Source organism: Roseateles albus, from assembly GCF_028595345.1.
GTDB lineage: Bacteria > Pseudomonadota > Gammaproteobacteria > Burkholderiales > Burkholderiaceae_C > Paucibacter_A > Paucibacter_A albus.
On sequence record NZ_JAQQXT010000005.1, the window covers coordinates 169097 to 226187 of the forward strand.

At 62.7% G+C, this 57091-nt stretch carries 48 protein-coding genes (2 of these 48 cut by a window edge); 25 read left to right on the forward strand and 23 right to left on the reverse strand.

The features are described from left to right. From PRZ03_RS10160 to PRZ03_RS10225, 14 genes are all read left to right on the forward strand, one after another. A protein-coding gene (locus tag PRZ03_RS10160) for a UDP-N-acetylmuramoyl-L-alanyl-D-glutamate--2,6-diaminopimelate ligase (protein WP_273600206.1) crosses the window boundary here: on the forward strand, positions 1–1490 show its 3' portion. The gene continues 1 nt to the left of window position 1, outside the view; 1490 of the gene's 1491 nt are visible here — the last part of the coding sequence; the start codon is cut by the window's left edge — 2 of its three bases fall inside, at positions 1–2; its stop codon occupies positions 1488–1490. Positions 1491–1495: 5 nt separating this feature from the next. After that, positions 1496–2929: a UDP-N-acetylmuramoyl-tripeptide--D-alanyl-D-alanine ligase gene (locus tag PRZ03_RS10165; RefSeq protein ID WP_273600207.1), complete on the forward strand. Its 1434-nt coding sequence runs from the start codon at positions 1496–1498 to the stop codon at positions 2927–2929. Continuing rightward, positions 2919–4097, forward strand: coding sequence for a phospho-N-acetylmuramoyl-pentapeptide-transferase (mraY, locus tag PRZ03_RS10170; RefSeq protein ID WP_263534608.1), 1179 nt, complete (start codon positions 2919–2921; stop codon positions 4095–4097). Before PRZ03_RS10165 ends, mraY begins: the two co-directional genes overlap by 11 nt. 4 nt (positions 4098–4101) lie before the next feature. Then, positions 4102–5892, forward strand: coding sequence for a UDP-N-acetylmuramoyl-L-alanine--D-glutamate ligase (gene murD / locus PRZ03_RS10175; protein WP_273600208.1), 1791 nt, complete (start codon positions 4102–4104; stop codon positions 5890–5892). Next, on the forward strand, positions 5889–7157 hold the full coding sequence (gene ftsW / locus PRZ03_RS10180) for a putative lipid II flippase FtsW (RefSeq protein ID WP_273600209.1): 1269 nt from the start codon (positions 5889–5891) through the stop codon (positions 7155–7157). The genes murD and ftsW overlap by 4 nt, the downstream gene beginning before the upstream one ends. Positions 7158–7275: 118 nt before the next feature. Next, entirely contained in the window at positions 7276–8355 is a 1080-nt protein-coding gene (gene murG / locus PRZ03_RS10185; protein ID WP_273600210.1) for an undecaprenyldiphospho-muramoylpentapeptide beta-N-acetylglucosaminyltransferase, read from the forward strand. Beyond that, complete coding sequence (murC, locus tag PRZ03_RS10190) at positions 8352–9764, forward strand: UDP-N-acetylmuramate--L-alanine ligase (protein WP_273600211.1); 1413 nt, start codon at positions 8352–8354, stop codon at positions 9762–9764. Before murG ends, murC begins: the two co-directional genes overlap by 4 nt. Beyond that, a complete protein-coding gene (locus PRZ03_RS10195; protein ID WP_273600212.1) occupies positions 9761–10738 on the forward strand; it encodes a D-alanine--D-alanine ligase in 978 nt (325 codons plus the stop codon). Before murC ends, PRZ03_RS10195 begins: the two co-directional genes overlap by 4 nt. A 20-nt stretch (positions 10739–10758) precedes the next feature. Further along, positions 10759–11601, forward strand: coding sequence for a cell division protein FtsQ/DivIB (locus PRZ03_RS10200; RefSeq protein WP_273600213.1), 843 nt, complete (start codon positions 10759–10761; stop codon positions 11599–11601). 12 nt (positions 11602–11613) lie between these two features. Beyond that, positions 11614–12843: a cell division protein FtsA gene (gene ftsA / locus PRZ03_RS10205; protein ID WP_263534601.1), complete on the forward strand. Its 1230-nt coding sequence runs from the start codon at positions 11614–11616 to the stop codon at positions 12841–12843. A gap of 191 nt (positions 12844–13034) precedes the next feature. After that, the gene (ftsZ, locus tag PRZ03_RS10210) at positions 13035–14267 is read left to right on the forward strand and encodes a cell division protein FtsZ (protein ID WP_273600214.1); all 1233 of its coding nucleotides are present in this window, start codon (positions 13035–13037) and stop codon (positions 14265–14267) included. A gap of 156 nt (positions 14268–14423) precedes the next feature. Further along, entirely contained in the window at positions 14424–16451 is a 2028-nt protein-coding gene (locus PRZ03_RS10215) for a sensor histidine kinase (protein ID WP_273600215.1), read from the forward strand. A gap of 17 nt (positions 16452–16468) precedes the next feature. Beyond that, complete coding sequence (lpxC, locus tag PRZ03_RS10220) at positions 16469–17404, forward strand: UDP-3-O-acyl-N-acetylglucosamine deacetylase (protein ID WP_273600216.1); 936 nt, start codon at positions 16469–16471, stop codon at positions 17402–17404. A gap of 6 nt (positions 17405–17410) precedes the next feature. Further along, positions 17411–17596 carry a hypothetical protein gene (locus tag PRZ03_RS10225; RefSeq protein WP_273600217.1) on the forward strand — a complete coding sequence of 62 codons (186 nt, stop codon included), beginning with the start codon at positions 17411–17413 and terminating at the stop codon, positions 17594–17596. Positions 17597–17611: 15 nt separating this feature from the next. Here the strand turns inward: PRZ03_RS10225 and PRZ03_RS10230 are convergent, their stop codons facing one another. Together PRZ03_RS10230 and PRZ03_RS10235 are read right to left on the reverse strand one after the other, a co-directional pair. Continuing rightward, positions 17612–19381 (reverse strand): ABC transporter ATP-binding protein, encoded by a 1770-nt coding sequence (locus PRZ03_RS10230; protein ID WP_273600218.1) that lies wholly within the window; start codon positions 19379–19381, stop codon positions 17612–17614. After that, a complete protein-coding gene (locus PRZ03_RS10235; protein WP_273600219.1) occupies positions 19368–21125 on the reverse strand; it encodes an ATP-binding cassette domain-containing protein in 1758 nt (585 codons plus the stop codon). Before PRZ03_RS10235 ends, PRZ03_RS10230 begins: the two co-directional genes overlap by 14 nt. 375 nt (positions 21126–21500) lie before the next feature. On the opposite strand from PRZ03_RS10235, the gene PRZ03_RS10240 reads away from it, so the two are divergent. Together PRZ03_RS10240 and PRZ03_RS10245 are read left to right on the forward strand one after the other, a co-directional pair. Further along, the gene (locus tag PRZ03_RS10240; protein ID WP_273600220.1) at positions 21501–24530 is read left to right on the forward strand and encodes an ExeM/NucH family extracellular endonuclease; all 3030 of its coding nucleotides are present in this window, start codon (positions 21501–21503) and stop codon (positions 24528–24530) included. A gap of 38 nt (positions 24531–24568) precedes the next feature. Next, positions 24569–25075 (forward strand): PEP-CTERM sorting domain-containing protein, encoded by a 507-nt coding sequence (locus tag PRZ03_RS10245; protein ID WP_273600221.1) that lies wholly within the window; start codon positions 24569–24571, stop codon positions 25073–25075. A gap of 3 nt (positions 25076–25078) precedes the next feature. Here the strand turns inward: PRZ03_RS10245 and PRZ03_RS10250 are convergent, their stop codons facing one another. From PRZ03_RS10250 to ruvC, 3 genes are read right to left on the reverse strand one after another with little or no spacing between them, the layout of a single operon-like run. Further along, positions 25079–26608 carry a PH domain-containing protein gene (locus PRZ03_RS10250; RefSeq protein WP_273600222.1) on the reverse strand — a complete coding sequence of 510 codons (1530 nt, stop codon included), beginning with the start codon at positions 26606–26608 and terminating at the stop codon, positions 25079–25081. Then, on the reverse strand, positions 26601–27116 hold the full coding sequence (locus PRZ03_RS10255; protein ID WP_263534591.1) for a PH domain-containing protein: 516 nt from the start codon (positions 27114–27116) through the stop codon (positions 26601–26603). Before PRZ03_RS10255 ends, PRZ03_RS10250 begins: the two co-directional genes overlap by 8 nt. A gap of 12 nt (positions 27117–27128) precedes the next feature. Beyond that, positions 27129–27677 (reverse strand): crossover junction endodeoxyribonuclease RuvC, encoded by a 549-nt coding sequence (gene ruvC, locus PRZ03_RS10260; RefSeq protein WP_273600223.1) that lies wholly within the window; start codon positions 27675–27677, stop codon positions 27129–27131. Positions 27678–28508: 831 nt separating this feature from the next. On the opposite strand from ruvC, the gene PRZ03_RS10265 reads away from it, so the two are divergent. Genes PRZ03_RS10265 through PRZ03_RS10275 form a run of 3 tightly spaced genes read left to right on the forward strand, consistent with a single transcriptional unit; the run spans position 28509 to position 32072 of the window. After that, on the forward strand, positions 28509–31472 hold the full coding sequence (locus tag PRZ03_RS10265; protein ID WP_273600224.1) for a beta strand repeat-containing protein: 2964 nt from the start codon (positions 28509–28511) through the stop codon (positions 31470–31472). A 7-nt stretch (positions 31473–31479) separates the two neighbouring features. Next, positions 31480–31779: a hypothetical protein gene (locus PRZ03_RS10270; RefSeq protein ID WP_263534588.1), complete on the forward strand. Its 300-nt coding sequence runs from the start codon at positions 31480–31482 to the stop codon at positions 31777–31779. After that, positions 31776–32072 (forward strand): hypothetical protein, encoded by a 297-nt coding sequence (locus tag PRZ03_RS10275; protein ID WP_263534587.1) that lies wholly within the window; start codon positions 31776–31778, stop codon positions 32070–32072. Before PRZ03_RS10270 ends, PRZ03_RS10275 begins: the two co-directional genes overlap by 4 nt. 215 nt (positions 32073–32287) lie before the next feature. Here the strand turns inward: PRZ03_RS10275 and PRZ03_RS10280 are convergent, their stop codons facing one another. From PRZ03_RS10280 to PRZ03_RS10310, 7 genes are all read right to left on the reverse strand, one after another. Continuing rightward, a complete protein-coding gene (locus tag PRZ03_RS10280; protein WP_263534586.1) occupies positions 32288–33301 on the reverse strand; it encodes a phosphatidate cytidylyltransferase in 1014 nt (337 codons plus the stop codon). After that, entirely contained in the window at positions 33298–33927 is a 630-nt protein-coding gene (locus tag PRZ03_RS10285) for a lysophospholipid acyltransferase family protein (RefSeq protein ID WP_263534585.1), read from the reverse strand. The genes PRZ03_RS10280 and PRZ03_RS10285 overlap by 4 nt, the downstream gene beginning before the upstream one ends. A 448-nt stretch (positions 33928–34375) precedes the next feature. Then, entirely contained in the window at positions 34376–36010 is a 1635-nt protein-coding gene (locus tag PRZ03_RS10290; RefSeq protein ID WP_273600225.1) for a M28 family peptidase, read from the reverse strand. Positions 36011–36087: 77 nt separating this feature from the next. Then, the gene (locus tag PRZ03_RS10295) at positions 36088–37698 is read right to left on the reverse strand and encodes a GMC family oxidoreductase (protein WP_273600226.1); all 1611 of its coding nucleotides are present in this window, start codon (positions 37696–37698) and stop codon (positions 36088–36090) included. Beyond that, positions 37695–38204: a hypothetical protein gene (locus PRZ03_RS10300; RefSeq protein ID WP_263534578.1), complete on the reverse strand. Its 510-nt coding sequence runs from the start codon at positions 38202–38204 to the stop codon at positions 37695–37697. Before PRZ03_RS10300 ends, PRZ03_RS10295 begins: the two co-directional genes overlap by 4 nt. Further along, on the reverse strand, positions 38201–39610 hold the full coding sequence (locus PRZ03_RS10305) for a coniferyl aldehyde dehydrogenase (RefSeq protein WP_273600227.1): 1410 nt from the start codon (positions 39608–39610) through the stop codon (positions 38201–38203). The genes PRZ03_RS10300 and PRZ03_RS10305 overlap by 4 nt, the downstream gene beginning before the upstream one ends. Before the next feature lie 84 nt (positions 39611–39694). Then, entirely contained in the window at positions 39695–40336 is a 642-nt protein-coding gene (locus PRZ03_RS10310; protein ID WP_263534576.1) for a DJ-1/PfpI family protein, read from the reverse strand. Positions 40337–40392: 56 nt separating this feature from the next. Here PRZ03_RS10310 and PRZ03_RS10315 point away from each other — a divergent pair, with 56 nt between their 5' ends. Continuing rightward, positions 40393–42207 carry an OPT/YSL family transporter gene (locus PRZ03_RS10315; RefSeq protein WP_273600228.1) on the forward strand — a complete coding sequence of 605 codons (1815 nt, stop codon included), beginning with the start codon at positions 40393–40395 and terminating at the stop codon, positions 42205–42207. Between the two features lie 39 nt (positions 42208–42246). Here PRZ03_RS10315 and purH read toward each other — a convergent pair whose 3' ends face one another. The 3 genes from purH to dusB all read right to left on the reverse strand — a co-directional run bounded on the left by purH (position 42247) and on the right by dusB (position 45226). Continuing rightward, complete coding sequence (gene purH / locus PRZ03_RS10320; protein WP_273600229.1) at positions 42247–43827, reverse strand: bifunctional phosphoribosylaminoimidazolecarboxamide formyltransferase/IMP cyclohydrolase; 1581 nt, start codon at positions 43825–43827, stop codon at positions 42247–42249. Positions 43828–43901: 74 nt separating this feature from the next. Then, positions 43902–44135, reverse strand: coding sequence for a Fis family transcriptional regulator (locus PRZ03_RS10325; RefSeq protein WP_263534774.1), 234 nt, complete (start codon positions 44133–44135; stop codon positions 43902–43904). A gap of 20 nt (positions 44136–44155) precedes the next feature. Next, the gene (dusB, locus tag PRZ03_RS10330; protein ID WP_273600230.1) at positions 44156–45226 is read right to left on the reverse strand and encodes a tRNA dihydrouridine synthase DusB; all 1071 of its coding nucleotides are present in this window, start codon (positions 45224–45226) and stop codon (positions 44156–44158) included. A gap of 133 nt (positions 45227–45359) precedes the next feature. Here dusB and PRZ03_RS10335 point away from each other — a divergent pair, with 133 nt between their 5' ends. After that, positions 45360–45851: a YqaA family protein gene (locus tag PRZ03_RS10335; protein WP_273600231.1), complete on the forward strand. Its 492-nt coding sequence runs from the start codon at positions 45360–45362 to the stop codon at positions 45849–45851. A gap of 91 nt (positions 45852–45942) precedes the next feature. Next, a complete protein-coding gene (locus PRZ03_RS10340; protein ID WP_273600232.1) occupies positions 45943–47430 on the forward strand; it encodes a carboxypeptidase M32 in 1488 nt (495 codons plus the stop codon). A gap of 204 nt (positions 47431–47634) precedes the next feature. On the opposite strand, the gene PRZ03_RS10345 is transcribed toward PRZ03_RS10340, so the two are convergent. Continuing rightward, a complete protein-coding gene (locus tag PRZ03_RS10345; RefSeq protein WP_273600233.1) occupies positions 47635–48843 on the reverse strand; it encodes a patatin-like phospholipase family protein in 1209 nt (402 codons plus the stop codon). A 42-nt stretch (positions 48844–48885) separates the two neighbouring features. Next, complete coding sequence (locus PRZ03_RS10350) at positions 48886–49701, reverse strand: phasin family protein (protein WP_338109604.1); 816 nt, start codon at positions 49699–49701, stop codon at positions 48886–48888. A 193-nt stretch (positions 49702–49894) separates the two neighbouring features. Here PRZ03_RS10350 and PRZ03_RS10355 point away from each other — a divergent pair, with 193 nt between their 5' ends. Next, positions 49895–51907 carry an SDR family oxidoreductase gene (locus PRZ03_RS10355; RefSeq protein WP_263534569.1) on the forward strand — a complete coding sequence of 671 codons (2013 nt, stop codon included), beginning with the start codon at positions 49895–49897 and terminating at the stop codon, positions 51905–51907. 30 nt (positions 51908–51937) lie between these two features. Here the strand turns inward: PRZ03_RS10355 and PRZ03_RS10360 are convergent, their stop codons facing one another. Together PRZ03_RS10360 and PRZ03_RS10365 are read right to left on the reverse strand one after the other, a co-directional pair. Further along, positions 51938–52414 (reverse strand): hypothetical protein, encoded by a 477-nt coding sequence (locus tag PRZ03_RS10360; protein WP_273600234.1) that lies wholly within the window; start codon positions 52412–52414, stop codon positions 51938–51940. Between the two features lie 221 nt (positions 52415–52635). Then, positions 52636–53160, reverse strand: coding sequence for an isochorismatase family protein (locus tag PRZ03_RS10365; RefSeq protein ID WP_263534567.1), 525 nt, complete (start codon positions 53158–53160; stop codon positions 52636–52638). A gap of 125 nt (positions 53161–53285) precedes the next feature. Here PRZ03_RS10365 and PRZ03_RS10370 point away from each other — a divergent pair, with 125 nt between their 5' ends. Together PRZ03_RS10370 and PRZ03_RS10375 are read left to right on the forward strand one after the other, a co-directional pair. Then, complete coding sequence (locus PRZ03_RS10370; RefSeq protein WP_273600235.1) at positions 53286–54239, forward strand: helix-turn-helix domain-containing protein; 954 nt, start codon at positions 53286–53288, stop codon at positions 54237–54239. Positions 54240–54341: 102 nt separating this feature from the next. After that, positions 54342–55427: an extracellular catalytic domain type 1 short-chain-length polyhydroxyalkanoate depolymerase gene (locus tag PRZ03_RS10375; protein ID WP_273600236.1), complete on the forward strand. Its 1086-nt coding sequence runs from the start codon at positions 54342–54344 to the stop codon at positions 55425–55427. Here PRZ03_RS10375 and PRZ03_RS10380 read toward each other — a convergent pair. The 4 genes from PRZ03_RS10380 to PRZ03_RS10395 form a co-directional block, all read right to left on the reverse strand. Continuing rightward, on the reverse strand, positions 55411–55881 hold the full coding sequence (locus tag PRZ03_RS10380; RefSeq protein ID WP_273600237.1) for a CopD family protein: 471 nt from the start codon (positions 55879–55881) through the stop codon (positions 55411–55413). The genes PRZ03_RS10375 and PRZ03_RS10380 overlap by 17 nt on opposite strands. A 17-nt stretch (positions 55882–55898) precedes the next feature. Continuing rightward, on the reverse strand, positions 55899–56285 hold the full coding sequence (locus PRZ03_RS10385; RefSeq protein ID WP_273600238.1) for a hypothetical protein: 387 nt from the start codon (positions 56283–56285) through the stop codon (positions 55899–55901). Positions 56286–56333: 48 nt separating this feature from the next. Next, a complete protein-coding gene (locus tag PRZ03_RS10390) occupies positions 56334–56741 on the reverse strand; it encodes a TerB family tellurite resistance protein (RefSeq protein ID WP_263534562.1) in 408 nt (135 codons plus the stop codon). Positions 56742–56978: 237 nt separating this feature from the next. Then, on the reverse strand, positions 56979–57091 hold the final stretch of the coding sequence (locus PRZ03_RS10395) for an error-prone DNA polymerase (protein WP_273600239.1). The gene runs 3031 nt beyond the window's last position; only the last 113 of its 3144 coding nucleotides appear in the window; its start codon lies off the right edge, out of view; its stop codon occupies positions 56979–56981.

Sequence of the window (57091 nt, forward strand, 5' to 3'; positions counted from 1 at the left end):
TGCTGACCCGCCTCAAATCTCCCGAAGCCTGCGCCCGTTGGTTGCAAGAATGGACCACCGGTGTTCTGCGTACCGACAGCCGCGCGGTGCAGCCGGGAGATGCCTTCATCGCCTGGCCCGGCTATGCGCGCGACGGTCGCGAGTTCGTGGCGCAGGCCCTGGCCGCGGGTGCTTCGACTTGCCTGGTCGAAGACGCCGGGGTTGAAAGTTGTGGTTTTGTGGACGCCCGTGTTGCGTCGCTGCCGGACTTGAAATCCAAGACTGGCTTGATCGCCGCCGCCTATTACGGCCAGCCCTCCAAGGCCTTGAGCGTGATAGCCACCACCGGCACCAATGGCAAGACCTCGACCGCTTGGTGGTGCGCGCAGGCGCTGAGCTTGTTGGGTCAGCGCTGCGGCGTGGTCGGCACCTTGGGGGTGGGCGAGCCGCCTATTCCTGGTCGGCAGGCCGCTGCGATCGAATACACCGGCCTGACAACACCCGACCCGGTGCTGCTGCAAGCGAACTTCCGCCGCATGCAAGACCAGGGCTATACGGCCTGCGCGATCGAGGCTTCTTCGATAGGCTTGAAGGAGTTCCGCCTCAGCGGCAGCGAGATCCGGGTCGCCTTGTTCACCAATTTCACCCAGGATCACCTCGACTATCACGGCACGATGGAGGCCTACTGGGTCGCCAAGCGAGCCTTGTTCGATGCGCCGGGCCTGCGCGCTGCTGTCCTGAATATCGACGACCCCAAGGGCGCCGAGCTGGCGTTTGAACTCGGCGCCAAGCTGGACATCTGGACCTGTTCATTGAGCAGCCCCGCTCGACTGCGGGCGACCGAGTTGCATTACCGCGCCGGCGGCCTGGCCTTCACGCTGCGCGAAGCGGAAGAGGCGATCTTGATCGAGACCGGCTTGATCGGCGAGTACAACGTCGCCAATCTGCTGGGGGTGATCGGCTGCTTGCGGGCACTCGGCCATGGTCTGGCGGAAATCGCCGCTGTGGCGGGCCAAGTCACGCCGGTGCCCGGCCGCATGCAGCGGGTCGGCAATGGCTTGGAGTTGCCGCAGTTGGTGGTCGACTATGCCCATACGCCGGATGCCCTGGACAAGGCCTTAACGGCGCTGCAGCCGCTGGCCGAGGCGCGCGGCGGCAAGCTGATCTGTGTGTTCGGATGTGGCGGCAACCGTGACCGTGCCAAGCGTCCGGCCATGGGCGCGATTGCCGCTGCCAAGGCGGACAAGGTGATCATCACCAGCGACAACCCGCGTGATGAAGACCCCGCGCAAATCCTGGCCGATATTGCCGCCGGAGTGGGCGGCGCGCCCTTGACCATGGTTGATCGCCGGTCGGCCATCCAGGCTGCTGTGCTGCAGGCCGGCCCACGCGATGTGCTGCTGGTGGCAGGCAAGGGTCATGAAGACTATCAAGAAATCAAGGGCCAGCGCTGGCCTTTCTCCGATGTTGATGAAGCACGTCTGGCCTTGATCGCGAGGGCAGGTCTGTGAGCCCCATGATGACGCTGGGCCAAGCCCATAGCCTGCTCTTGAGCGCCGTGCCGCAAGCGCAGCTGATCGGCGACGCCGCCACCCTGATCGGCCGCGTTCACAGCGACAGCCGCAGCCTGGCGCAGGGCGACTTGTTTGTCGCGCTGCGTGGCGAGCGCTTTGATGCGCATGATTTTTTGCCACAGGCGCAGGCCGCCGGTGCGGTGGCGGCGCTGGCCGAGCGCGGCCTGCTGGAAGCGAGCATGAGCGGCATCTTGGTGCCCGATGCCAAGGCGGCCCTGGGTCATTTGGCGGCCGCCTGGCGTGCTCGGTGCGAGCTGCCGCTGATCGCTGTCACCGGCAGCAACGGCAAGACCACGGTGACCCAGATGATCGCCAGCATCTTGCAGGCCTGGTTGGGCGAGGATTCGCTCGCGACGGCGGGCAATTTCAATAACGATATCGGCGTGCCCCTGACCCTGCTGCGCTTGCGCCAGGACAAGTCGCAATGGATGCGCGCGGCAGTGGTCGAGCTGGGCATGAACCATCCGGGTGAAATCGCCCCCCTGGCCCAGATGGCGGCACCCTCGGTGGCCTTGGTCAATAACGCGCAGCGCGAGCACCAGGAATTCATGCAGACGGTAGAGGCCGCTGCGCGCGAGAACGGCGCCGTCATCGAGGCGCTGGGTGCCACCGGCGTGGCCGTGTTCCCTGCCGAAGATGCTTGCGCGCCGATCTGGCACGCCATGGCCGGCACGCGTCCGCACCTGAGTTTTGCCCTGCAGGGTGAAGCCGATGTGACGGGCAAGGCGAACTGGGTAGACGGCGCAGGCGCCGCTTCGGTGGGTCACTGGGCGCTGGAGTTGCATACGCCCGCCGGTGATGCGCCGGTAGCGCTGGCCGTGGCGGGTTTGCACAATGTGCGCAATGCCTTGGCCGCAGCGGCCTGTGCGCTGGCGGCCGGTGCGCCACTCACGGCGATCGTGCGCGGGCTGGAGAGCTTTCAGCCGGTCAAGGGTCGCTCGCAGCTCAAGAACTTTATGCAGGGTGGCCGGTGCGTCACCCTGATCGACGACAGCTACAACGCCAACCCGGACAGCGTGCGCGCCGCCATTGATGTGCTGGCCGACTTGGGGCGCAACTCATGGCTGCTACTCGGCGATATGGGCGAAGTGGGTGATCAAGGCGAAGCGTTTCACCGCGAGGTTGGCGCTTATGCCGCTGCTCGTGGGATTGCTCATTTCTGGACCGCCGGCAGTGCGGCGGCTGACGCCGCGGCGGCATTTGGCCCGGCGGCCCGTCAGTTCAATACCTGCGCCGATTTGGTCGCGGCATTGAATACGGCTACCGAGTTGCCGGTGGTCAATAGCGTGTTGGTCAAGGGTTCGAGGTTCATGCAGATGGAACGGGTCGTTAGCGCTTTGCAAGCCCACGGCGGAGGAACAGTCAATGCTGCTTAGTCTGGCTCAATGGTTGCAGAGCATCTATCCCGAACTCGGGTTCTTGCGCGTCTTTCAGTACATCACCTTTCGTGCGGTGATGGCGGCCATGACGGCCTTGTTGATCGGTCTCGCATTTGGCCCCTGGGTGATACGCAAGCTGACCGAAATGAAGATCGGTCAGCCCATCCGCGAATACGGCATTCAGCAGCATCTGGTCAAGAGCGGCACGCCCACCATGGGCGGTGTCTTGATCCTGATCGGCATCGGCGTGTCCACGCTCCTGTGGTTTGACTGGAGCAACCGCTTTGTCTGGGTGGTGATGCTGGTGACCATGGGTTTTGGCGCAATTGGCTGGGTCGATGACTGGCGCAAGGTGGTCGACAAAGATCCCGAGGGCATGGCCAGCCGCGAGAAGTTTTTCTGGCAGTCCTTGATTGGCTTGATCGCAGCGCTGTATCTGGCCTTCAGCGTGTCGGAAACATCGATCTTCGGCGTCATCGAGTTGTTCTTCCGCTGGGTCAGCAGCGGCTTCTCGACCGAGCTGCCGCCCAAGGCCGACTTGATCGTGCCCTTCTTCAAGACGGTCAGCTATCCGCTGGGCGTATTCGGCTTTATCGGACTGTCTTACTTCGTCATCGTCGGCTGCAGCAATGCGGTCAACATCACCGACGGGCTGGACGGCCTGGCCATCATGCCGGTGGTGATGGTGGGCTCGGTGCTGGGACTGTTTGCCTATTTCACCGGCTCCTCGGTGTTCTCCAAATACCTGCTTCTGCCCTATATCCCCGGTGCCGGCGAGTTGCTGATCTTCTGCGCCGCGATGGCCGGCGCTGGTCTGGCCTTTTTGTGGTTCAACGCCCATCCGGCGCAGGTCTTCATGGGCGATGTAGGCGCGCTCTCGCTGGGCGGCGCGCTCGGCACGATGGCGGTGATCACGCGGCAGGAAATGCTGCTCGGCATCATGGGTGGCATCTTTGTGGCTGAAGTCTTGTCGGTGATGCTGCAGGTGAGCTGGTTCAAATACACCAAGAAGAAATACGGCACGGGCCGGCGCATCTTCAAGATGGCGCCGCTGCATCACCATTTCGAAAAGTCCGGCTGGAAAGAAACGCAGGTCGTCGTGCGTTTCTGGATCATCACGATGCTGCTGTGCCTGGTTGGTTTGGCCAGTTTGAAGCTCAGGTAAGGCGATGCGCAGCTACGAAGGCATTCGCGTCTTGATTCTGGGTCTGGGTGACTCCGGCCTGGCCATGGCCGCCTGGATGACGCGTTATGGCGCCAGCGTCCAGGTCTGGGATTCGCGCGCCAATCCACCGCAGCTGGAAAAGCTGCGCGCCGAGCTGCCGGCCGCAGAGTTCTTCCATGGTGACCTGCCTGTCGGCGCGTTGAACGGCATACAGATGGTGCTCAAGAGCCCAGGCCTGTCGCCGCTGGATGCCCGCATCGCTCCCTTCTTGACGCTGGCCAAGCAGACCGGCGTGCCGGTGCAAGGCGAGTTGGGCCTGTTCACGCAAGCGCTGGCCGATCTGAAGCAAAGCCGCCAGTACGCGCCGGCCTTGCTCGCCATCACCGGCACTAACGGCAAAACCACCACCACCTGCATGACGGCTTTGCTGGTCGAGCGGGCCGGCAAGCGTGTCGTGATGGCCGGCAATATTGGCCCCAGCATGCTGACGACGCTGGCAGTGGCGCTGGACCAAGAGCCCGAGCCTGTTGTTGAGTCGATGACCGAGCCTGCCGTGACAGAGCAGCCGGCGCATCAAGTCTCTGATCCAGAAGTTGAAGTAGAAGTCGAGGCTGGGGCTGAGGTTGAAACCGCGCCGGAGCTTGTTGCTGAAACTGTGGCTGAAGCCGTGGAGCAAGGCGAGGACAAGCAGACCACCATGGAGATGGTCGATGCGCTCTTGAATGAAGCGCCGCTGCCTATAGACCCACCGCCGCCCAAAGGCCCGGTGTTTGAAGTTTTGCCCGAAGTCTGGGTTTTGGAGTTGTCGAGTTTCCAGCTCGACGAGGTGCGCGGTTTTGAGCCGACGGCTGCCGCCGTCTTGAATTTGAGCCAAGACCATCTTGATTGGCATGGCGATATGAAGGCCTATGCGCAGGCCAAGGCGCGCGTGTTCGGTGAGGCCGCGCTGATGGTGATCAACCGCGATGACCCGGCCGTCGAAGCCATGGTGCCGGCCGCCGTGATGGTCAAGCAAGGGCGGGGCCGTGCGGCCAAATCGGTTGGGCGCAAAGTCGCTCGCTTTGGCCTGGACGCTCCGGACCGGCCGGGTGATTTTGGCTTGGTCACGGAAGGTGGCATGGCCTGGTTGGTGCGGGCTCGCGAACAAGATGAAACGCTTAGGCGCAAGAAGGGCGACGAGGAAGAAGAAATCACGCTGCAGCGCCTGATGCCCGCCGACGCCTTGCGAGTGCGCGGGCGCCACAACGCCGCCAATGCCTTGGCTGCCTTGGCGCTGGCAACGGCCGCTGGCTGCGCCTTGGCGCCGATGTTGCATGGTCTGCGCGAATACCGCGGCGAGCCGCACCGGGTCGAGCATGTGGGGACGCTCAATGGGGTTGACTTCGTTGACGACTCCAAGGGCACCAATGTGGGCGCCACCGTGGCGGCGATCAAGGGCCTGGGCGACGACCGTGCGCCGGCCAAGCTGGTATTGATTCTGGGCGGCGACGGCAAGGGCCAGGACTTCAGCCCATTGGCCGTTGGTGTTGCGCGTTACGGCAGGGCCGTGGCTCTGATAGGCCGCGACGCCGAGCAGATCCGCGCCGCCTTGGCGGACAGCGGCGTGCCCATGCAAGACCACGCCAGCCTGGAGGCCGCGACGCAATGGTGTTTGTCTCAGGCGCACAGCGGTGACAGCGTGCTCTTGAGCCCGGCCTGCGCCAGCCTCGATATGTTCCGCAATTACGCGCACCGCGCAGAGGTGTTTGTCGCCGCCGTGCAGGCCTTGGCACAAGATCTGGGGCAGGGCCTATGAGTGCTGCTGCGGGCCTGTCCGTGAAGAGCTTTGCCGAGCGTTTGAAGTCTTGGCTGCCCGGCGCCAAGGATGCGGCCGTGGATGTGCCCGTGCGTGAATGGGTGTCGCCAACGGCGGGTCAGCCCACGCGCATTCAAGGGCTGGATCTGACTCTGATTTGGGTGACCTTGGGCCTGATGGGCCTGGGCCTGCTGATGGTCTATTCAGCGTCGATCGCGATGCCCGACAACCCAAGATTCGCCAAATATTTGCCCACGCATTTTCTGACGCGCCACATCTTCGCTTTGGTGTTCGGCTTGATCGCGGCGCTGATCACGGTGCAGATTCCGGTCTCTACCTGGGAGCGCTTGGCGCCCTGGATGTTCGTGGTCTCGCTGGTCTTGCTGGTGGCGGTCTTGATACCCGGTGTGGGCAAGGTGGTTTACGGTGCGCGCCGCTGGTTACCGCTGGGGGTGATGAACTTCCAGCCTTCCGAGCTGGCCAAGATGGCTATTGCCATGTACGCGGCCAGCTACATGATGCGCAAGATGGACGCACGGGAGAACTTCTTCAAAGCGGTCTGGCCGATGGCGATGGCCCTGGGCGTGGTGGGCGTGCTCTTGTTGGCGGAGCCGGACATGGGCGCCTTCTTGGTGATCGCGGCGATCGCGATGGGCATTCTGTTCCTGGGCGGCGTCAATGGCCGCATGTTCTTCTTGATCGTGGCGGTCTTGGTGGGCGCTTTTGTCTTGATGATCGCCTTCAGCGACTTCCGCCGTGAGCGCATCTTTGCCTATCTGAACCCCTGGGACGAGAAATACGCGCAAGGCAAGGCCTACCAGCTGACGCATTCCTTGATCGCTTTCGGGCGCGGCGAATGGTTTGGCCAGGGCCTGGGTTCCAGCGTCGAGAAGTTGCATTACTTGCCCGAGGCGCACACCGACTTTTTGCTGGCGGTGATCGGTGAGGAGCTGGGTTTTGTCGGCGTGGCCGTCGTGATCATCGGCTTCTTCTGGTTGTCGCGCCGCTTGTTCCATATTGGCCGCCAAGCAGTGGCGCTGGACCGTGTGTTTGCCGGTCTCTACGCGCAAGGCATTGGCATCTGGATGGGCGGCCAGGCCTTCATCAATATGGGTGTGAACCTGGGCGCTTTGCCGACCAAGGGCCTGACCTTGCCCTTGATGAGCTTCGGCGGATCGGCGATCTTGATGAATTGTGTGGCCCTGGCTATCGTGCTGAGGATTGATATTGAGAACAGAGCGCTCATGCGCGGAGGCCGCGCATGAGTGCTCTGTTCTCACGGGCCGAGCGCTGGGCCGCTCCCGAGCCGGCCCGCTATGGCAGCCGTCAGGCTGGCGTCCCCGCGGGGGACCGACCAGCGTACCCGCTGGGCGAGGGGCTCACATGAGCAAACACCTCGTCATCATGGCGGCCGGCACCGGTGGTCACATCATCCCCGGTCTGGCGGTGGCCGAAGAAATGATTCGGCGCGGCTGGAGCGTCAGCTGGATGGGTACCGAGCTGGGCCTGGAAAACAAGCTGGTGCCGCCGACCGGCATCCCGCTTGACCGCCTGGCCTTTGCGGGCTTGCGTGGCAAGGGCTTGCTGCACACGGTCAAGGGCCTCTTCAAGCTGGTTCAGGCCTTTGTGCAGAGCCGCTCGGTGTTTGGCAATCGCAGCGCGGACGCGGTCCTGGGCATGGGTGGTTATGTTTGCTTTCCCGGCGGCTTGATGGCCTGGTTGATGCGCAGGCCGCTGATGCTGGTCAATGCCGATGCGGCCATGCTTTTGAGCAACCAGAGCTTGAAGCCCTTCGCGAGCCGAATCGGCTTTGGCTTCGACGGCGTGGCCGCCGCATCGACCGCCAAAGCGGTTGTTACTGGCAACCCGGTGCGGGCCGAGATCGAGGCATTGGCCCCGCCGGCCGAACGCTATGCCGGCCGCAGCGGACCCTTGCGCTTGTTGGTGGTAGGCGGCTCGCTGGGCGCGCGCGCGATCAACGAGATGCTGCCCAAGATGCTGGCGCTGTGGCCGCAGGAGCAGCGGCCGCACGTCGTGCATCAAACCGGGCAAGCCAATTTTGCGGCGGTGCAGGCCGCTTACCGCGAAGCAGGGGTACAAGCGGAGATCTTGCCCTTCATCGATGACATGGCTGCGCAATTGGCCCAGGCCGATGTCATTTTGTGCCGGGCCGGCGCGGTGACGGTGAGCGAGATCTGCGCGGCCGGTCTGCCTTCCGTCTTGATTCCCTTGGTCGTCAGCACGACCTCGCATCAGCGCGATAACGCCCGCTTCATGGCCCAGCATGGCGCGGCAGTGCATCTGCCGCAAGAGGACTTGTCGGCCGAGGGCGTGTACCAGCTCTTGAAGAGCATGGACCGCGAGGCGCTGCTGGAGATGGCCGAGAAGGCGCGCGCATTGGCGCGGCCGCGCGCGGCCTCTCGGGTTGCCGATGAAATAGAAAGAATGGTCAATCCATCATGAAACACGCCGTCAAACACATCCACTTCGTCGGCGTCGGCGGCGCCGGCATGAGCGGCATCGCCGAGATTCTGCACAACCTGGGCTATACCGTGTCCGGCTCCGATCAGTCAGACAGCGCTACCGCGCAGCGTCTCGCCAGCTTGGGTCTGCAGATCTACATCGGTCACGCGGCGGCGCATATCGCCGGTGCGCAGGCCGTGGTCACCTCGACGGCGGTCAAGCCTGACAACCCGGAAGTGATCGCCGCCCGCGCCCAGCGCATCCCGGTGGTGCCGCGCGCGGTGATGTTGGCCGAGCTGATGCGCCTCAAAAAGGGCATCGCGATTGCCGGCACACATGGCAAGACGACGACCACGTCCTTGGTGACGGCCGTGCTGACCGAGGCGGGCATCGACCCGACCTTTGTGATCGGCGGCAAGTTGATGAGTGCCGGCGCCAATTCCCGCTTGGGCTCGGGCGAGTACATCGTCGTCGAGGCCGATGAGTCGGATGCGTCCTTCTTGAATCTATTGCCGATGTTGGCGGTGGTCACCAATATCGACGCCGACCATATGGAAACCTATGGCCACGACTTCGCGCGCCTGAAGTCGGCCTTTGTCGAATTTCTGCACCGCATGCCGTTTTATGGCGCGGCCGTGCTCTGCGGTGATGATGCCGGCGTGCGTTCCATCATGCCTTTGCTGTCCAGGCCGATGATCAGCTACGGCTTCGGTGCCGACAACGATGTGCGTGCGGTCGATGTGCGGGCGCTGGCCGGCGGCCAGATGAGCTTCACCGTGCAGCGTCAGGGCATGGCGGATTTGCCCATCACGCTGAATTTGGCCGGCTCACACAATGTCTTGAATGCCTTGGCCGCGATTGCTGTGGCGACCGAGCTGGAGCTGCCGGACGCGCCGATCGCGGCCGCTTTGGCGCAGTTTGGCGGCGTCGGCCGGCGCTTTCAGCGCTTTGGGGAGCTGCCCACACAAGATGGTGGCACGTTCACGCTGATCGATGACTATGGTCACCACCCGGTGGAAATGGCGGCCGTCTTGGCGGCGGCGCGCGGCGCATTCCCCGGGCGGCGCTTGCTCTTGGCGTTTCAGCCGCACCGCTACACCCGCACGCGCGATTGCTTCGACGACTTTGTGCAGGTGATCTCCACTGCCGATGCGGTCTTGCTGACCGAGGTCTACGCCGCCGGCGAAGCGCCGATTGCTGCGGCCGATGGGCGCGCGCTGGCACATGCCCTGCAGGCGGCCGGCCAAGTGACACCGGTGTTTGTTGATGATGTGGCGAACTTGCCCGCACAGATCGCCGCCCATGCGCGCGGCGGCGATGTGGTGATCGTGATGGGCGCGGGCACGATAGGCGCGGTGCCGGCCAAGACAGTGGACTATTTGACGAAGACGAAAGGCGCGCAGCCATGATCAGCAAACTTGATCTGAATATTGACCCCAAAGCCCTGGGCAAAGTGGCCGTCTTGATGGGCGGCGACTCGTCCGAACGCGAGGTCTCCTTGACGATGTCAGGGCCGGGCGTGTTGGCGGCCTTGTTGCACGGCGGCGTCGACGCCCATGCCTTCAATCCGGCCGAGCGCGGTCTGCATGAGCTCAAGGCCGAGGGCTTCGATCGTTGCTTCATCGCGCTGCATGGCCGCCACGGCGAAGACGGTACGGTGCAAGGCGCGCTGGAGTTACTCGGCATTCCCTACACCGGCTCCGGCGTGATGGCCTCCAGCATCGCCATGGACAAGATCATGACCAAGCGCTTGTGGTTGGCCGACGGCCTGGCCACGCCGCGTTACGTCAAGCTGAAGAAAGACCAGATCAGCCGCGAGCGCTGCATGGCGATTCCCGATGAGTTGGGCCTGCCCATCTTCGTCAAGCCGCCGCACGAAGGCTCGACCATTGGCATCAGCAAAGTGATGGGCTACTCGCAGATGCAGGATGCGGTGCAGCTTGCTGCGCAGTACGACGATGAAATCCTCTGCGAAGAATTCATCGACGGCCCGGAGCTGACTTGTCCGATTCTGGGTGAGGGCGATCAAGCTTTTGCATTGCCCGTGATGCAGATCGAGGCCGAAGGCGGCAACTACGACTATCAGAACAAATACTTCACCTCCACAACCCGCTACTCCACCGGCACGCTCAGCGAAGAAAAGGAAGCGGAAGTTCGCGCCTTGGTGCTGGCCGCCTACCAATCGCTGGGTTGCCGCGGCTGGGGTCGTGGCGACGTGATGCTGCGCAAGAGCGACAACAAGCCGTTTTTGCTGGAAATGAATACCTCGCCGGGCATGACCTCGCATTCTTTGGTGCCGATGTCGGCCAAGGCGGCCGGCATTTCCTATGAGCAGCTGTGCCTGTGGCTGCTCTCGCAAGCACGTTTGGACGGCAAGGCCTGAGCCTCAGCTGAACAAAAGCCATGCGCAGCAACAGCACGCCCATCTCTGTGCCGCCCGATATCCGCCTGATGAATGCGGTGACGGCGCTGCTGTTGGCGGCCATGTTGGTGGCGGTGGCGGCCTTGGGCTTGCGCTGGGTGGTGAGACTGCCGGTTTTTGCGATCCGCGCCATCCAGGTGGACGGCGATGTGACGCGCAATAGCGAGGCTTCTTTGCGAGCCAATGCCTTGCCGCGCTTGTCGGGCTCATTCTTGAGCATGAACTTGCAAGACGGCCGTGATGCTTTTGAGTCTGTGCCCTGGGTTCGGCGCGCGGTGGTGCAGCGTGTGTGGCCCAGCCGCCTCTTGGTCAAACTGGAAGAACACAAGCCCAGCGCCTATTGGGAAACCAAGGCCGAGGGCGCCGACGCGCAGAGTGATGCCAATGTCGATCGCTTGCTGGTGAATAGTTACGGCGAAGTCTTTCAGGCCAATCTGGGCGATGTCGAGGACGAAGACCTGCCGGTCTTGGCCGGCCCAGCCGGCACCAGTGCTGCGATGCTGCATATGTGGCAGCGCTTGCAAACCGTCAGCTCCGCCATCGGCGAGCAAGTCGAGCGACTGGACTTGTCCGGACGCGGATCATGGCGCCTGAGCTTTGAAAAAGGCGCCGTGGTCGAACTCGGGCGCGGCAGCGAAGACGAGATACTGGCCCGCTTCGCGCAATTTACCCGCTCGATTACCCAAATTACTTCGCTCAATCACGCCCCATTGTTGTCAGCCGATCTGCGTCATGCAGAGGGGTATGCGGTGCGCTTGAGCGGAATATCAACAACGCCCAGTCAGGTTAAACCCGGATTGAATGGCCGATCGAAGAAAAACTGAAGGATTAAAAGCATGGCCAAGGAATACAAGGATTTGGTCGTCGGGCTGGATATCGGCACGGCCAAAATCATGGCGGTGGTGGCCGAGGTGCTGGGAAATGGCGAATTGCGCATCGCCGGTCTCGGGGTTGCCAGCTCCACTGGGCTCAAGCGCGGCGTGGTGGTCAATATTGATGCGACCGTGCAGTCCATTCAACAAGCCTTGAAAGAGGCCGAAATGATGGCCGACTGCAAAATCAGCAAGGTCTATACCGGCATCACCGGTAGTCATATTCGCGGCCAAAACTCAACCGGCATGGTCATCGTGCGGGATAAAGAGGTCACGCCCATCGATGTGGCGCGGGTGGTTGAAACCGCCAAGGCGATCAATATTCCTAATGATCAGCGTCTGTTATTGGTGGAGCCGCAAGAGTTTGTGATTGACGGCCATGAGGTTAAAGAGCCGATTGGCATGAGCGGCGGTCGCCTGGAGGTCAAGGTCCATATCGTCACCGGCGCCCAGAGCGCCGCAGAGAACATCGTCAAATGCGTGCGCCGTTGCGGCTTGGAAGTCGAGCAACTGGTTTTGAATTCAAGCGCATCCAGTCTCGCGGCGTTGACCGCCGATGAACGCGATTTGGGGGTGGCTTTGGTCGATATTGGCGCCGGCACGACCGATGTGGCGATATTCACCGGAGGCTCTATTCGCCATACCGCCGTAATACCAATTGCCGGTGATTTGATTACCAGTGATATTGCGATGGCGCTGCGCACGCCCACCAAAGATGCCGAAGAAATCAAGGTCGAGCATGGCGTGGCCAAACAAATGCTGGCCGACCCGGCCGCGCAGGTTGAAGTACCGGGTTTGGGTGACCGGGCGCCACGGATGTTGTCGAAACAAGCCCTGGCTGGCGTGATTGAACCGCGTGTCGAGGAAATATTCTCTTTGGTGCAACAGGTAATTCGAGAAAGTGGTTACGAAGAGTTGCTTTCCTCGGGAATTGTTTTGACCGGCGGCTCGGCGGTCATGCCGGGTATGGTCGAGTTGGCCGAGGACATATTCCTGAAGCCGGTTCGGCGCGGTAATCCAACCTATAGCGGTGGCCTTTTCGATATGGTGGCCAACCCTCGTTCGGCGGCCGTGATGGGTTTGCTGGAGGAAGCCAGACTGTCGCGCACCCGGGGTTTGAAGGCGGCGCAGCAAGCGGGTTCGATGAAAACCATGTTCGGACGCGCCAAAGATTGGTTTCTGGGGAATTTTTAAGACAAAAAGTGCAGCCCACCGAAAATTTTGAGATGTTTTCTCACAAGTTTTTTGAAATGTATGGGCTTTATCTTGGATAATGTTTCTAACACGCATAGCTGCCGGGAAACAACGGCGGTGAGTGAAAAAAGAGGGTTTTCCCTGAAGTTTTTCACGTTAGGCAGCGGCACAACAGCTGAAGGAGAATTTGTATGGCGATCGAGATGATCGAAGAGTTTGACCAAGGCACCCAAATCAAGGTGATCGGCGTCGGCGGCGGCGGCGGCAATGCGGTCGAGCACATGATTGCGCAAGGCGTGCAGGGCGTTGAGTTCATCTGCGCCAACACCGACGCGCAAGCACTCAATCGCTCCAAGGCCGATCAGCTCCTGCAACTGGGTACCTCGGGCTTGGGCGCAGGCGCCAAGCCTGAAATGGGCAAGTCAGCTGCCGAAGAGGCCGATGCGCGCATCCGCGAGTCGATCCAAGGCGCGCATATGTTGTTCATCACGGCCGGCATGGGCGGCGGCACAGGTACCGGTGCGGCACCTGTGATTGCCAAGATCGCCCGTGAAATGGGTATCTTGACCGTGGGCGTGGTGACCAAGCCCTTCGAGTTCGAAGGTGGACGCCGCCTCAAGGCCGCTGACGCTGGCCTGACCGAGTTGGAAGCCAATGTCGACTCGCTGATCGTGGTGCTGAACGACAAGCTCTTGGATGTCTTGGGTGACGATGTCACGCAGGATCAAGCCTTCGCGCATGCCAACGATGTGTTGAAGAACGCAGTCGGCGGTATCTCCGACATCATCCATATCCCTGGCTTGGTCAACGTCGACTTTGAAGACGTCAAGACGGTGATGAGCGAGCCCGGCAAGGCGATGATGGGCACGGCGCAAGCCACCGGCCCCGACCGTGCAGCCAAGGCAGCCGAAGCAGCCGTGGCTTGCCCGCTGCTGGAAGGTATCGATCTGTCCGGCGCGCGCGGCGTGCTGGTCTTGATTGCGGCCAGCAAGGGCACTTTCAAGCTGAGCGAGTCACGCAATGCGATGAACGCGATCAAGCGCTATGCCTCCGAAGAAGCGCATGTGATTTACGGCACCGCCTATGACGAGAGCCTCGGCGACGCGCTGCGCGTGACGGTGATCGCCACCGGCCTGTCGCAGCGTGCCCGTGCGGCTGCGCCACTGACCGTGGTGCAACAAAGCCTGCGCACCGGCACTCATGACATCCCGGTTTTGACCGAGACGGTGATGAGCCGTGGCGGCGCCGCTGCATCGACGATGGGTTTTGGCATGAGCGGCAGCGCTGACTTTGCCGCTGGTTCAAGCGGCCCAAGCGTGTGGCAGGGTCGCGGTCGCACCGCATCCGCCAAGGTTGAGGCCTTGTCGCAAAACGGTATGGACGAGATCGAAATTCCGGCGTTTCTGCGCAAGCAAGCCGATTGAGGTGAAGCCTAAAACCCTGGTGGGTTTGGGCGCAGAATGAAGGCCCGGTTCGGTGCAGCGATGGCACCGAACCGGGCCTTTTTTTGCTCGGGCCTTTTTTGCTTGAGCTTTCCGCCCTTGCAAGCGCCTGAACATATCTTGGCCTCAACCAAAACGATGAGATCGCTGCTAATGCGCTGCTTGACGGCCTTGCTGCTGGCCTTGTCGCTCATCGGTGGTCTCGCCGTGCATAAGGCGGCTGGCGCCCAAACCATGCCCCTGCCCGAGCCGATCGCGCGTCACGCCGGCGAGCCGGCCGTGACGGCCGAATTGGCGCTCGCGAACTGGAGTCGCGCTGACCTCGATGCCTGGTGGGCGGCGTTGCGGGCGAAGGATGGTGCAGCAGGCAAAAGTGGCGGGCTGCCGTTGGCACTGCAGCCGCCCAGCGATCCGCAAGCTTGGACGAGGGTGCAGCTGCCCGATCTGAGCGGGCGCCCCCTATTGGCGCCCAGCCCGCCGGCCGAGGCCGCGTTTCAGATGCGTTGGTATCGCTTCCGCTATGTGCCCGAGCAGGGCCGCTGGCCGACGTCCGTGGCGCTGTATATGCCGCGATTGGTGACGCTGGCTGCGGCGGTCTTGGTGCGCACCGACGAGGGTTGGCAGCCCGTCTTCGACAACCAGGCCGGTGCGCGCGAGCAATGGGTGCGGCCACTTTGGGCGCTTGTACCGGCGGCGCTGACCGAGGCGCAGCAGCAAAAGATGATGGATGTCGTGGTGGCGGTGCCGGTCGTGACGGGCGCGCCTTTCTCGGTCTCAAGAGTCTGGCTGGGTGCCCGGGAGGACCTTGAAATACGTTTCCAAAGGCGCTGGTGGCTGCAGATCGGAATCCCGCAGGCCACCGGCCTAACTTTGATCGTCCTCGGTCTTTTTTCGCTCTCCTTGTGGGCACGCAGGCGCGACGAGCCGGCCTATTTCTTGTTCGCGCTCTTGTCCCTGGTTTGGCTGCTGCGCAATCTTCACTACCACCTGGACTTGCCGCGCACACCCGCTGGGCTTGAGTGGTTCTGGTGGCTCAGCAACGCCTCCTTGTCTTGGGTGATGTTGTTGATCTTCTTGTTCGCCTTGCGCTTTGCACACCGCCGCTTCGCGCAACTTGAGCGGGCCATGTTGGGCTTTGTGCTGCTCAGCGCCTTGCTGACGCTGCCCTGGTGGAATGATGTGTTGGCCAGCCCAGTGCTGCAGCATGGCGCCAATGCCTTGGTCGGCCTGATGACAGTCGCCTTGGTGCTGCGTTTGGCCTGGCGCGACGGCAGCCGCGAGTTGCGCATGATTGCGCTGAGTTTGCTGCTTAGTTTGGCGCTGGGCCTGCACGATCTGATTCTCTTGGCCGGCTGGGCCTGGCCCGAGCATATCTATCTGCTGCCCTTCGCAACCTTGCTGACGCTGGCAAGTTTCCTGTATGCGGTGCAAGGCCGCTATACGGGCGCCTTGAGAGAGGTTGAGATGTTGAATCAGCAGCTTGAAGCGCGCCTGCAGTTGCAGAGCGCCGAGTTGCAAGCGCAGCACCAGCGCCTGCGCGAGGCCGAACGCCAGCAGGCCTTGCTGCTGGAGCGCCAGCGCCTGATGCAGGACATGCACGACGGCCTGGGATCGTCCCTGCTGTCGGCGATGGTGGCGGTGGAGCAGGGCAGCATGGAGCAGGACAAGGTGGTCGAGGTGCTGCGCGAATGCGTCGATGATTTGCGCTTGGTGATCGATTCCCTGGAGCCGGTCGCACATGATTTGGTCGCCCTGCTGGCGACCATGCGCTACCGGCTGGGCAAGCGCCTGCAGGCGGGCGGCTTGATGCTGGAATGGGATGTGCAAGACCTGCCCCTGCTGGAATGGCTGGAGCCGCCCGACGCCCTGCATGTGTTGCGATTGATGCAAGAGGCGCTCAGCAATGTGCTCAAGCATGCGCGGGCCACCCGTGTGCGCATGGTGACCCGCAACCATGGGCGCTATGTCGAGATTCGGGTGGAGGACGATGGCGACGGCTTTGATATCACCAGCGCCCAAATGGGGCGGGGTTTGAAGAGCCAGCAGCGCCGCGCGCAGCGCCTGGGTGGCTCGCTGCGCATCGACTCAAGCCCGGGGCATGGCACCCGTTTGAGCCTGCGCCTGCCCGTCAAAAGAATGCCCCCGGATCAGCAAACATCACCTTGATCACCGACACTGAAGCCATGCTGCAACAAAGAACTCTCAAATCCCTGACCAAGGCGGTCGGCGTCGGTATCCACAGCGGCCAGCGGGTCGAGTTGACGCTGCGCCCTGCGCCTGTCAACACCGGCATCGTGTTTCGCCGGGTTGACTTGAACACGCCGGTCGATATTCCGGTGCGTGTGGATACGGTGTGTGACACCCGCATGGCGACCACGGTCAGCCCCTTGGGTGACCCCGGTGCGCCCAAGGTGCAGACCATCGAGCATCTGCTGTCGGCCTGTGCCGGCTTGGGGCTGGACAATCTTTATGTCGACATCAATGCCGATGAAGTGCCGATACTCGACGGCTCGGCCGCCAGTTTTGTCTACCTTTTGCAAAGCGCCGGCATCGAACAGCAGGCGGCGCCGAAGAAGTTTTTGCGCGTCAAGAAAGAGGTCGAGGTGCGCCAGGGCGAAGGCAAGCGTTTGATGTGGGCCAAGCTGAGCCCGCATCATGGCTACACGTTGAGCTTCGAGATCGAGTTCGACAACCCGGCTGTCTCGGCCACCGGTCAGCAATATGTGTTCGATATGGGCTCGGGCCAATACAAGCGCGAGATTGCGCGCGCCCGCACCTTCGGCATGACCAGCGATATCGAGCTGATGCGTTCGCGCGGTCTGACGCTGGGCGGCTCGATGGACAACGCCATCGTTGTCGATGACTACAAGGTGCTGAACGCTGAAGGCCTGCGTTATGACGATGAGTTCGTCAAACACAAAATCCTCGATGCGATTGGCGATATGCAGGTCGCGGGCCATCCGCTGCTGGCGGCCTACACCTCGTTCAAGGGCGGCCATGCGCTCAACAACAAGCTGCTCCGCGCGCTGTTTGCCGACCCCTCGGCTTATGAATTTGTCAGCTTCGAGGACGCTGCCGATGCGCCCAAGGGCTTTGCGGAACTGGCTCCGGCCTGGTAATCGACTATGCTGATATTTCGCCTTGTCGTGGGCCTTTTGCTGTTCGCGGGTGTGCTTTGTTTTGCGCTCTATATCGGCACCGGTCAAGTGGTCTGGCGCCGGCGCGGCGTGATCGTCATTAAGTGGACGGTGCTGGCCGGGCTGGGCTTTTTTGCGGTGCTCATTCTGGAGCGGCTGGCGATGATGCTGTAGGGTGCCGGCCTTTTTCTACTCCTCCAGCGCTTGCAGCTGAACCAGGCGCTGGTAGATGCCGCCTGCATGGGCCATCAGCTCTTGATGCCTGCCGCGCTCGACCAAATGCCCGTGGTTCAACACGATGATTTGATCGGCCTCGCGGATGGTGGACAAGCGGTGCGCAATCGCCACCACGGTGACGCGGCCGCGCAGCGCGATCAGGGCTTCGCTGACGGTCTGTTCTGTGGCGCTGTCGATATTCGAGGTGGCTTCGTCCAGGAACAGGATGCGCGGCGAGCCGGCCAGCGCGCGTGCCATGGCGATCAGCTGCTTTTGGCCAGTAGACACGCGGGCACCGCCTTCGCCCAGCACGGTGTCATAGCCCTGCGGCAGGCCGCTCAAGAAATCGTGAACGCGGGCCGCCTTGGCCGCCGCGATCACGGCGTCCGCACTGATTTGGCGTCCCATGGTGATGTTCTCGCGCGCGCTGGCGGCCATCAGATAGGGTTCTTGCGGCACCAGGCCGACGGCGGCGCGGAAGGCTTCGTCGGGGAAGCTGGCCAAGGCTTGGCCGTCGATCGTGATCTGCCCGCTTTGCGCCCGGTAGAAGCGCAGCAGCAGCGACAGCAGCGTCGACTTGCCGCTGCCGGTGTGGCCGACGATGCCTATGAAACTGCCGGCCTCAATATCGAGATCAAGCTCACGCAAGACCGGACGCTGTGCGTCATAGCCGAAGCTCAAATGCTCGATCTTGATGGCGCCGGCGCTGATCGCGTGCCCGGCCACGGCTTGGCTGGGCGCCACGTTCTCTTGCAGCAGGCTGCGCACCCGTGCGGCCGCGATCATCGACTGCTGCAACTGGCCGAACTGCATGGTGATCTGAATCAGCGGCTCCACCACGCGGGCGATATAGCTGAGGAAGGCAAACAGTAGCCCGACCTCCAGCCCGCTCACTTCGCGTCGGCCGAAGCCGTAAATCACCGTCACCAAGAGCAGCACATTGAGCAGGTCCAGCGCCGGGCGCAGCAGCCAGGCATTGGCGCTGAGCTCGGCCACGCGGGCCTTCAGATGGGCCTGATTGCTGCGCTCGAAGCGCGCCCCAAAACGCTGGGCGGCGCCGGCCGCCTGCAGCATCGCCATGCCGGCCATGCTCTCGGCCATTTGCGCATTGATGTCGCTGCGCAGCTGCCGCGCGCGCGCCACCGCCGGTGCACTCAGGCGTTGGTAGAGCGCGATGATCATCACCATCGCCGGCACCAGCGTCGCGACGATCAGCATCAGCCGCCAGTCCAGCCAAGCCATCGCGATCAGTGAGCCCAGCACCACGATGCTGGAGTCCAGCATCACATACAGCACCTGCCGGTAAAGGGTGTTGACGGCCTCGCTGTCATTTGTTACGCGGCTGACCAACTGACCGGTGATAGCACTGTCAAAGTAGCTCATCGGCAGCGCCAGCACATGGGCATAGACCTTTTCACGCAGGCGCAGGACCGAGCGGCGCGCCACGCCGGCCATGCGAGAGAGCTGGCCAAAGCGTATCCAGCTGCTGGCCCAGCTGCTCAAGAGTAGCGCGAGCAGCAGCTGGGCCATCGCGCCGGCATCGAAATGGCGTGGCTGCAGATAAGTGTCGATGAAATGCTTGCTGATGATGGGGCCGAGTGCTTCCAGGCCAGCCGCCAGCAACAGCCAGATCAGGCCGCGCCAAAGCGTCGCCTTCTCGGGTGTGGCGGCCTCCATCAGCAGGCCGACGGCGGCCCAAGGGCGTTCTTTTTCAGCTGCGGCCGTGGCTTCAGTCTTGCGCATCGATGCTGGCCTCCAGTTGTTGATAGCGCCATTGCGTGGCGTACCAGCCGCCTTCCAAGGCCAGCAGTTCGGCATGGCTGCCTTGCTCGCTGATGCGGCCCTGCTGCAGCACGACGATATGGTCGGCGTCCACCACCGCACTGAGCCGGTGGCTGACGATCAGGCTGCTGCGCTCGGGCCGCAGCAGCCTGAGCTCGCGCAGATGGGCCAGGATTTGTGTCTCGGTGCCGGTGTCCACGGCCGACAAGGCATCATCAAGCAGGAGCAGTGGCGCGTCGGACAGCAGGGCGCGGGCGATCGCCACGCGTTGCCGCTGGCCGCCCGACAGCGTCACGCCGCGCTCGCCGATCTCGGTCGCATAGCCTTGCGGTAGACGCGTGATGTCCTCATGCACGGCGGCCATGCGGGCTGCCGCCTCAATCTCGGCGGGGGTGGCCTCCGGTTTGGCCAGGGCGATGTTCTCGGCAATGCTGGCCGAGAACAAAAACGGCTCCTGCGGCACCCAGGCCAAGCCTTGGCGCAGTGCCTGCAGGCTCAGCTCAGGCAAGCTGTAGGCCCCGAGATGAATGCTGCCGCCGCTGGGCTCGAACTGGCGCAATACAAGCTGCAGCAAAGTGGATTTGCCCGCCCCAGTCGGGCCGACCAGGCCCAGGATATGGCCGGGCTCCAGCGTCAAGCTGACTTGGCTCAGCGCGGCGCGCTCGGCCAGCGCGTAGCCGAAGCCGACGTTGTCAAAGCGTAGCGTCGCACTGGCGGGCAGGGGCTGCGAGCCGCTGTCATTGAGCGTTATGGGGGCCTCCAGCACCGGCGACAAACGGTCCCAGGCGGCGCGGCCTCGCTCCAGCAAGGACAAGACCCAACCGGCCGCAAACATCGGCCAGATCAGCTGGCCCAGATACATGGTGAAGGCGGTCAGCTGGCCTATCGTCAGCTCTTGCTTGGCGACGAAATAGCCACCCAGGCCTAAGGCGATGGTCAAGGCTGCGCCCAAGGTCATGCCCACGGCCGGCTCGAAGGCAGCCTCCCAGCGCTGCGCCTGAAAACTGGCCTCGCCGGCGCTGTCGGCCAACTCGCTGAACTGCATCGCGTTGCGTTCGGTCAGCCCCAGGGCGCGCAAGGTACGCACGCCGGCCAGACCCTCTTGCACATGTTGATTCAGGCCCGAGAAGCGGCCCAGCGAGCTTTGCCAGGCTTGATGCACTTTCTCGGAGATGCGCCAAAACGCGTAAGCCATGAAGGGGAAGGGGATCAGCGCGGCCAGGCCCAGTCGCCAGTCGACGCCCAGTGTCATCATCGACAGCACGAGGATCAAGGTCAGCGAGCCGTCAAAAGCCGCCAGCAGCGCTTCCCCGGCGGCCATCTCCACCGCGTCGATGTCATTGGTGGCCAGCGCCATCAAGTCACCGGTGCGCTTGGCTTGGAAGAATACCGGGCCTTGCAGAGTCAAGACCTTGTATAGCCGGGTGCGTAACTCGCGACCCAGACGGTAGGCGGCAGCGAACAAGGCCAGGCGCCAACCTACCCGCAGCAAATAGATCGAGACGCCGCAGCCGACCAAAAGTGCGAGTTGGCGCAGCAGCGCCTCGCCATGCAGCGAGCCGGCCACCATGCCGTCCACCACGTGACCGACCTGACGCGGAATCCACACGGTCAGCAGCGCGATCCCCAGCAGCATCAAGGCCGACGCCGCGTAAGACGCCCAATGCCGGCGCACAAAGCCGGCGATCATCTGTTTCAGGGTCATGGATTTGTCAATGAGGCCGGCTCAGGGCCGCGCCGATCGTAGGACGAGATTGCGTGCAGGAGCCGCACCGGCATTCTAGGGCTGCCACCTTGGGCGCCTGGAGCAAGCTGTTCGCTGGGCGGATGGAGGGCAAACGATGCGTAAGCACGCTTGGATCGGCGCGAAAAGATCCCAGGCAAGGGTTTCAAGCACCGCCTCTGGGGCACGTCAATTTGTCACAGATGCTCGTTAGCATCACGGCCATTGCATCAAAGCGCGAACCAGAACAGGTGATGGCAAACGTTTGCTATCGCCTTTTCTACGCGTTTTGTTGAGTTTTCTTGAGCCTTTCTCTCTTCCACTTCCACTCCACCTTTCTCCCGTTCTGGAACTCCCATGAAATTGAAAACCATTGCCGGCCTTTTGGCCGCCGCGTTCGCTGCTCCGGCCGTTTTGGCGTCCAGCAATGTTGTCATCAGCCAAGTCTATGGCGGGGGCGGTAACTCCGGCGCCACGCTCAAGAATGACTTTATTGAGTTGTTCAATCGCAGCGATGCGCCTGTCCGTCTCCAAGGCTGGAGCGTGCAATATGCCGCTGCTGGTGCCTCGGCCGGGTTCTCAAACATCACGGTCTTGCCCGATGTCGTCTTGCAGCCGGGGCAGTATTTCTTGGTGCAGGAGGCTAAGGGTGCTGGCGGTACGGTCGATCTGCCGACGCCAGACAAGGTGGGCTCAATAGCGATGAATGGCTCCTTCGGCAAGGTGGTGTTGGCAAGCATCACATCGGCGGTGGCCAGCGCAACGGCTCCGACTGTGTTGGATCTGGTGGCTTATGGCACTGGCGCCACGCCTGCTGAAGGCAGCGGGTCCACGCCAGCGGTGAGCAACAGCACCAGTGCGATTCGCGCGCTGGGCGGCTGCACCGATACCGATCAAAACCAAGCCGACTTTTTGGTCGCAGCCCCAGCTCCGCGCAACATGGCTTCCGCTTTGAATGTCTGCGGCGGCGGCACCCCGCCACCGCTTGACAAGCCCATCGTGCCGGTCTGCCCGGACGCCTCCGTCACCGCCGGCACGGGTGGACGCTTCAGCGTCACCGCCAGCGATGCCGACAGCGTCGTCAATGCAGCCGCCATCAGCGGCAACTGGCCCGCAGCCTTCACACTCGGCGCCTTCAGCGCGGCAACAGTCGATGGCGGCGTGGCCACGCAGGAGATTGAAGTCGCCAGCAGCGTTGCCGGCGGCAGCTACACCCTGAACCTGGCCTGGGCCAATAACGAGGCGCAAACCGCCAGCTGCGCGATCAAGGTCTCGGCTGCAGGCTTCACGCCCATCTACAGCATTCAAGGCAGCGGCGACAAGAGCCCGCTGGTCGGCTCGACCGTCAGCACCGGTGGCGTGGTGACTTACCTGACGCCGGCCGGCTTCTATCTGCAAGATCGGCTGGGCGATGGAGACTCGAGCACCTCGGACGGGGTTTTTGTCTACACCGGCTCGGCGCCTAGCGTCAGCGTCGGCCAAGAGCTGCGCCTGAACGGCCTGGTGGCTGAGTTTGCTTCCGGCAACAAGACCACCACGCAACTGAACAATGTCACATCCTTGAAAGTGGTGAGCAGCGGCAATGTGATCACGCCGACGGTGGTGGACTTGGCGAGCTTGCCCAATGGCGCGCTGGAAGCCTATGAAGGCATGTTGGTCACCCTGACCGGCCCGGTGATGGTGCAGCAGAACTACTTCCTGGGCCGCTACGGTCAGCTGACCTTGGCCGCCGGCGGGCGCCTGCTCAACCCGACCAATGTGATGCGTCCGGGGGCCGACGCCTTGGCCATGGCCAAGAGCAATCTGGCCCGCGCCATCATCCTGGACGACAACAGCTCGGCACAGAACCCCAACCCTGTGCCTTTCATGGGCGAAGACCTGACGGTGCGCGCCGGTGACACGATTGAATCCCTGACCGGTGTGATCGATTACGGCCTGGCCACCAGCAGCGCCGCCGGTGCCTCGATGTACCGGCTGCAGCCGGTCGGCAAGCCGGTGTTTGCCCGCAGCAACCCGCGCAGCGCCAAGGCCCCGGCGGTGGGCGGCAATATCAGCATCGCCAGCGCCAACGTACTCAATTACTTCACCACCTTCACCGACGGCAAGACCGCATCCGGCCAAAGCGGCCAGGGTTGCAGCTTGGGCGGCGCCGTAGCGGCGTCCAACTGCCGTGGCGCCGATAGCGCGGCCGAGTTCGCTCGTCAGCGCGCCAAGATCGTCGCTTCGCTGAGCACGCTGAACGCCGATGTCGTGGGCTTGATGGAGATTCAGAACAACGGCAATGTGGCGCTGTTGAACCTGGTCGATGGCCTCAACGCGGTGCTGGGTGCGGGTACTTATGCGGCCACGCCGCTGCCGGCAGACACCGGCACCGACGCGATCCGCGTGGCGATGATTTACAAGCCCGCCAAGTTGAAGTTGGCCGGCTCTGCCCTGTCAGACAACAACCCCATCAACAACCGCCCCACCTATGCGCAGGGCTTCCAGGCTGCCAACGGCGAGCGCTTCGCGGTGGTGGTCAACCACCTGAAGTCTAAGAGCTGCACCGGCGCTGCCGGCGCGGACGCCGACCAAGGTGATTTGCAAGGTTGCTTCAACGCCCATCGCACCCAGCAAGCGACGCAGCTGCGCAGCTTTGTCGGTCAGGTGCAAGCGGCGGCCGGCACGCAAGACGTGATCTTGCTCGGCGACTTCAATGCCTATGCGCAAGAAGACCCCGTGCATGAACTGACAGCGGGCGGCGCCATTGTTGATTTGGTCGGGCAGTTCGACCCGGCCGACTACTCCTATGTGTTCGACGGCTTTGCCGGCCGCCTGGATCACGGCTTCGGCACTGCGACCATCGCGCCCAAGGTCAGCTACGCGACTTCCTGGCACATCAATGCTGATGAGCCAACCGTGCTGGACTACAACACCGAGTTCAACCCGGCCGGCTACTACGCGCCCACGGCCTTCAAGTCCTCTGACCATGATCCGATGGTGTTGGGCCTCAATTTGTACAAAAAGCTGAAGGGCACGGTCGGCCGCGATGTGATGCTTGGCACCGACGGCGACGACATCATCGAAGGCGGCGCAGGTGCCGACACGCTGACCGGCGGCAAGGGCCGGGACCAGTTCGTCTACACCAGCATGATCGATGCCGGCGACACCATCACCGACTTCACGCCTGCAGATGACTTGCTGGACCTGGGGCAGTTGATGCGCGCTTTGGGCATCAGCAGCGCCGACCCTTTGGCGTCCGGCCATGTGGTCTGCAGCAATGCAAACGGCGCGGCCATGATCGGCATCAATGCCGCCGGCACTGGTGGCGTGACACGCAGCCGCCCCTTGGTCCAGCTGAAGGGCTTGAGCTGCGACAAGCTGAGCACCGCTAACTACAAGTTCTGAGTGACCGTCTCACTCTCATTTTGAAAGCAAACAAGATCATGATCTTCAATCTCAAAACTCTCGCCTTTGCGGCCGGCTTGGCCTTGGCATCGCAGGCGGCTTCGGCGGCCAGTTTCAACTTCAGCGGGGTTGTAGATTTCAGCTCAGCGTCACCCAAATTGGTCGGCGAGCTCATCGCCGGGCAATTCAGCTACGACGACCAAGCGGCCCTGCTGGCAGGCCCGGATGGGACGGTCGCGTTGCAGAGTTTGGACCTCAGCTTCCTGGGCCAGACCTTTCATTTGGCGCCAGGCAGCGACGCCTACGCCCAGTTTGAAGGCGGCGCGCTGGTCGGCCCCAATGCCGGCTTTGCTGGTGTGGCCGGCGGCTATCTGCAACTGCTGTCGGTCTGGGGCAGCAGCGGCTTCAGCTACAGCCACCATGGTGCGGACAGCCTGGGCAGCCTGACGGTCAGCGCCGTGCCCGAGCCGTCCACTTGGGCGCTGAGCCTGGTCGGTCTCTTGGGTCTAGGCGCCCTGGCACGCCGGCGCGCGCAGCTGGGCTGAGGCCTAGGGCGTCTGCAGCAAACCCCGCCACAAAGCGGCGCGGAGTAACTCGGCTTCGCCCGCCGGAAGGCAGGGGATGTCGAGCGCACGCTGCAAGCCGCTGCCGCCAAGCCCGCCATGGGTGTTGGCCTGCAAATGCCGCAGGCCGAAATAGCGGTCCAGGCCAGAGCTGTAGAGGCGCAGACTCTGCAGCTTGGGGCATGACACGATGACCCAGCGCTGTGAGAACACACCGCTGCGGTAAAGCATCAGGTCGCCGGACAAGGCGTAGGCGGCAAAGCCGACCCAGGCGCGCGCATGCAGCATGGCAGCGCCCAGCAGCAGGGCGCTGAGCGGCAGCGCAGCCAGCCAGGGCAGTGGCGCGCCCAAGACCAGATTGGCCGCCATGCCCAGCGCCCCCAGCGGCAGCAGCCAGCGCGCTTGGCCGAGCAGCCTGCGCCCCAAACTCGCATCGCCGAGCGGCCGCCAGGCCAAGGCCTGCCAGTCCAGCTGCGGCAGGCATAGGCGCAGCAGCGCCTGCGCTTGCGCGGGTGTGGCCAGCGGCGCCAACTCGCTGAAGCGGGCAAATTTTTCTGCCTTGTCGGGGCTGTCATGCTGGCCGGCCACCGTCACGCTGAGTTGGCAGCGACCGAGCCGGCGCTGCAGCCAGCTGCTGCTGAGCTCCCAGCGCTGTAGCCTGGGCAGGCGAACGGCGGCGCGCGTTTGCGTGCTCAGGCCCGAGCTGCTCAAGAGACGCTCGCCTTGCTGCTCAAGCCGGAAGTTATGGAACTTGATCAGAGCCATGGCAGCGGACAGCGCTTGCAGCATCAATAGCCCGAGCAGCAAGAGGCCCAAGCTCAGCGCGGCCAGGTGCAGCCAGCCCTGGCTTTCCAGGTCCGCCCTGAAGACGCGGCTCAGCGCCGTCAAGGGCTGCTCAGACCATTGCAGCAGCGTGGTGCGCAAGGTCTGGTTGGGCATCACTGCGCCAAACATGGCCGCCAGCATCAGCTTGCCTCGGTTGCTGGTCAGCCCTAGCAGCAGAACCTCACGCATGGGCATCGCGAACAAGAGTTGCGGCTCATGGGTCACCGAGGAGGTTCCGGTCGTTTCAAGCGGATTGACCGCGCCGCGCAACAAGGCCTCCAACTGCGCTGCGGCCGCCAGGCTCAGCACCTTCATCACCGCCTCGGGTTTGCCTCCGGCGGCCGACTCCAGGTGCAACTCGGTGACCCCAAAAATCCGGTGCAAAAAGATTCGCCGCTGGGTGATGTTCTGGATGCGCGCGAGCGGGATGTGGCGCAGCGAGCGATCCAACACGCCTTCGCGCACCAGCAACTCGCCTCCGGTGACTTCGTAACGAAAAGCGCGTGCCCGCAGCACCGAGCGCAGCGTCAATGCCAGCATGGCGGGCAAGGCCCACAACACCCATTGCGCATCCTTATGACCCAGAATCAGCACGGCAACGAGAGGCATCAGCATCTGCTTGAGCAAGCCGGCAATGCCGAAGAGCCAGGATGCCGGATGCAGGCTTTGCAACTGCGAGGCTTCACTCATGCTGAAGGGCTTGGCGAGGTAACAGTTGTTCGCGCAAGGCATGGGCCTGCGCCAGTGGCAGGCCATCGATGCGGATGTGATGGTCGTGGTTGCCGGCCGTGTGCAGGCTCAAGGTCGCCATGCCCCAGCGCCGGTCCAGCGGACCTTGGGTGACGTCCAAATGCTGCAACCGCGCAATCGGCACCCAGACCTCGCTGCGCCACCAAACACCGCTGCGCAAGACCACGCCTTCGCCGATATGGTGCTCGGCGCGGTAATGCTCAAAGCGCAGTGAGGCATAGCGCCACCCGCAAGCGAAACCGAGCAAGGCCAAGCCTGCCAGGGCCGGCAATACCCCATACGCCAAGTCCGGCCCATGTCTGCCGGCCGCGGCCGAGCGCAGCAGTAGCAACGATGCGCCGAGCGCCAAGGCGAGACCCGGCACAGCGCAACTCAGGCCATATCGCCAACGCCAATAACGCAGCAAGGCAGGCAGGCGTTCGATCGGCTGATTGAACTCGTTCGTCATAGAAAAGGACTCTCAGTAAGTACGCCCGCCCTTGAACTGCGCGTGCTGGCGGCGCTGCAAGGTCGTGCTGCGGCCCATCGCCTCGAAGGACACGGCCGCGTGTGCATGCATGATGGCCAGGCCCAGCGCGTCGGCTGCGTCCTTGCCCGGCTCTGACGGCAAGCTCAAGAGCCGCTGCACCATGGCCTGCACCTGCTCCTTGGCCGCATGGCCATGGCCGACTACCGCTTTCTTCATCTGCAGCGCGGTGTATTCGGACACGGCCAGGTCGTTCGATACCAGCGCCGTGATGGCCGCGCCGCGTGCCTGCCCCAGCAGCAAGGTCGACTGCGGGTTGACGTTGACAAACACGATCTCGACCGCCGCACAGTGCGGCTGGTAGCGCGCCGTCACCTCGCGCACGCCGTCGAAAATGATTTTGAGGCGCGCCGGTAAGTCACCGGTCGCGACCGCGCTGGTCTTGATCGTGCCGCTGGCCACATAGCTCAGACGCGGGCCGTCGGCGTCGATAAGTCCAAAACCCGTGGTTTGCAGACCGGGGTCAATGCCAAGAATACGCAAGGTGTAGATCCGACGAGGGTTAAGTTGGAAAGGGTTTCAGCGACGGCTGAGAACGCTGCGGCGGACTTGAAGGCGCGACAGCGCCGTGCCAAAGCTAAAACCCGTGGTTTGCAGACCGGGGTCAATGCCAAGAATTCTCATGGCTCGAAGTGTCGCAGTTCAGGAGGAGATCCTGGGCGGCAGCCAGTAATTCTGGCGCTGGCGTGTTGCCGCTTGGGCGAGAGAGCAATTCAAGCAATGCTGATGACTTGTTGCAGCTTTGGGTTTGCATTGAGAAGTTGGCGGCTGACCGAAGCGTGCCCATTGCGGAAGCCCAAGTTCTCAAGGTGGATGGCAGCAACACCGCGGCGGGAGTCGTAGTGCTGAAGGCGCAAAAGAGCGAGAGTCATCCCAGATTCGCAATGAGTGAAGGTCGCCTTTGGAGTGGTTCAAATTGCATTCACTCGAAGCAAGACGCTGATTCACCACCGTTGGCATCAGGTACATAGCCCAGGCCAAAGCCTAATTGCCAAAAACTCCCGGCTGTATTCACTCTGCGGGTAGTTGGAAAATTCTGCTGTGTTGGCTCGCTCGATGATCTGGCCTCAGTCCATGGAAACTGTGCAAAGCAGCCTAAGCATCCAGGGCCCCGCAGAAAAATGGCAAAGGTTTGAACTAATGCACAGAGGGCTCGCCAAAGTTTTAACAACACGCGGATTCAACCAAAGGCATGGTGTTTTTGCTACTGATAATCGCGCCACATTAAAGAGCTGAACCAAAGCTCGCCCTGCAGTAGCGATTCATATCGCCATGGGATGTATGCACATTCAATCCGTTTTTCAAGGATGTTCCATGACAAAGCCTTTGGGCCTTAGCCGCCTTCGTTTGCCCGCAAAAAGCACTTTGGCCCTGAGCCTGCTGGTGGCATTTGCACCTGGCTTCGCTGCCGACAAAACCACCACGGTGGCAACGGGCACCGATGTGAAAAACACTTTTGATAGTGTTCTTGTGGGGAACTTAGCGGGGGACACCGAGACTTACAACGTGCTCAGCGCCGGCACGAAGATGACAAACACCTTCGATCTCACCATTGGCAACAGCGGCATCGGCATCTTGAATATCGAAAGCGGTGGGGCTGTGAGTAACCGCCGCGGAATGATCGGCCGCCTTTTGGGCAGCATTGGCACCGTGAACGTGACTGGCAAGGCCACTGGTGGTGGCCCGGCTTCACAGTGGGTCAACTCAGACGCACTGAACGTTGCAGAGGCCGGCACAGGTACCCTGAACATCGAAAATGCTGGGTATGTATCTAGTGCAGGCGGCGATATTGGTTATTACTCAGGCAGCATTGGCAAAGCAACTGTCACCGGCGCGGGCTCGCAGTGGTCCAACGCGGCTGACCTGACCGTCGGTAGGAGCGGAGCCGGTACGCTCAACATCGAAAACGGCGGTGTGGTGAGTAACTTCTATGGCAGAGTCGGTGAATCCAAAGACGGCACCGGCACGGTCAAGGTCACTGGCGCGGGCTCGCAGTGGACAAACGCAGGTTTCCTGACGATTGGTAATGGGGGCACCGGCACACTGAACATCGAAAATGGCGGTACCGTGACCAGCAATGGCGCCGCATTAGGCGGCTCGCCCGGCGGCAGTTTAACCGGCGGCAATGGCACCATCAATGTGACCGGTTCAGGCTCCAAGTGGACCAACACCGGAAACCTCACCGTTGGCGCAAGCGTCAAAAACACAGGTGCCGTCCTGAACATTGAAAACGGTGGGTGGGTGACTGGCAGTACCGGGCAAACTAGTATTGGCCAAGGCACAGTTAACGTGTCTGGCGCCGGGTCGCGTTGGGACACTACTGGGTATCTAAACCTTGGTACTGTTGCTTCCAGTAAGGGCACTCTGAACATCACAACTGGTGGCGTTGTGAATAGTGTCAACAGCATTGTCGGCCAGAATGGCTCTGCGGGTATCGGCGTGGTCAACGTCATCGGTGCGGATTCCCAGTGGAACCTTTCCAACCAGATCATCATAGGTGGCGCCTTTACTACCACCGGCACTCTGAACATCGAAGAAGGTGGTGTGGTGAGTGCCCAAAAAGGCATTGTCGGAAACGCCACAAACTCCACCGGCACCCTCACAGTTAAGGGCGCTGGTTCGCAGTGGAATAGCTCTTCTACCTTAACTGTTGGGTTGAATGGCACCGGCACCCTGAACATTCAGGATTCTGGCAAAGTGACAGCGTCATCGCTGAACATCGGTGCCAAAGGCACAGTCAATCTGGCTGGCGGCACCTTGGAACTGCCCAATAACAACGCCGGCGTAACACTCGTATCTCCGTCCAGACTCGTTTGGACGGCTGGCACGCTGAGCTTCACTGGGGACGCTGTTCTGAATAGCGCCTTATTGAGCAAAACCACCACACTGGGCGCCGGGCAGACACTCGCTGTAGGAGCGAAATTCAGCGTTGTCAATGCTTCAACCCTTACCCTGGATGGAGGCACACTGCAAGTCAAAACTGGCGCGGTGGATAGCGGCGGTACCTTTACGTGGAGCAAGGGAACACTGAGTTACACCGGCGATGCAGCCTTAAGTGCTGCGGGCCTGTTGGCTAAAAACACGACACTCGGCTCCGGCAAGACATTGAACGTAGCCCAAAATCTCAGTGTGGGTAGTGGTAACACCTTGGCTCTGAGTGGCGGTGCGCTGCAAATTGCTAGCGGCTCTTTGGATGGCGGCAACTTCAACTGGAACCAGGGAACGCTGGGCTATACCGGCAATGCCAGCCTGGGCGCTGGTTTGCTGGCCAGCACGACCACACTCGCGTCCGGTAAAGCTTTGAATGTTGCCAAAATTCTCAACATTGGCACGGGCAATACCTTGGATACCCATGGTGGAACCCTTGCTGCGGGCACCATTGCACTCAGCGGCGGCACGCTACAAACCAGTGGCGGTGAAACGTCTGCTGGCAGTTTCAACTGGGCCAGCGGCACGCTGGGCTACCGAGGCGACGCAGCCTTGGGTACCGGTTTGCTGGCCAGCACCACCACGCTGAACAGCACCCAGGCTTTGAACGTAGCCAAGAACCTGAGCCTTGGCGCGGGACATACCCTGAATCTGAATGGTGGCGTGCTCAGCGCAGACACCTTGACACAAAACGGCACGGTCAACTTGGGTCAGGGCGGTCAAATCAGCACGGTGGGCGGCACGGTCAACAACAGCACCGTTGCCTTCAGTGGCGACAGCAGCGTGCAGGGCAACTTCACCAACAACGGCACTGTGGCGGGCAGCGCAGGCACCCTGAGTTTCATGAACGATGTGAATGGTGCTGGCAGTTTTGCGGGCAACATTGCCTTCAAAGCCGCCTTCAACCCCGGCAACAGCCCGGCAGCGTTCAGCTTTAGCGGCGGGAATGCCACGTTTGACAGCACATCGGTGCTGAACATGGAGTTTTTTGGCGCCACACCTGGCACCCAGTACGACCAGCTGATGAGCATCAACACGCTCACCTTCAATGGCAAGCTGAACCTTGCCTTTGACAGCAGCTATGTGCCTGCGCAGGGCACCAGCTTTGCACTGTTTGGCTTTAACAATTTCAGCGGCTCGTTTGGCACTGCAGAAGACGGCTACTCCAGCATCTTTGTGACGGGCTATGACAAAAGCAAGCTGGACTTCTCGCACCTGAGCACCGATGGCACGGTGCGTGTGGCGATTACGTCTGCCGTGCCCGAGCCAGAAACCTATGCCATGCTGCTGGCAGGTTTGGCGTTGATGGGCACCATGGTCCGCCGTCGCCGCAGCGCAGTAAGCGTGTAATTTGCCCATGACTAAAGCGCAATACATCCTGACCACCCTACTGGCAGCGCTTGCCGTGGTGCTGGCCCTGCTCAATGGTGTGCTCCTGAGCACCAACCAAACAGCGCAGGCCGAGCTGGCCCAAAAACAGGGCTACTTGCAGCAAACCGGCCAGTTGGAAGGCATCTACACCAACATCGCCACCTCGCTTGCGCAGTTGGCCCTCAAAGACAATGACCGTGCGCTGATTGACATGCTGGGCAGCTTGGGCCTGAAAGTCACGCCCAACCCAGCACCGGCAACGGCTGCTGCCGTTGAGAAACCATGAGCGCCAATATGAACAGCAATGACACCCGCAGCCCCTTTGTGCCCGTGCTCTTGATGGGCGTGGCGCTGGTGGGCTGGCTAGGCTTTCAGGCAGTGCAACTGGTGGCCGAGCGCAATCAGCTCAACGCACAGTCTGCGGCACTGGCCCCAACACTGGAAAAGGCTGCCAAGTTGCGCGAACAAGGCGATGCACTGGTCAACGCTACCCAGGCACTTGCCACACAAGGCAACGCCAATGCCCAGCGCATGGTGGCAGAGTTGCAGAGACAGGGCATCACGATCAAGGCCAAGTAAGCCTTTTTGTCGTAAGAGATGTGAATTTGAAGGCCGCTTTTTTGCCACGAGTTCTCGCTCATTGGCGTCCATCGCAGGACGACCTTTGGTGTTTACTTTGGCGGCATGCAAGTTCGGCTTACAGCCCTTCAGCGACGATTGATCTGGCGTGATGGGCAGCAGCTCAAGGCACGTGGCAGCCGCCCGCCGCCCCAACATCCACCGCCAGTAAGCGCTCAAAGTGCCAACTGGAAATACCAGCGTACCGAGTGAAAGAACACCGGTGCGGCGAAGCACAGCACCGCAATGCGGTCGAGCAGGCCGACGGCGCCGGTGATGGCGCTGAGATTGCCCCAGTTGTTGACGCCCGCATCGCGTTTGAGGGCCTGCATGATCAGCCCGCCGAAGCTGCCCGCGCCGGAGGCGACAAATGCCATCAGCATCGCTTGGCTGGCCTTGAAGGGCGTGATCCAGAACAAGGCGCCGCCGGCCAGGCCGGCCGCGATCGCGCCAATCCACCAGGCGCGCATCGAAAAGTCACGGCTGATCTGGCGTGCCAGCGGCCGCCTGCGCAGGCGCCGGGTGGCGGCGAGTTGCGCCGACTGCCCGCAAGCGACCACCGCCACCAGGAAGAACAGCAGAAAAGCGCCGCTGCCCAGGTAGCCAGGGAACTCCAGCAAGAGCAGCGCCGGCGCATGCGAAAGACCGTACACGCAGACCATGATGCCCCAGTGAATCTTGGCGTTACGTTCCAAAAAACGCGCCGGGTCACCGGCCAAGGCGCTGACGACTGGAATCGCCAGAAAGCTGTACACCGGGATCAGCACCGAGAACAAATCGAAGTAGCGCCCGCCCGTCAATGCGTACTGCATGGGCAAGATCACAAAGAAAGCCAAGAGCAAGCTTCGGTGGTCGCCCCGGCGAGTGTGCAAGAGGGTGATGTACTCGCGCAGGGCCAGGAAGGAGAGCACGCCGAACAGCAGCGTCGCGCCGATCGGCCCCGCCACCCAGGCCAGCCAAAACACGGTGGAGCCAAACCAGGCCAGCCTCAATTCATGGGCAAAGCGCTGGCGGCGCGCTTGAGCCGCCAAGGCATCCTGGCCGCCGCCCGCCTCTCGCAAACTGTTCAGAAAGCTGCCTATGCTGGTCAGCAGCAGAACGCCGAACAGGATCACGAAGAGCAACCCCACTTGCTCGCTGGCCGTCCAGGCGCTCAAGGGGTTGGGTGCTTTAAGCCAGTCCCAGTTCATGCGCGGCCTCCGTCGGGGCGCAGCGCCAGCACGGCGGCGCGGGCACGGGCCAGAAACGCCCGCTTGTCTTCATCGGGGGCCAGCTGCATCGGCGTTCCAAAGGTCACGGTGCACAAAATCGGCACCGGCACCACTTCGCCCTTGGGCATCACACGCTGCACATTGTCGATCCAGGTGGGGATCAGCTTGACCTGCGGGAACTGCTCGGCCAGGTGGAAAAGACCGGCCTTGAAGGCCTGGGGCTCGCCCTTGTTGGAACGCGTGCCCTCGGGGAATATCACCACCGAGTCACCTTGGGCGAGGGCTTCGATCAATGGCTCCAGCGGATCTTCATCCGGTGTGGCCCGGGTGCGAGAGACATAGATCGCATTGAACACCGCGCTGGTAATCCAAGCCTTGAGCGGGCTGCTGGTCCAGTAGTCGCGCGCCGCGATCGGCCGCGTTTGTGCCCGCAGGTCACCCGGCAGCGCGGCCCAGATCAGGACCCAATCGAAATGGCTTTGGTGGTTGGCGAAATAAATGCGCTGCTCCGCCATCGGCGGGCAGCCCTTCCAATGACCTTGCGCGCCGGTGATCAGGCGGGCGATGCCGGCCAGAGCCAGTCCAGTGAATTGAGCTAACGACATGGGGCCATGGTAGCGAAGTTTGTGTGGCACTCAAACGAGCTTCAGGCAGCACGTGCAAGTTCGGCCTTAGCCAAACTCCATCGCTAGCTTCAGCCATGCTTTGGGCCGGCCACGAGTGGGTACTTTCGGCTGACGTATGCGAGCATCGTGCTGGGTGCAATCGCGATTGCTGCCACGCCCAAGGCCCAGTGCAGCGAGAAAAACAAGCCCGTTGGAAAGATGGTCATGAACCAGAACCATGCCTGCAGTCCGGTCTGGTGAAAAAACTGCGAGCAGCGTTTGCATTTCAACGGTCGCATCACCGATGAGTTCGCTGCGGCCCAATTGGAAAAGCCATGCGGTCTTTGACAGTTTGGGCAGGGTCTTGCAACGAGAAGCTTGGCGAATTTTGCCGCTGGCGGTCTGTTGGATGAAGGGGCTTGAGGGAAGGCAAGCGATGCTGCAATCCTTAGCGCTTGACCGCACCAAACGGGTCGCCCGCCTTCCAGGCCGGCATCGTCTCGGCATTGCCAATCGAGCGCCCCAAGGTCAGCGTGTACTGCGCTTGCTCGCGCATGCCTGAGAGGTCCCAGCTGGGGTCGTAGCGGTCGCTGCTTTGGTGGTAGCGCTGGCCGTAGGCGGCGCGCTTGGCGGTCTGCGCGGCGACGTCGCCCTGGTATTGGCTGCCGCTGCTGACCGAAAAGGCCGGCACGCCGGCTTTGGCGAAGCTGAAATGGTCGCTGCGGAAGTAGTAGCCGCCGACGTCCACGCGCGGCGGCGCGATGCTCAGCCCCATTTGTTCGGCCACCTGCGCGGCCACAGCGCCCAAGTCGCTGCGCTCGGCGCCATGGGCACCGATGTCGCGGGTGCGGCCGACAAAGTTCAGGGTGTCCAGGTTCAGGTTGGCCGCCGTGCGCACCAGCGGCCAGAGCGGCTGCTGCGTGTACCAGGCACTGCCCAGCAGGCCTTGCTCCTCGGCCGCCACCCACAGGAACATCTGGCTGCGCCGCGCCGGCTGAAGCGCGGCGGCCTGCGCCATGGCCAGCAGGGCGGCGGTGCCCGATGCGTTGTCCACCGCGCCGTTGAAGATCTGCGTTTCGCCGCTCGCATTCGTCGTCTTGCCGAGGTGGTCCCAATGGGCGGTGTAGATGAGCAACTCGTCCTTGAGTTTGGGGTCGCTGCCCGGTACCAGGCCGGCAATATTGAATTGCTCCAGGCGGCGCAGTTCGGTGTGCAACTCGCCTTGCAGGCGCAGACCCAAGGGTACGGGCATGAACTCGCGCGATTCGGCTTGTGCGCGCAAAGCGTCCAGGTCCAGGCCGGCGCTGGCAAACAACTGCTGGGCCGCCGGCTGGCTGATCCAGCCCTGCAGGGGCAGGCCGAGCTTGCCGCCGTCGAGCTGGAACTGCTCGCTCAAAGCGCCTTGGCTGACCACGCTCCAACTGCTCAGCGTAGAGGCCTCGGTGTGCAGCACCAGCACGCCCTTGGCGCCGCGGCGCAGCGCCTCCTCAAATTTGTAACCCCGGCGACCGTAAATCGTCATGGCCTTGCCGGCAAAGCGGCCGGGTTCGGCCTCGGTGGGGTAGGGATCGTTGGCCAGCACGATCAAGACCTTGCCGCGCAAGTCCAGGCCTTTGAAGTCGTCCCAGCGCTCCTCAGGCGCGCTGATGCCGTAGCCGGCAAACACCAGCTCTTCGCCAAAGGCATTCATCGCCTGGCCATTGCCGCTGCCATAGACCCAGTCACTGCCGAACTTCAGCGCAGGCATAGGACCGCTCTTGCTGCCACCTTCGATGCGCAGCTGGCTTTGCGCTTGGAGCGTTTTTGTGCCCAGCAGGCGCACGGCTTGGCGGTAGCTGCCGCCGGGTGCAGCCGGCTGCAGACCCAGCACCTTGGCCTGCGTTTCCAGATAGGCGACAGTCAGCTCGCCGCCGCGCTGGCCGGTGCCGCGGCCTTCGAATAGATCAGAGGACAGCAAGGCCAAATGGGCGCGCAGCGGCACCTCATCCACGACAGGGCCAGCGCTTGCGGCGTTCTGCGCCCAAGCAGGCCCCGTCAAGGAGAGGGCTGCGGCCAGGCTGAAAAGAAGGGCGTTGAAGCGCATGATCCGTGCAGGTTTGCCGCTAGGGCGAAGCCGGCATTAGACACTGCGTCGATAGTCCGCTTCGCGCGGACTATCCCCTAGTCCAGGCGAACTTCGCGCCCGCTCAAACGCTTGGCCAGGCCGCTCGCCATCCTGGCGGCTTGCCCATAGACCGACACCTGCGGGTTGGCGCCTATGCTGGTGGGGAAGACGGAGCCGTCATGCACGGACAGATTGCTCAGCTGCCAATGCTGGCCGTCCGGCCGCACCACGCCGCGGCCGGCGTCGGCTGCCATGCGGCAGCCGCCCATCACATGGGCGCTGCCCACGGTGGTGAGGAAGGGTTTGTACGGCAATTTGTTGATGGCGTCCTTGGCCTCGGCCCAAGAGCCATAGTCGCGTGTGAGCTCATGCACGGGGCGCACGGTTTTGGCGCCGGCGGCGAACTGGATCTCGGTCATGCTCAGGTGGGCGCGGCGGGCGCCGTCGAGCAAGTAGGCATTCAGCGGGTAGTTCAGCTGCGGGCTGCCGTCGCTCTTCAAGCTGACCTGGCCGCCGCTTGATTCGGCATGGAAGCCGTCGCGCAGCAGGCCAATCATCACATTGGCATAGGGCATGAGCTGGGCGCGCTCGGCCAGCGTGGGGCCCACTCCGCCAAGATTGGTCATTGCAAAACCGGGGTGCACTGGTGCGACTTCCAACTTGTAGCCTATCGGCCCATCGACCGGACCTTGGTGCAGGAAATGATCCGAGAAGACGCTCAAGGGGGCGCCGGCCCAGCCCTCGACCGGCGCGGGCATTTGTGCATGATTGGCGACGGTGGGGTGCAAGAAGGTGCGCTTGCCGAGCAGGCTGTGCGGGTCGGGGGCGTTCGAGCGCAGCAGCAGCGCGGGCGAGTTGATCGCGCCGCCGGCGACGACGAAGTGTTTCGCCGTGATGCGCAGCTCCGGACCGTTAGGTGAGCCGTCCAGGCCGACCGGCAGGCAGATCAGCGCCTGCACGGTGTCGCCCTGCAGCGCCAAGCGCTGCGCGCGCGTCTGCACCAAGAGCGTGGCGCCCAGGTCCAGCGCGGAGGGGATGGTGGTGATCAGCATCGACTGCTTGGCATTGGTCGGGCAGCCCATGCCGCAAGAGCCCAGGTTCCAGCATCCCTTGACGTTGCGTTGCACAACCTTGCTCGAAATGCCCAGCTTGAGCGTGCCGCGCCGCAAGGCATCGTTATTGCCATTGGGCTCGGCCAACCAGTCGCTGATATTGAGGCGTTTCTCGACCTGCTCGAACCAGGGGGCGAGCTTGTCCGGGCTGCAGTCGCTCAGGCCGAATTCCTTGACCCATTGCGCCAAAGCGTCGGGCGGCGTGCGGAAGGAACCGGTCCAGTTGACCGTGGTGCTGCCGCCGACGCAGCGGCCCTGCAGGATGTTCATGGACTGGTCGGCGTTCTTGCGCCCGGCGCCTTCTTGGTACAGCTCCGCGTAGGCGGTGGCCTCGCGCTGTTTGAAGTCGGAGCTGGAGCGCAGTGGGCCTTCTTCAATGATGACGATCTTGAGCCCGGCCTTGGCCAGCAACTCGGCGGTGATGCCGGCGCCGGCGCCGCTGCCGATGATGGCCACATCGCAGTCCAGGCTGGCCGGCAGGGCGGCATGGCCTTGGCCTAACACCTTCCATCCACGTGCCAGGCCTGCTTTGATCGGGTCAGCGATAGAACTCATGGAATCTCTCTCGGTCCGGGGTAGCCGGTGCTGGCCCAATGCTCGGGCGCGGTGAAGAAGGCAATCGTGTTGAGGTCGCGCAGCGCGTGATAAATCTGCTGGCGCAAGTCCAGGCTGGATAGGCGCAATTCGTTCAGCAGTTCTTGAATCTCGGCCACGCTGGCCTTGGGCCAGTCTTGGCTCATGCCTATCAGTGCGAGGCGGCCGCCGCTGCTGCTCAGCAAGGCAAAAAGCTGCGAGAGTTCGGCCCGCACGGCCGCCGGATAGCCGCCGATATTGGCGTCCACCCGGTCCAGATGAGCTTGCAGGGCCGCGTCCCGGGCGGCCCCGGGCGCGGGCCAAAGCCCGTCCATCACGCTCAAAGCGACTGCGCGCATCAACTCGCGCGCAGACGGGCTCATATGCTTGTCTACCAGGCCCGGCTTGAGCAGCGCCATGCCGCCGCCGACAAGGCCCAGCAGCACGGCGCCGCCCAGGCCTAACTTCAAGAGGCTGCGTCTTTTCATACGATTTTCTTCAGCAGGTTCAAGAGCGTCGTGAAGGTCTTGCCATAGGGCGGATAGAACAGCTTGGTGCCGGCAAAACGGGCTTGACTGAAGACCGGCTTTTCCTTGCTGAAGGTGCGGAAACCCCATTCGCCGTGATAACTCCCCATACCACTGGCGCCGACGCCGCCAAAGGGTTGTTCCTCCTGGCCCAGATGCCAGATGCAGTCGTTGATGGTGACGCCGCCGGCATGGGTCTGCTCCATGGCATGCTGCTGCGCGGCCTCGTCTTGGCCAAACCAGTACAGCGCGAGCGGGCGCTCATGCTTGTTGATATAGGCCAAGGCTTCTTCAACCTGGGTGTAGCCCACGATGGGCAGCAGCGGGCCGAAGATTTCTTCGCGCATGACCGCCATCTCGTCTGTCACGTCGAGCAGCAGGTGGGGCACCAGCTTGCGGCTAGTCATCGTTTCCTGGTGGGTGGGCAGCAGGCGAGCGCCGCGCGACCTGGCGTCGCTCAGCAAGCCTTGCAGGCGGCTCAAGTGGCGCTCGGCGGCAATGCTGCTGTAGTCGGGGTTGCCTTCCAGCGTCGGGAACAGGCGCTGCATTGCTTTGACAATCGCTTCGGCCAGCGGCTCGACCATTTCTTTGGGCACCAAAAGATAGTCGGGCGCCACGCAGGTCTGGCCGGCATTGAGCAGCTTGCCGTAGGCCAGGCGCTCGGCGGTCAGCTGCAAATTGCAGCTGCGGTCAATCAGCGCGGGGCTCTTGCCGCCCAGCTCCAGCGTGACCGGGGTCAGGTTTTGCGCGGCAGCTTGCGCCACATGGCGGCCGACTGCGGTGGAGCCAGTGAAGAACAAATGATCAAAAGGCAGTTGGGTGAAGGCGCGGCCGACATCGGCGTCGCCGGTGATGACCTGCATCTCCTCCGGCGCGAAGAACTCGGCCACCATCTTGGCCATCAGCGCCGAGGTCGCCGGGGTCAACTCTGAGGGCTTGATCATGACCCGGTTGCCAGCGGCCAGCGCGGCCAGTGCCGGCGCCATCGCGAGGTAATAGGGGTAATTCCAGGGCGAGACCACGCCGACCACGCCGAGTGGCTGGCGCATCAGCCGGTTGCTGGCGGGCAGGTAGTGCAGCGCGGTTGGCATGCGGCGGGTGCGCATCCAGGCCTTCAGATGCTTTTGCGCATGTTTGACACCCGACTCGACCGTGAAGATATCGGCCAGCAGCGTTTCTTGAGGTGCGCGGTGGCCGAAATCGCTGGAGATGGCCGCCACCAGCGCCTCGCTGTACTTGGCCGTCATGGCCCTCAGGCGTTGCAGCCTGTCCAGGCGCACCGCCAGGCTCGGGTTCATCTCGGCACGGAAGGCGCTGCGCTGCAGCTCCAGCGCCAGGTGCAATCGTTCTTGCAGCGTTTGGTTCATCGGGTCTCCTGCTTGTTCTCTCAGTAGGCTAACCGCAATGCCCAGGCAGGCCAAGCGGAATGGCCCTTGACTAGGGAGCTGGGTCTAGAACAAAAACGGCTTCACCCGCGTCAACAAGCGTTCCACGTAAACGTCTTTTTCACCGACCGGTGCGGCGTAATGCAGCGCCTCGCGGGTGGCCGCTTCGCCGGCGCGCTTGAGCATCACCCAGGTGGCCAGGTATTGAGACGCCAGGCAGCCGCCGGCGGTGGCGACGGCGCCGCGTGCCTGAAAGGGCTCATCGATCACTCGGGCACCGGCCTCCACCACCCAGGGCTTGGTCGTCAAATCGGTGCAGGCCGGCATATCGCCCAGCAGGCCCAAGCGCGCCAGCAGCAAGGTGCCCGAGCATTGCGCGCCGATCAGCTGGCGCAAGGGGTCAAGTTGGAGGCGATCCAGCAACGCGGAGTTCTCGGCAATCGCCCGCGTGTAGATGCCCGATCCGAACAGCACCACATCGGCCTCATTGGCCCATTCCAGCGGGCGTTGCAACTGCACGGTAACGCCGTTCATCGACGTGACGGCGTGGCCGGGGCCGCACAGCTGCGCCGACCAGCCCAGGGGCCGAAGGCGGTTGAGCAGACCCAGCGCGATAAAGCTGTCCAGCTCGTTGAAACCATCAAAGCTCAGGATGGCGACCGAAACTGGGGAGCCTGGAGAGAGTGGATGGGGGGTGTCTTCACGCATGGTCGGATTGTGAACCGAGGACTACAGTGCGCGCCACACCAATTTATTTGCCCGCCATGTCCGCTTTCAGCCCTGACCCGCAAGAGATTCATACCGATACCCGCCGCTGGGCCTGGCTGCCGCCGGTCGGCTCGGCCGGCTATTACGCCTTGTTGGCCGCCATCGGCATGTTGGTGCTCGGGCCCTTGGGTGGCATCGCGGCCGCCTTCATGAATTTCTCGATCGGCTTTTATGTCGGGGGTCAGGTCTTGGCCGGCATCTTGGGCTCCGTCGTGACCTTTGGTTACGGCAGCGAGGGCAAGCATGGCGCCAATTACATACAGACCACCGCCGCTTCGGTGGCCGGCATGATGGCGATGAGCACCTTGATACAAGCGATGACCTGGATGGGCATGCCCCAGCCTCCCGCCTGGCAGCTGGTAACTTATATGCTGTGCATAGGCATGATGGCCGCTGGCATCGGCATGCTTTACACGCCCATCCTGGTCGAGCGCATGCAGCTGGTTTTTCCCTCGGGGCTGGCGGTTGCCAATATCCTGCGTGCGCTGACCGATCCGGTGCTGTTGCGCCAGTCGGTGTCGCGCTTGTTCGGCGGCATGGCGGCCGGTCTGGCAGGCGGTTTTGCTGCGGCCAAGGTTGCGGCGCTGGGAGCGATCGAGCTGTCGACCTCGACCTTTGGTGCGGGCTTGATCGTTGGCGCGCGGGTCGGCTTGCCGGCGCTCTTGGGTGGCCTGGTGTTCTGGGCGCTAGCGCCTTACTTCATCAGCATTGGCTGGCTCAAGGATGGCGAGCCCTTCCGAAAAATTGCATTCCTGATTGCACTGGGCATGATTCTGGGCGCCGCCGTGATCGATATGAGCTTGATCCTGTGGCGCGCCGTCGCGCGCTTGCGCGATCCGGGTGTGCGCACCCTTGTGCCCGAGGAGCAGCGCACAGGCCCGCGGGCCAGCCTGCCGCGCCTGCTGAGCTGGGTGGCGGTGTGGACGGTGGCCACGGTGGTGGCCGGCGTGCAGTTCTTCAATGAGCCGCTGATCTATATGTTGATCGCCGTGGCCTTGGTCTATGTGTTTGCCCTCGTCAACGGCATCTCGCTGGGCTTGACCGACTCGAATCCGATTTCTTCGGCCTTTGTGGTGACGGTCCTGATCTTGGCCGCGATCGGTTTGCGCGACCCTGTCCTGGGTCTGATGGTCGCCAGCGTGGTGTTCATCTCAAGCAGCGTGGCCGGCGATATGCAGCAAGACCGCTCGACCGGCTGGCGCTTGGGCACGAACCGGACGATTCAGTTCCGCTTTCAGGTGGCGGGCATCTTGCTCGGTGCCGTGCTCGCGGTAGCGATCGCACATGTCTTCATGGCGGCCTATCCGGTGCTGAAGCTGGACCAAACGGTGATGAGCGCCGAACAGGTGCCGACGCAATGGACCTCGGCGATGACCTATAAATTTGTCGGCGTGCTGAGCACCCTGACCGAGCCCAAGCCGTTTCAGACCACAGCGATTCTCTTGGGAATGGCGGTCGGCCTGGTGACCGAGGTCTTGCGCAAGTTGATCAAGTCCAACGCTGTGTATCGCCGTTATGTGGCCAGCGGTAAGCTCGGCTTCAGCGTCGACTTCTGCCTTGACGCGGTGTTCTTGCCCAGCCCCTATGCCTCGTCCTTTGGCGGCTTTGTCAACCTGCCGACCTCGGTCTGGTTCGCGGCCGGTGGCGTGGTGTCGAGTTTGATCAATACCTTGAAACCCAAGGCCAAGGCCAGCGAACTGGACTTGCCCGAGGACATGAGCAGTACCTCCTTGGTCGGAGGTGGGCTGATTGCCGGCGACGCCTTGGCCGCTTTAGGCCTGGGGCTCGTGGGCTTGGCGGCCTTGGTCTAAAGCGCTGAAACAAACCCGGTGTCGGGTTTGTTTCCTTCTTCAGTGCCTGAAGTGGCGCACACCGCTGAACACCATCGCAATGCCGCGCTCATTGGCGGCGGCGATCACCTCGTCGTCACGCATCGAGCCACCGGGCTGAATCACGCTGGTGGCACCGGCGTCAACAACCACATCCAGGCCATCGCGGAAGGGGAAGAAGGCGTCGCTGGCGACGGCCGAGCCGGTCAAGGTCAGGCCGGCGTTCTCGGCCTTGATCTTGGCAATGCGGGCCGAGTCGATGCGGCTCATCTGGCCCGCGCCGACGCCCAGCGTCATGCCGCCGGCGCAGAAGACGATGGCATTGCTCTTCACATATTGAGCGACGGTCCAGGCGAACAACAAGTCTTGAAGTTCTTGCGCCGAAGGCTGCTTGGTGGTGACGACCTTCAGATCGGCCGCCTTCAGGAAATGGTTGTCGGCGGTTTGCAAGAGGATGCCGGAGCCGACGCGCTTGCTGTCGACCGCGTTGCGGCCTTGGCTGAACGGCGTTGAGCCACCGGCCGGCAGCGCGATTTCGAGCAGACGCACATTCGCTTTGGCAGCGAAGATGGCGCGCGCTTCATCGCTGAAGGCCGGCGCCATCAAAACTTCGACAAACTGCTTGGCCACATGGGTGGCGGCCGCCGCATCGACGGGTCGGTTGAAGGCGATGATGCCGCCGAAGGCCGAGGTTGGGTCGGTCTTGAGTGCCTTGGCATAAGCGGCAGCGGCGTTCTCGGCCACGGCCACACCGCATGGGTTGGCATGCTTGATGATGACGCAAGCCGGAGCTTCAAAAGCCTTCACGCATTCCCAGGCGGCGTCGGCATCGGCGATATTGTTATAGCTCAGCTCTTTGCCTTGCAACTGCTTGGCGGTCACCAGGGAGCCGGGCGCGGGATAGAGGTCGCGGTAGAGGGCGGCGGTCTGGTGAGAGTTTTCGCCGTAGCGCAGATCCTGCACCTTGACGAAGGTGGAGTTCATCTGCGCGGGGTACTCGGCCAGTGAGCCATCATCCTGACGTGCGCTCAAGTAATTGCTGATCGCAGCGTCATATTGGGCGATGCGGTTGAAGGCGGCGACCGAGGCGGCAAAGCGAGTCTTGTCGCTGGTCTTGCCGCTGCTCTTGAGTTCTTCCAGCACTTGCGCGTATTGGCCGGCGTCGGTCAAGACGGTCACGTCTTTCCAGTTCTTGGCGGCGGAGCGCACCATGGCCGGGCCGCCGATGTCGATGTTCTCGATCGCGTCTTCCAGCGTGCAGCCGGGCTTGGCCACGGTCGCCTCAAAGGGGTAGAGATTGACGGCCAGGATGTCGATCATGGTGATGTCGTGTTGGGCCGCTGCCGCCATGTGCTCGGGCAGGTCGCGCCGGGCCAGCAAGCCGCCATGTACCTTGGGGTGCAGGGTCTTGACGCGGCCGTCCAGCATTTCGGGGAAGCCGGTGTGCTCCGCCACCTCGGTGACGGGCAGGCCAGCATCTGCGAGCAGCTTGGCGGTGCCGCCGGTGGACAGCAGGCGCACGCCCAACTTGTTCAGCGCGGTGGCGAATTCGAGAATGCCGGTCTTGTCGGACACGGAGATCAGGGCGGTCAGTTTGGACATGGTGTGCGGGGAGCTACTACGTTAGAAAGATGCGTTCGCGCGGGGGGAGTTGCGCTTGCTTGTGCTCGAACGGGCTAGAGCAATTTATGCTCGGTCAACTTGCGCCGCAGCGTGTTGCGGTTGATACCCAGCCATTCGGCGGCCTTGCTTTGGTTGCCGGCGGCGTGTTTCATCACCACCTCCAGCAGAGGTTTCTCGACCACTTGGATCAACATTTCATGCATCGAGTGCGGCTCCTCGCCGTCCAGGTCGCGGAAATAGGTTTCGAGGTTGTCGCGCACGCAGGCATCGATTGTTTTCGGGGTCATCATGCCTGTTGTCTCAATCTTTATTGCTTGTATTCATGGGGAGCTATTGTTCGAGCTTCTGGCAGCTTGGCAAGATAGGGCAAGCGCTGATAGGAAGCCCCAAGTGTGTCAAACCAAGCTTGCAAGGCCTTGACTTGCGCCGCGCTGCTCTCCAGCAGGTTCATTTCCTGGCGAAATGCTTCGCCACCGGGCAAGTCTGCGACGGCCCAGCCGATATGCTTGCGCGCGGTGCGCATGCCGGTCAGCTCGCCGTAGAGGCTGTAGTGATCATGCAGGTGTTCGACCAGCCAGTCGCGCGCCTGGGTGACGGTGGGTGCGGGCAGAGGCTCGCCGGTGGCCAAGAAATGGGCGGTTTCCGCAAAAATCCAGGGCCGACCCTGGGCCGCGCGGCCAATCATTACCGCGTCGGCGCCGGTCAAGGCCAACACATCCCGGGCTTTTTGCGGTGAATCGATATCGCCATTGGCGACCACCGGTATTCTCAGCGCCGCTTTGACGGCCGCCACGGTGGCGTATTCGGCTTCGCCCTTGTAACCCTGCTCACGGGTGCGGCCATGCACGGTGACCATGGCCACGCCGGCGCCTTCGGCAGCCAGGCTCAGGCGCAGGGCATTTTTTTCACTCGCACACCAGCCGGTGCGCATCTTCAAGCTGACCGGCACGCCATGGGCCGCCGCCGCCTCCACCACCGCCTCAATGATCTCCAGCGCCAGCGCCTCGTCCTGCATCAGGGCCGAGCCGGCCCATTTATTGCACACCTTCTTGGCCGGGCAGCCCATATTGATGTCGATGATCTGCGCGCCGCGCTCAATGTTGTAGCGCGTGGCTTCGGCCATCATGGCCGCGTCGGTGCCGGCAATCTGCACGGCGATAGGGCCGGCCTCGCCCTCGTGGTTGGCGCGTCGCGAAGTCTTCAGGCTGCTCCACAAGTCCTTGCGCGAGGTCACCATTTCGCTCACGGCGTAGCCTGCACCCATGCGTTTGCAGAGCTGGCGGAACGGCCTGTCGGTGACGCCGGCCATGGGCGCCACGAACAGATTGTTCGGCAGGAGATGGGGACCGATCTGCAGGACCGGTTGCTTGGCGGACATGGGGGAGGGGAGGGCTTTGCCTAAAAAAGAGGCAAAATTATACCTGCTCGGGGCAAGGCTGGGTAGCCAGCTCGCCCAGCGCTATCTGCCGCCCACCGAGCCTGCGCCGCCAGCCCTGCCCATAATGAGGGCCATGGAAGCCCATTTGGAATCATTGTTACGCAGCTTGTTTGTGCTCTTGGCCGTGCCGGAAGTGGGCTTGATCAGCGTGTTTTTGATTGCCTTGGTCTCGGCCACCTTGCTGCCCCTGGGTTCGGAGCCGGCGGTGTTTTTGGTGATCAAGGCTGACCCGGCCTTGTTCTGGCCGGCGATTTTGGTGGCGACGGCGGGCAACACCATGGGCGGCGCGATCAGTTGGTGGATGGGCTATGGCGCTGAGGCCGCCTATGAGCGCGCCACCCATCGCAAGCCTCCGAACCCCAGGGTTTTGGCCTGGTTTTCCCGGTTCGGCGCCAAGACTTGCTTGCTGAGTTGGCTGCCGGTGGTCGGCGACCCCATGTGTGCGCTGGCCGGCTGGTTGCGCCTGCCTTTTTGGCCCTGTGTGGCCTATATGGCCGTGGGCAAGTTCATCCGCTATGTCTTGATGACGGCGGCCTTGCTATGGGTATTCCCGGGGTCGGTATGAGTTTTGGGACGGCCGAGCTGGGCCGTCCAGCGTGGACAATGTCGGCTCCAACCTCCCAGCCCTTTGATGCCTACCGGCCATTGACCCCACTATGAGCACACCCGCTTACAACGATCTTTACCAGCGCCATCAACGCTTGCACCGCTTGGCGCACCTGCAGTCCATGGCGCAATGGGACCAGTCCGCCAATATGCCGTCCAAGGGCAATGAAGCGCGCTCGCTGGCGCTGGCCGAGATGGGCGGCATGCTGCATCAACTGGCGACCGAGCCACAGCTCAAGGGGCTGCTGGACGCCGCAGCGGGCGAGCCCTTGACCGCGGATCAGCGCGCCAATTTGCGCGAAATGCGCCGTGTCTGGATGTCATCGAACGCCTTGCCGCAAAGCCTGGTCGAAGCCAAGTCGCTGGCCAACTCGCGCTGCGAACATGCTTGGCGCACCCAGCGCCCCGCCAATGACTGGGCTGGCTACCTGCCGCTGCTGCGCGAATGCGTCAGGCTGGCGCGCGAAGAAGCGCGCTGCCTGTCCGAGAGCAGCGGCCTAGGCCTGTACGACGCCTTGATGGATCAATATGAGCCGGGCATGCGCGCGGCCGAAGTGGACCGGGTGTTTGGTGATCTGCGCAGCTGGCTGCCGCAGTTGATCAAGGATGTGCAGGCCAAGCAGGCCCAGGAGACCACGCTTCGCCCACAAGGTCCTTTCGCCAAAGAAGCCCAGCGCGCGCTGGGCCTGGCGGCCATGCAGTTGGTCGGTTTTGACTTCGAGGCCGGCCGCCTGGACGAGAGCGCCCACCCATTTTGCGGTGGCGTGCCCGAGGATGTGCGCATCACCACGCGCTACCGTGAGGATGACTTTTTGCCCAGCCTGATGGGCGTCATTCATGAAACCGGCCATGCCCGCTACGAGCAGAATTTGCCGCGCGAATGGCTGGGTCAGCCGCTGGCCAATGCGCGTTCGATGGGCTTGCACGAGAGCCAGTCGCTGAGCTTCGAGATGCAGCTCGGCAGCCATCCGGCCTTTGCCCAATTGCTGAGCCCCTTGGTAACCAAGCATTTGGGCGCGCAGGCCGCCTTTGAGCCGGCTAACTTGAATCGCCTGCTGACACGCGTCCACCCCGCTTTCATCCGCGTCGATGCCGACGAAGTGACCTACCCGGCCCATGTGATCCTGCGCTATGAGATCGAGCGCGCCTTGATCGAAGGGCAGATCGAGTGCGAGGACATCCCCGCGCTGTGGGATGCCAAGATGATGGAACTGCTGGGCGTGGACACGCGCGGCAACTACAAGGACGGCTGCATGCAGGACGTGCACTGGGGTTGCGGCCTGTTCGGCTATTTCCCTTGCTACACCTTGGGCGCGATGTATGCGGCCCAGTGGTTCGCCGCCATTCGCCGCAGCCGCCCGACGCTTGACGCCGACATTGCCGCCGGCAATCTGGCGCCGGTGTTCGATTGGTTGCGCAGCAATATCTGGCTGCAGGGCAGCCGCTTGGAAACGCCCGACTTGGTCAAGGCGGCCAGCGGTGAAACGCTCAACCCGGCGCATTTCAAGGCCCATTTGCAGGCCCGTTACTTGGCTTGATGCCGCGCGTTTGGTGAAGAAAAAAAGGGGAGCCCTTGCGGGTTCCCCTTTTCAGTTCTGAGCATTTCATTGACGCTGCTGGCCTCTACCCCGTTCACGCCTCTCAGAGCTTGTTTCTCATTGCTTGGATGCAATTCTGGCGGCTTGATCGGGCCTGCGCATCCCCATGTTCATAGGGGGTCGAACCGCCGAACGTGAACGGGTTCACGATGTAGGGCTGTGCTTGCTCTGCAGTGTTTTTAGCGTGCGGCGCAAATCGCGCAGCGCGGCCGCCATCCGGTGCTCACCCGGCTCGCCCAGCAGGCGCAGACTGGGGTCATCCAGAACCTCAGTGTTCAGCCGCAAGCCATGGCGCGCCAGTTGTTTGCCCAAATGCGGCGCGCGCTGCTTCAGCGCAGCACGGGTGCTTTGGTAGGCATGCTCGGCCAGATGATGACGCTGCGAGTAGCTGAAGGTGTTGGCCAGGAACATTTCGGCGTCGCGGTGATCGGGCTCGAACAGCAAGATGTCGGTTTCCGGATGGCTGTGTTCGTAGCGCTTGAAGCCCAGTTCCAGCCGCGAGTGGATCAGCGAGCGGAAGGTCTGGCTCAAGACCAAGGGCAGGCCACCGTCGACCAGGTGCGGGATGCGGGCACGTTTGGTGCGTGTCGAGTCGGCCGGGTCAGACTCATAGGGCACCAGCGGATTCAGGCAGATCAGCAGATCCAGGCCTTCTTGCAAGAGCACCGACGCATGCAAGGTCTTCTTCAGTGCGCCGTCCACATAATGCCGGCCTTCGATGGATACCGGAGGGAACAGCCCCGGCAAAGCAGCGCTGGCTTGCACGGCCTGCGAGATCGGAATGTGATCCCAGCCGGGCAGGCCAAAAGGCGTGGCCTCACCGCTGTCCAGATCGGTGGCCACCAGCACCAGGCGCTTTGTCAGTTGGCGGAAGTCATTGCTGCGGCCGGGGCGGCTGAACAGCAGCTTCAGTTGTGCGGCCAGGATTTCCCCGGACAGCAGTCCGGTCGGCAAGGCCGCACCCAGGCGTTCGAAAGAACCCAGCACCGAGCGGCCCTGTACCAAGGCGGCCCAGCTTGCGCGAAACAGCAGCTTGGGCAATAGCTTCAGGCGTGAGCGGTATTCGGCCCAGGCTGGCCGCAGCAACTCGGCCGGGTCGAAACTGTCGGGCGAGTAGTCGCGGTTTTCGATGAAGGCGGCGCACAAGTCGCGCGGGCTTATACCGTTGGCCAGGCCGGCGGCGATAAAGCCGCCCGCACTGACGCCGATAAAGCCGTCACATTCGGTGAAGGAGAGGCCGTCAATCGCCTCTTCCAGTGCACACAGCGCGCCGATTTCGTAGATGGCCCCCAAAGGCCCACCGCCTGCCAGCGCCAAGCCAATTCGCGGAGCCGTTTTGTCCTCAGGTTTCAAGCGATGGACCCAGGGTGGCTAGACTTAGGCGCGTGGCCGAACTCAGGACTCGACGGCCGCTGCGACGGTCTGCGCCACTTCGCTGGCGGCTGCTGCGGGAGCAGCTGCCTTCTTGGTGGCGGCCTTCTTGAACGGTGTTGGCACCGCTTTCGTTGCAGGCTTGGCGCTTGGCTTGACGGCTGCTTTCGGGGCGGCCTTCACAGCGGATTTGGCTGCGGCTTTCACGGCTGTTTTGGCGGGAGCGGCTTTTGCAGAAGCTGCTTTGACGGCGGCTTTAACGGGCGCTTTGGCGGGTGCTTTAACGGGAGCTTTGGCCGTGACCTTTTTAGCCGCCGGCTTTGCTGCTGGCTTCACTGTCGGCTTGTCAGCTGCCTTTGCTGCGGCCTTGGCGGCCTTTTTCGCCGGGGCCTTGATGCCCACAGCCGCGTTCAGCGCGTCGATGCTGGCGATCAACTCGGCCACATCCTTGGCCGAGGGCACGCCCAGGCGGTTCAGGGCGCGGGCGACGCGTTCCTCGAAGATGGATTCCAGCTTGTCCCAATGCTGACCTGCCTTATTGCCCACGCCGCCGGCCATATCGGTGACCTTGCTGGCCATGGCGCCGAGCTTTTCTTCGGCCGCAGACTGAGTCTTTTTCTGCAGGTGCAGGCCTTCCTTGACCAGCGCTTCAAAGACCTTGCCACCTTCGCCCTGCGCCTTGGCGAAGGCACCCAGCCCGGCGGCCCAGATATGTTGTGCGGAGTCCTTGATGCCTTGGGCAAGCTGGCTGTCCAGCAGGCCGGCCGGCAGGGCCGAGGCAAAGCCCGCGCTGGAAGCGGTGTTCTTCTTGGCTGCCATCTTCTGAAGCTTCTTGACCATGTCGTTCGTCCTTGGTGGTGGTGTGTTTGCACGGATCGCGCTTGGATGCCTTTCACTATAAATGCCATAGGCGCCGATGTGTACAGGGTTCCTAGTGAGTTCTCACCAGATCGGTCGCGCGAACTGCGGGTAATCGCGCATCAGCAAGCCCTTCCAGATGGTCAAGAATCCGAGCTAGACAAAGGAGACAAACATGCAGTATTTCGTCACCGGCGCGACCGGCTTCATCGGCAAGCGCTTGGTCAAGAAACTGTTGGCGCGGCGCGGCAGCACGGTTCACTTCCTGATGCGTGAGGAAAGCCGCGACAAGCTGCCCGAGTTGCTGGAGTTCTGGGGCCTGGCCAAGTCAGGCAAGGCTCGCGCGCTGCCAGTGTTTGGCGACCTAACCGGCAAAAAGCTCGGCGTGTCGGCGGCCGACCTGAAGGCCTTGAAGGGTCAGATCGACCATGTCTACCACCTCGCCGCCGTCTATGACTTGAAGGCCGACGAGGCCTCGCAGATGGCCGCTAACGTGGACGGCACGCGCAGCATGGTCGAGTTTGCGGCCGCTATCGAGGCCGGGCATGTGCACCATGTCTCATCCATCGCAGCCGCCGGCTTGTACGAAGGCGTGTTCCGCGAGGATATGTTCGACGAGGCCGAGGGGCTGGATCACCCCTACTTCAACACCAAGCATGAGAGCGAGAAGATCGTCCGGCAGGAGTGCAAGCGAGCCTGGACGGTCTATCGCCCGGCCATGGTGGTCGGTGACTCCAAGACCGGCGAGATGGACAAGGTCGACGGCCCTTACTATTTTTTCAAGCCAATTCAGCGCCTGCGCCAGATCTTGCCGCCTTGGCTGCCGTCGATCGGTCTGGAAGGCGGGCGGGTCAATATCGTGCCGGTCGACTTTGTCGTTGACGCGCTCGATCACATCAGCCATCAGACCCGCGCAACGGGGCGCTGCTTCCATTTGGTCGACCCGGTGGGCTACCGCGTTGGCGATGTGCTGGACATCTTCTCCAAGGCCGCGCATGCGCCGAAGATGAATCTGTTCATCAACGCCGCACTGCTGGGCTTCATCCCCAAGAGCGTGAAGAAGGGCTTGATGGCGCTGGCGCCGGTGCGGCGCATCCGCAATGCGGTGATGAAGGATCTGGGTCTGCCGGACGATATGTTCACCTTCATCAACTACCCGACCCGCTTCGATTGCCGCGAAACGGCCGCTGCGCTCAAGGGTAGCGGTATCGCCTGTCCGAATCTGCATGATTACGCTTGGCGACTGTGGGACTTCTGGGAACGCCACCTCGACCCCGATCTCTTCATCGATCGTAGCCTGCGCGGTGCTTGCGGCGGCAAGGTGGTGTTGGTCACCGGGGGTTCGAGCGGCATCGGCCTGGCTTCGGCTATCAAGTTTGCCGAAGCCGGTGCGATCACGGTGATCTGCGCGCGCGATGAAGTCAAGCTGGCTGAGGCAGTCGCCGAGATCCGCGCCGCCGCCGGTGCTGACGCCAAGATACACAGTTACTCGGCCGACATCTCCAACGAAGAAAGCTGCAAGGCGATGGTCGCCTGGCTGACCGAGACTTTCGGCGGTGTTGACTATTTGATCAACAACGCCGGCCGCTCGATCCGCCGCGCCATCGAGGGCAGCTACGACCGCTTCCATGACTTCGAGCGCACCATGCAGCTGAACTATTTTGGTTGCTTGCGTGTGACCATGGGCTTGCTGCCCGGCATGGTGGCCAAGCGCAAGGGCCATGTGGTCAATATCTCCAGCATTGGCGTGCTGACTAATGCGCCGCGCTTCTCGGCCTATGTGGCCAGCAAGGCCGCGCTGGATGCCTGGACGCGCTGCGCCTCGTCGGAGTTTGCCGACCAGGGCGTCACCTTCACCACCATCAATATGCCCTTGGTGCGCACGCCGATGATTGCGCCGACGCAGATCTACAAGAACGTGCCGACGCTGGCGCCGGAAGAAGCAGCCGATATGGTGGCACAGGCCTGCATCTCGAAGCCGGTGCGGGTGGCGACGAGGTTAGGTATCACGGGCGAGCTGCTGCATGCAGCGATGCCGCGCGTCGCGCAGATCGTCATGAACACGACCTTCCGCATGTTCCCGGACAGCGATGCGTCCAAGGGCGACAAGCTGGGCAAGAGCGGCAAATCGCAGCTCTCACCCGAGGCGATCGCGATGCAGCAGATGATGAAGGGGATTCATTTCTGATTTGGCAAGGCGGCGTGGCCGCCGCTGCTGTCAGTGATGCCAGACCAGCAAGCGGGTCCCACCGGCATCCAAATTGCTGATGGCAATCGATCCCATCGAGTTGCCGGCGTTGTAAGAGCCAGCGCCGGCGCTCAAGAGATCGGCCAGGCCGACTTGCATGTTCAATTTGGCGGCGCCCATGGAAACCTGACTGCCGCCTTGGCCGTCGTAGCCGCTTTGCAAGGCGCCGCTCAAGCCTGCGGCCTGGATGGCGGCGGCAAATTCGGCCGGCGAGAGTTTGGATTTGGTGGCCGCCAGCTTGTCGCTGCCCAGCAGGTCCAGCAGACCCGGCAGCGACATGCCCAGTGATGCGGCGAGCAGAGGGCCGGCTTGCGCGCCGCCATTGACCGAGCGCATTTCCTCGTCGCCCAGCGCTTGTGGTGCGGCCAGCGTCGGCGCGGCGCAGGCCAAGGCCGCAGCAGCCAAGAGCAGGCTGCGGGTCAGAGTTTTGGCGCTGGCTGTGAACATGGCGATACCTCGGCTGGCTTGTTGCGGGGCCAACACTTGGCCCGTTGACGCAATTCTCAAAGCAGCATCGGTCGCTGAACAGGCCCCAGCGGTCACGCAGGCGCCTGATTCGTGACATAGGCGGCAAGCCGCTGGCTTTGTTGGCGCGGCTTCTTTGTTGCCCGCTTTGCAGGGCCTTGTCGACCCGTGACGGAGTTGGCATGCCACCGGTGACGCAGGTTTTAGAGCGCCTCGGCCAGGGGCAGCACATTGACGCGTCGGGACACTGCGCTGAGTGCGATCAGGTGCAGCATCTCGGTGACGGTGGTGCAGCAGTCTGAAAGGATGCTGACCTTGGCGTAGCGCTCGGCCGCCTTGGAGATGGCGGTATGGGTGACGCAGTTTTGCGTCATCATGCCGCAGATCAGCAGCTCGCTAACGCCTAATTCGTTCAGAGTCTGCGTCAAGGTGGTGTCGTCAAAGGCGTCGGCAAAACGCTTGATCACCAGCGGCGCCTGCGCTGCGGCGGCCAGCACGCGCGGGTGTGTCGCGACGCCGGCACTGTCCGCATTGAAGAACGGGGACGGGCCCTTGGCCGGATCGGCAATGTGCTGCACCAGGATCACCGGTATCTGCGCCGCCCGCGCTTTGTGGATGGCCGCTTCGACCTGCGTCAGCACGCCCTCGGCATGGTGCAGCGGGTAGTTGCCGCCAGGGAAATAGTCCATTTGGACGTCGATGACGATCAGGGCTTGCGCATGTTTCATGGGGAGTGGTCTCGGTTGAGGTGGTGAATCGATGGGCAGATTGTTTCAATCGACAGGCCTTGGAGCCAGTGGCCTGAAAGCCATTCATCGATAGAGTTGGGCCAAACTCCTGTACCCTCGGGGCGATGAAGAAGACCCACCCGATTGCCGTTCTGGCCTTTGATCAGATCAGCCCCTTTCACCTGGCCGTGCCCTGCGCTGTGTTTGGCGAGTCGCATCCGGGCGCGCCGCCGTTTGAGCTGCGGGTCTGCGCCGCCGAGCCGGGCAGCTTGATGACGACGGCCGGCTTCGGTCTGAGCTTGAACGCCGGTCTGGAAGCTCTGAAGGGCGCACGCACCGTCATCGTGCCGAGCTGGCGCGACCCGCAGGAGCGCCCGCCGCAGGCGCTGCTCGACGCGCTGTACCGGGCACACCAGGCCGGCGCGCAGCTGGTGGGCCTGTGCCTGGGTGCTTATGTGCTGGCCGAGGCCGGCTTGCTCGATGGGCGGCGCGCGACCACGCACTGGGCCTATGCGCAGGACTTTGCTGCGCGTTATCCGCAAGTGGCCGTCGACGCCGATGTGCTCTATATCGACGAGGGCGATGTCTTGACCTCGGCCGGCACTGCCGCCGGTATTGATGCTTGCCTGCATTTGCTGCGGCGCCAATATGGCATCGGGCCGGCCAATAGTGTGGCGCGGCGCCTGGTGGTGCCGCCGCATCGGCAGGGCGGGCAGGCGCAGTTCATCGAGCAGCCCTTGCCGGAGACGGCGCGTGATACCCGCTTGGCCGCAGTGATCGAGCGTGTGCGCGCCGATCTGGGGCAGGCACATAGCCTGGACAGCTTGGCTGACAGTGTGGCCATGAGCCGTCGTAGCTTCACGCGGCACTTTCGCCAGCTCACAGGCACGACCGTCGGCGCCTGGTTGCTCAGTGAGCGCCTGGCGCGTAGCCAAGTGCTGCTGGAGGGGAGTGATCAATCGGTCGAGCAGATCGCCGAGTTGGCAGGTTTTGGCTCAGCGGTGTCGCTGCGGACGCATTTCCGGGCCACGTTTGGCGTGTCGCCGACGGCCTGGCGACAAACCTTCCGGGGCGCCTGATTGATGGCACCGGCTGGCTTTGACTTGAGCCGGTCACATGGCTGAGGAGAATGGGCGCAGGGAGCCTGCACAGAGTATTCAATCGTTCAGCAGGGCGGGGTGATGGCGAGAAAAAATCTGATGTCGGTCTGGACCCGCAGCCTGCAACGCAGCTTCGGGCAGGCGGCGCGCAGCCAGATGCAGGCGGGCGCGAAGGCGCTCAAGCAGTCGATCAAGAGTGTGCAAGTGGCCCACGCAAAACGTGCGCGTGCGCCGGGCGGCCCGGGTGACTGGCTGCCCGGCGTCAGCATGGGCGCAGGCGGCGCCCGCCAGTTTCGGGTTTACCGGCCCCCCGGCGTGCTGCCGGGGGAGCGCTTGCCTTTGTTGGTGATGCTGCATGGTTGCGGCCAATCGGCCAGCTCCTTTGCGCAGAGTTCGCGCATGAATGCGCTGGCGGCGCGCGAGCGCTGTCTGCTGCTGTACCCCGAGCAAGATCTCGTTGCCAATCCGCAAGGCTGCTGGAACTGGTTTGCTACCCGCTCCGGCAAGGCGCAGGCGGAAGTGGCGCTGATCATGCGGGCGATTGATCAGGTCTGCCTGCTCTATCCGGTGGACCCAGAGCGCGTGGCCGTGGCCGGCATGTCGGCCGGCGCCAGCATGGCGGCCTTGTTGGCAACGCAGCACCCCGAGCGCTTCAAGGCGGTGGTGATGCATTCGGGGGTGCCGCCGGGCGAGGCGCATTCAAGCTTGACGGCCCTGGGAGCAATGCATGGCCGGCGCAAGCTAGGCCATGCAAATGCCAAGGCAGAGCCAAAGCCTGGCGGCAGGGGCGGCGTGGCGTGGCCGCCTCTGCTGCTGATCCATGGCCGCCAAGACAGCGTCGTGTCGCCCGACAATGCGCAGGCTGCCGTGCAGCTCTGGTGCGCGGCAGCGCGGCTGAGTGCCGTTGCCGCCGCTGGCGATGTTGATGTTGATGTTGATGTGAAAGTCGGCCCAGCGCGCCGCAGCCAACGCGGCCAGCGTTATGCGATGACGACGACCGACTACAAACTCGGCGCCCGCACCGTGGTGAGCTGGGTGGAGGTCGATCGTTTGGCCCATGCCTGGAGCGGCGGCGCCAAATCGCAGGCCTTCAGTGACCCGCTTGGGCCCGATGCTTCGCGCATGGTTTGGCGCTTTGTACTCAAGCAGTTCAGCGCAGCAAAGTGACGATGGTGACCACCAGCGTGCCCAAACCGAGGTTGAAGGCCAACCAGTTGCGGATTTGGGCCAAGGCCTGGCCGCCGGCAGCCCAGTCCTCGGCGCCGACGCTGCGCGAGAGCTTTTTGTAAAGCGAGAACTTGATGTGCATAAAGATCGCCACCATCACGCTGCCCAGCAAGGCCATCACGGTCCAGGCCAGCGGCATCTGAAAGACGCCGCCCGACTGCACCACTTGTTTGGCCACTCGGCCCAGCATCCACACGCCGCTGCCCAGCACCAAAAGTGAAGCCCACAACGTGGCTTTGAAAAAACGGCCCATGACGGCGTGCATCAGGCGCACTCGCACCGGCGCTTCGAGCTGCGCGGCGGCCGGGCGCAAGAAAAAGTAGCTGAAGCACATGCCGCCCAGCCAGACGATGATGGCGAGCAGGTGCAGGGTCTTGAGAAGGGCGTAGATCATGGCGTGCTTTTTAGGGGTCAGGTGTTGCCAACAGTCGTGCGGCGGCGCATCAAGGCGATCATGGCATGGAGTGCAGCGCCGACGATAAGCAGCAAGAAACAGCCCAGACCCCAGACCAGCCAGACCAAAAAGCTCAGCCCACTGCCCAAGGCCGGCGCCAAGCTCAGCAGCGATTCAAACAGCGGCTTCAAGCTGGTCAGCAGCGCCGTCAGTGCTTGCGCCAAGTCGGGCGGCAGCCATGGGCCTAGGATTTCTTGCAAATTGAAGCCTTCAGGCGCCGTGGCGCCCGACCAGTCGCCGCTGGTGCTCAAGCCCCATTGGGTCAGTGCATGGAAGGCCCAGGCGGCGAAAGACCAGAGCCCAATGAGGCTGAGAACGGCAAACCAGCTGATGGCGTAAAGCATAGTATTTTGGGTCGATTGAGTTCTTGGAATACTTGTGACGGCGGGGCTTTAGGCAGCTTGCGCGTCCCCCAGGTGGATCTGCCAATGCCGGCAGGCCGCTTCCAGAACCAGGGTCTCGCCCTCGGCAAGGTGAGCATCGGCCCGCGCCGCCGCCAGGGCCAAGGTCAGCACCTTGCGCTGCAGCAAGGGCTCATCAACTTCGGCCATCAGCGCGGCCATGCTTTGCTCGTCTACGCTGGACATCATCGAGGCCGAGCCATAAGCATTCACCAGCAGATCCTCGCAGAGCGATTGCACGATAGGCCCCAAACCGCCTGGCGCCAGGCCCAACTGCCCTGCGGCGTCGAGTTGCTGCAGTGCATTGAACTCCGAAAGGCTGACGTTGCCATCGGCGATCAGCACGAGGGCCACGATGCGGGCGGCGGCTTCCGCGCTGTTGCGAGGGTAGGAACGCATGGTGTTTGTCCTTTATGAGTGGCGAGGTGGGGCGGCCTGATCCGTTGAGCGAAGCATTGAGGTTCAGGCCTGTCTTGGAGTATGGGTCCGATACATGAAGGAAAAACCGGTGTTTTATTGATGTTTGCTTCTGAAAATAAGAAGTGATGCGAACCTCACGCCTGGCCTCACGAGCAAGAACCAAGGTCAGCTCCGTTCACTTTGCCGGTCATCAATTCGCGCGGGCTCCGGGTCGCCTCACTTGAAATCCCGGCTCCGCTCCAACCCCAAGCGTCCGAGCAGCGGCGTCAAATCATCGAAGCTGCGGGCGATCAGATTTCTCACGCCGTTTTCATGCTGCCAGACGCCGT

Coding starts and splice junctions, on each gene's coding strand:
- PRZ03_RS10355 (WP_263534569.1), top strand. CDS start 49,895: ATGCAGTATTTCGTCACCGGCGCGACCGGCTTCATCGGCAAGCGCTTG.
- PRZ03_RS10315 (WP_273600228.1), top strand. CDS start 40,393: ATGTCCGCTTTCAGCCCTGACCCGCAAGAGATTCATACCGATACCCGC.
- PRZ03_RS10215 (WP_273600215.1), top strand. CDS start 14,424: ATGAGATCGCTGCTAATGCGCTGCTTGACGGCCTTGCTGCTGGCCTTG.
- PRZ03_RS10375 (WP_273600236.1), top strand. CDS start 54,342: ATGGCGAGAAAAAATCTGATGTCGGTCTGGACCCGCAGCCTGCAACGC.
- PRZ03_RS10245 (WP_273600221.1), top strand. CDS start 24,569: ATGATCTTCAATCTCAAAACTCTCGCCTTTGCGGCCGGCTTGGCCTTG.
- PRZ03_RS10295 (WP_273600226.1), bottom strand. CDS start 37,698: ATGAGTTCTATCGCTGACCCGATCAAAGCAGGCCTGGCACGTGGATGG.
- PRZ03_RS10200 (WP_273600213.1), top strand. CDS start 10,759: ATGCGCAGCAACAGCACGCCCATCTCTGTGCCGCCCGATATCCGCCTG.
- PRZ03_RS10290 (WP_273600225.1), bottom strand. CDS start 36,010: ATGCGCTTCAACGCCCTTCTTTTCAGCCTGGCCGCAGCCCTCTCCTTG.
- lpxC (WP_273600216.1), top strand. CDS start 16,469: ATGCTGCAACAAAGAACTCTCAAATCCCTGACCAAGGCGGTCGGCGTC.
- PRZ03_RS10255 (WP_263534591.1), bottom strand. CDS start 27,116: ATGACGAACGAGTTCAATCAGCCGATCGAACGCCTGCCTGCCTTGCTG.
- PRZ03_RS10265 (WP_273600224.1), top strand. CDS start 28,509: ATGACAAAGCCTTTGGGCCTTAGCCGCCTTCGTTTGCCCGCAAAAAGC.
- dusB (WP_273600230.1), bottom strand. CDS start 45,226: ATGTCCGCCAAGCAACCGGTCCTGCAGATCGGTCCCCATCTCCTGCCG.
- PRZ03_RS10385 (WP_273600238.1), bottom strand. CDS start 56,285: ATGCTTTACGCCATCAGCTGGTTTGCCGTTCTCAGCCTCATTGGGCTC.
- PRZ03_RS10300 (WP_263534578.1), bottom strand. CDS start 38,204: ATGAAAAGACGCAGCCTCTTGAAGTTAGGCCTGGGCGGCGCCGTGCTG.
- ftsA (WP_263534601.1), top strand. CDS start 11,614: ATGGCCAAGGAATACAAGGATTTGGTCGTCGGGCTGGATATCGGCACG.
- PRZ03_RS10280 (WP_263534586.1), bottom strand. CDS start 33,301: ATGAACTGGGACTGGCTTAAAGCACCCAACCCCTTGAGCGCCTGGACG.
- PRZ03_RS10270 (WP_263534588.1), top strand. CDS start 31,480: ATGACTAAAGCGCAATACATCCTGACCACCCTACTGGCAGCGCTTGCC.
- PRZ03_RS10365 (WP_263534567.1), bottom strand. CDS start 53,160: ATGAAACATGCGCAAGCCCTGATCGTCATCGACGTCCAAATGGACTAT.
- PRZ03_RS10195 (WP_273600212.1), top strand. CDS start 9,761: ATGATCAGCAAACTTGATCTGAATATTGACCCCAAAGCCCTGGGCAAA.
- PRZ03_RS10380 (WP_273600237.1), bottom strand. CDS start 55,881: ATGATCTACGCCCTTCTCAAGACCCTGCACCTGCTCGCCATCATCGTC.
- mraY (WP_263534608.1), top strand. CDS start 2,919: ATGCTGCTTAGTCTGGCTCAATGGTTGCAGAGCATCTATCCCGAACTC.
- PRZ03_RS10275 (WP_263534587.1), top strand. CDS start 31,776: ATGAGCGCCAATATGAACAGCAATGACACCCGCAGCCCCTTTGTGCCC.
- PRZ03_RS10360 (WP_273600234.1), bottom strand. CDS start 52,414: ATGTTCACAGCCAGCGCCAAAACTCTGACCCGCAGCCTGCTCTTGGCT.
- PRZ03_RS10340 (WP_273600232.1), top strand. CDS start 45,943: ATGAGCACACCCGCTTACAACGATCTTTACCAGCGCCATCAACGCTTG.
- PRZ03_RS10240 (WP_273600220.1), top strand. CDS start 21,501: ATGAAATTGAAAACCATTGCCGGCCTTTTGGCCGCCGCGTTCGCTGCT.
- PRZ03_RS10310 (WP_263534576.1), bottom strand. CDS start 40,336: ATGCGTGAAGACACCCCCCATCCACTCTCTCCAGGCTCCCCAGTTTCG.
- PRZ03_RS10350 (WP_338109604.1), bottom strand. CDS start 49,701: ATGGTCAAGAAGCTTCAGAAGATGGCAGCCAAGAAGAACACCGCTTCC.
- PRZ03_RS10335 (WP_273600231.1), top strand. CDS start 45,360: ATGGAAGCCCATTTGGAATCATTGTTACGCAGCTTGTTTGTGCTCTTG.
- PRZ03_RS10235 (WP_273600219.1), bottom strand. CDS start 21,125: ATGACCCTGAAACAGATGATCGCCGGCTTTGTGCGCCGGCATTGGGCG.
- purH (WP_273600229.1), bottom strand. CDS start 43,827: ATGTCCAAACTGACCGCCCTGATCTCCGTGTCCGACAAGACCGGCATT.
- ftsZ (WP_273600214.1), top strand. CDS start 13,035: ATGGCGATCGAGATGATCGAAGAGTTTGACCAAGGCACCCAAATCAAG.
- PRZ03_RS10165 (WP_273600207.1), top strand. CDS start 1,496: ATGATGACGCTGGGCCAAGCCCATAGCCTGCTCTTGAGCGCCGTGCCG.
- PRZ03_RS10230 (WP_273600218.1), bottom strand. CDS start 19,381: ATGCGCAAGACTGAAGCCACGGCCGCAGCTGAAAAAGAACGCCCTTGG.
- murG (WP_273600210.1), top strand. CDS start 7,276: ATGAGCAAACACCTCGTCATCATGGCGGCCGGCACCGGTGGTCACATC.
- ftsW (WP_273600209.1), top strand. CDS start 5,889: ATGAGTGCTGCTGCGGGCCTGTCCGTGAAGAGCTTTGCCGAGCGTTTG.
- PRZ03_RS10285 (WP_263534585.1), bottom strand. CDS start 33,927: ATGTCGTTAGCTCAATTCACTGGACTGGCTCTGGCCGGCATCGCCCGC.
- PRZ03_RS10225 (WP_273600217.1), top strand. CDS start 17,411: ATGCTGATATTTCGCCTTGTCGTGGGCCTTTTGCTGTTCGCGGGTGTG.
- PRZ03_RS10370 (WP_273600235.1), top strand. CDS start 53,286: ATGAAGAAGACCCACCCGATTGCCGTTCTGGCCTTTGATCAGATCAGC.
- PRZ03_RS10250 (WP_273600222.1), bottom strand. CDS start 26,608: ATGAGTGAAGCCTCGCAGTTGCAAAGCCTGCATCCGGCATCCTGGCTC.
- murC (WP_273600211.1), top strand. CDS start 8,352: ATGAAACACGCCGTCAAACACATCCACTTCGTCGGCGTCGGCGGCGCC.
- PRZ03_RS10390 (WP_263534562.1), bottom strand. CDS start 56,741: ATGCGTTCCTACCCTCGCAACAGCGCGGAAGCCGCCGCCCGCATCGTG.
- murD (WP_273600208.1), top strand. CDS start 4,102: ATGCGCAGCTACGAAGGCATTCGCGTCTTGATTCTGGGTCTGGGTGAC.
- PRZ03_RS10305 (WP_273600227.1), bottom strand. CDS start 39,610: ATGAACCAAACGCTGCAAGAACGATTGCACCTGGCGCTGGAGCTGCAG.
- PRZ03_RS10325 (WP_263534774.1), bottom strand. CDS start 44,135: ATGACCCCGAAAACAATCGATGCCTGCGTGCGCGACAACCTCGAAACC.